50 protein-coding genes and 1 pseudogene are annotated in these 51631 nt (G+C 66.7%); 18 read left to right on the forward strand and 33 right to left on the reverse strand.

Annotated features, from left to right (window positions below; all coding sequences use genetic code 11):
* Positions 1-146 precede the first annotated feature (146 nt).
* From hisH to ACFYOW_RS45900, 6 genes are all read right to left on the reverse strand, one after another.
* A complete protein-coding gene (gene hisH / locus ACFYOW_RS45875) occupies positions 147-782 on the reverse strand; it encodes an imidazole glycerol phosphate synthase subunit HisH (protein ID WP_387297857.1) in 636 nt (211 codons plus the stop codon).
* Positions 779-1393: an imidazoleglycerol-phosphate dehydratase HisB gene (gene hisB / locus ACFYOW_RS45880; protein ID WP_040688866.1), complete on the reverse strand. Its 615-nt coding sequence runs from the start codon at positions 1391-1393 to the stop codon at positions 779-781. Before hisB ends, hisH begins: the two co-directional genes overlap by 4 nt.
* A 23-nt stretch (positions 1394-1416) precedes the next feature.
* Positions 1417-2550 carry a histidinol-phosphate transaminase gene (locus ACFYOW_RS45885; RefSeq protein ID WP_387297859.1) on the reverse strand — a complete coding sequence of 378 codons (1134 nt, stop codon included), beginning with the start codon at positions 2548-2550 and terminating at the stop codon, positions 1417-1419.
* Positions 2547-3884, reverse strand: coding sequence for a histidinol dehydrogenase (gene hisD / locus ACFYOW_RS45890; RefSeq protein ID WP_387297861.1), 1338 nt, complete (start codon positions 3882-3884; stop codon positions 2547-2549). The genes ACFYOW_RS45885 and hisD overlap by 4 nt, the downstream gene beginning before the upstream one ends.
* Before the next feature lie 190 nt (positions 3885-4074).
* A complete protein-coding gene (locus ACFYOW_RS45895) occupies positions 4075-4362 on the reverse strand; it encodes a putative quinol monooxygenase (RefSeq protein ID WP_040688773.1) in 288 nt (95 codons plus the stop codon).
* Positions 4363-4378: 16 nt separating this feature from the next.
* On the reverse strand, positions 4379-5419 hold the full coding sequence (locus tag ACFYOW_RS45900; protein ID WP_387297863.1) for an aldo/keto reductase: 1041 nt from the start codon (positions 5417-5419) through the stop codon (positions 4379-4381).
* A gap of 143 nt (positions 5420-5562) precedes the next feature.
* Between ACFYOW_RS45900 and ACFYOW_RS45905 the strand changes: the two genes are divergently transcribed.
* Positions 5563-6420, forward strand: coding sequence for a helix-turn-helix transcriptional regulator (locus ACFYOW_RS45905; RefSeq protein ID WP_387297865.1), 858 nt, complete (start codon positions 5563-5565; stop codon positions 6418-6420).
* Between the two features lie 22 nt (positions 6421-6442).
* Here the strand turns inward: ACFYOW_RS45905 and ACFYOW_RS45910 are convergent, their stop codons facing one another.
* The 5 genes from ACFYOW_RS45910 to ACFYOW_RS45930 all read right to left on the reverse strand — a co-directional run bounded on the left by ACFYOW_RS45910 (position 6443) and on the right by ACFYOW_RS45930 (position 13155).
* Complete coding sequence (locus tag ACFYOW_RS45910) at positions 6443-8095, reverse strand: protein kinase (RefSeq protein WP_387297867.1); 1653 nt, start codon at positions 8093-8095, stop codon at positions 6443-6445.
* A gap of 115 nt (positions 8096-8210) precedes the next feature.
* Complete coding sequence (locus ACFYOW_RS45915) at positions 8211-9953, reverse strand: penicillin-binding transpeptidase domain-containing protein (RefSeq protein WP_387297869.1); 1743 nt, start codon at positions 9951-9953, stop codon at positions 8211-8213.
* Positions 9954-10009: 56 nt separating this feature from the next.
* Complete coding sequence (locus ACFYOW_RS45920; protein WP_387297871.1) at positions 10010-10867, reverse strand: arylamine N-acetyltransferase; 858 nt, start codon at positions 10865-10867, stop codon at positions 10010-10012.
* Between the two features lie 60 nt (positions 10868-10927).
* Complete coding sequence (locus ACFYOW_RS45925) at positions 10928-11923, reverse strand: alpha/beta hydrolase family protein (protein WP_387297873.1); 996 nt, start codon at positions 11921-11923, stop codon at positions 10928-10930.
* 20 nt (positions 11924-11943) lie between these two features.
* Positions 11944-13155, reverse strand: coding sequence for an MFS transporter (locus ACFYOW_RS45930; RefSeq protein ID WP_387297875.1), 1212 nt, complete (start codon positions 13153-13155; stop codon positions 11944-11946).
* 106 nt (positions 13156-13261) lie between these two features.
* Between ACFYOW_RS45930 and ACFYOW_RS45935 the strand changes: the two genes are divergently transcribed.
* The 3 genes from ACFYOW_RS45935 to ACFYOW_RS45945 all read left to right on the forward strand — a co-directional run bounded on the left by ACFYOW_RS45935 (position 13262) and on the right by ACFYOW_RS45945 (position 15400).
* The gene (locus ACFYOW_RS45935; protein WP_387297877.1) at positions 13262-13597 is read left to right on the forward strand and encodes an ArsR/SmtB family transcription factor; all 336 of its coding nucleotides are present in this window, start codon (positions 13262-13264) and stop codon (positions 13595-13597) included.
* A 164-nt stretch (positions 13598-13761) separates the two neighbouring features.
* Positions 13762-14205, forward strand: a complete 444-nt coding sequence (locus tag ACFYOW_RS45940) for a tellurite resistance TerB family protein (RefSeq protein ID WP_387297944.1) — start codon at positions 13762-13764, stop codon at positions 14203-14205.
* Between the two features lie 16 nt (positions 14206-14221).
* The gene (locus ACFYOW_RS45945; RefSeq protein ID WP_387297879.1) at positions 14222-15400 is read left to right on the forward strand and encodes a winged helix DNA-binding domain-containing protein; all 1179 of its coding nucleotides are present in this window, start codon (positions 14222-14224) and stop codon (positions 15398-15400) included.
* A 3-nt stretch (positions 15401-15403) separates the two neighbouring features.
* Here ACFYOW_RS45945 and nadC read toward each other — a convergent pair whose 3' ends face one another.
* The 3 genes from nadC to nadA all read right to left on the reverse strand — a co-directional run bounded on the left by nadC (position 15404) and on the right by nadA (position 19168).
* A complete protein-coding gene (gene nadC, locus ACFYOW_RS45950) occupies positions 15404-16264 on the reverse strand; it encodes a carboxylating nicotinate-nucleotide diphosphorylase (protein WP_387297881.1) in 861 nt (286 codons plus the stop codon).
* 42 nt (positions 16265-16306) lie between these two features.
* Positions 16307-18010, reverse strand: a complete 1704-nt coding sequence (locus ACFYOW_RS45955; RefSeq protein ID WP_387297883.1) for an L-aspartate oxidase — start codon at positions 18008-18010, stop codon at positions 16307-16309.
* Positions 18011-18124: 114 nt separating this feature from the next.
* Positions 18125-19168 carry a quinolinate synthase NadA gene (gene nadA / locus ACFYOW_RS45960; protein ID WP_387297885.1) on the reverse strand — a complete coding sequence of 348 codons (1044 nt, stop codon included), beginning with the start codon at positions 19166-19168 and terminating at the stop codon, positions 18125-18127.
* A 92-nt stretch (positions 19169-19260) separates the two neighbouring features.
* On the opposite strand from nadA, the gene ACFYOW_RS45965 reads away from it, so the two are divergent.
* Positions 19261-20019: an NUDIX domain-containing protein gene (locus tag ACFYOW_RS45965; protein ID WP_387297887.1), complete on the forward strand. Its 759-nt coding sequence runs from the start codon at positions 19261-19263 to the stop codon at positions 20017-20019.
* 159 nt (positions 20020-20178) lie between these two features.
* Here ACFYOW_RS45965 and ACFYOW_RS45970 read toward each other — a convergent pair whose 3' ends face one another.
* Together ACFYOW_RS45970 and ACFYOW_RS45975 are read right to left on the reverse strand one after the other, a co-directional pair.
* Complete coding sequence (locus tag ACFYOW_RS45970) at positions 20179-20370, reverse strand: hypothetical protein (protein WP_387297889.1); 192 nt, start codon at positions 20368-20370, stop codon at positions 20179-20181.
* A 434-nt stretch (positions 20371-20804) separates the two neighbouring features.
* Positions 20805-20993: a hypothetical protein gene (locus tag ACFYOW_RS45975; RefSeq protein ID WP_387297891.1), complete on the reverse strand. Its 189-nt coding sequence runs from the start codon at positions 20991-20993 to the stop codon at positions 20805-20807.
* A 343-nt stretch (positions 20994-21336) separates the two neighbouring features.
* Here ACFYOW_RS45975 and ACFYOW_RS45980 point away from each other — a divergent pair.
* A pseudogene (locus ACFYOW_RS45980) lies at positions 21337-21866 on the forward strand (DUF5753 domain-containing protein).
* A complete protein-coding gene (locus ACFYOW_RS45985; RefSeq protein WP_387297893.1) occupies positions 21850-22062 on the forward strand; it encodes a DUF397 domain-containing protein in 213 nt (70 codons plus the stop codon). The pseudogene ACFYOW_RS45980 and the gene ACFYOW_RS45985 overlap by 17 nt, the downstream one beginning before the upstream one ends.
* Before the next feature lie 464 nt (positions 22063-22526).
* Here ACFYOW_RS45985 and ACFYOW_RS45990 read toward each other — a convergent pair whose 3' ends face one another.
* The 4 genes from ACFYOW_RS45990 to bioB all read right to left on the reverse strand — a co-directional run bounded on the left by ACFYOW_RS45990 (position 22527) and on the right by bioB (position 25150).
* The gene (locus ACFYOW_RS45990; protein ID WP_387297895.1) at positions 22527-23060 is read right to left on the reverse strand and encodes a DUF1353 domain-containing protein; all 534 of its coding nucleotides are present in this window, start codon (positions 23058-23060) and stop codon (positions 22527-22529) included.
* Between the two features lie 92 nt (positions 23061-23152).
* Entirely contained in the window at positions 23153-23881 is a 729-nt protein-coding gene (locus tag ACFYOW_RS45995; protein ID WP_387297897.1) for a DUF2567 domain-containing protein, read from the reverse strand.
* A gap of 2 nt (positions 23882-23883) precedes the next feature.
* The gene (locus tag ACFYOW_RS46000; protein ID WP_387297946.1) at positions 23884-24099 is read right to left on the reverse strand and encodes a hypothetical protein; all 216 of its coding nucleotides are present in this window, start codon (positions 24097-24099) and stop codon (positions 23884-23886) included.
* Between the two features lie 37 nt (positions 24100-24136).
* Positions 24137-25150 carry a biotin synthase BioB gene (bioB, locus tag ACFYOW_RS46005; RefSeq protein ID WP_063042115.1) on the reverse strand — a complete coding sequence of 338 codons (1014 nt, stop codon included), beginning with the start codon at positions 25148-25150 and terminating at the stop codon, positions 24137-24139.
* A gap of 105 nt (positions 25151-25255) precedes the next feature.
* Between bioB and ACFYOW_RS46010 the strand changes: the two genes are divergently transcribed.
* On the forward strand, positions 25256-25840 hold the full coding sequence (locus ACFYOW_RS46010) for a TetR/AcrR family transcriptional regulator C-terminal domain-containing protein (protein WP_387297899.1): 585 nt from the start codon (positions 25256-25258) through the stop codon (positions 25838-25840).
* A 38-nt stretch (positions 25841-25878) separates the two neighbouring features.
* Positions 25879-26529 (forward strand): nucleotidyltransferase domain-containing protein, encoded by a 651-nt coding sequence (locus ACFYOW_RS46015; protein ID WP_387297901.1) that lies wholly within the window; start codon positions 25879-25881, stop codon positions 26527-26529.
* 4 nt (positions 26530-26533) lie between these two features.
* Here ACFYOW_RS46015 and ACFYOW_RS46020 read toward each other — a convergent pair whose 3' ends face one another.
* Positions 26534-27952: a DHA2 family efflux MFS transporter permease subunit gene (locus tag ACFYOW_RS46020; RefSeq protein ID WP_387297903.1), complete on the reverse strand. Its 1419-nt coding sequence runs from the start codon at positions 27950-27952 to the stop codon at positions 26534-26536.
* A 156-nt stretch (positions 27953-28108) separates the two neighbouring features.
* On the opposite strand from ACFYOW_RS46020, the gene ACFYOW_RS46025 reads away from it, so the two are divergent.
* Entirely contained in the window at positions 28109-29083 is a 975-nt protein-coding gene (locus tag ACFYOW_RS46025) for a sigma-70 family RNA polymerase sigma factor (protein ID WP_387297904.1), read from the forward strand.
* On the forward strand, positions 29080-29628 hold the full coding sequence (locus ACFYOW_RS46030; RefSeq protein WP_387297906.1) for a TIGR03086 family metal-binding protein: 549 nt from the start codon (positions 29080-29082) through the stop codon (positions 29626-29628). The genes ACFYOW_RS46025 and ACFYOW_RS46030 overlap by 4 nt, the downstream gene beginning before the upstream one ends.
* Positions 29629-29857: 229 nt before the next feature.
* Here ACFYOW_RS46030 and ACFYOW_RS46035 read toward each other — a convergent pair whose 3' ends face one another.
* The 6 genes from ACFYOW_RS46035 to ACFYOW_RS46060 all read right to left on the reverse strand — a co-directional run bounded on the left by ACFYOW_RS46035 (position 29858) and on the right by ACFYOW_RS46060 (position 36560).
* Positions 29858-31069 (reverse strand): MFS transporter, encoded by a 1212-nt coding sequence (locus ACFYOW_RS46035; protein WP_387297908.1) that lies wholly within the window; start codon positions 31067-31069, stop codon positions 29858-29860.
* Between the two features lie 226 nt (positions 31070-31295).
* Positions 31296-32639, reverse strand: a complete 1344-nt coding sequence (locus ACFYOW_RS46040; protein WP_387297910.1) for an LLM class flavin-dependent oxidoreductase — start codon at positions 32637-32639, stop codon at positions 31296-31298.
* Positions 32636-33385, reverse strand: coding sequence for an ABC transporter ATP-binding protein (locus tag ACFYOW_RS46045; protein WP_387297912.1), 750 nt, complete (start codon positions 33383-33385; stop codon positions 32636-32638). The genes ACFYOW_RS46040 and ACFYOW_RS46045 overlap by 4 nt, the downstream gene beginning before the upstream one ends.
* Complete coding sequence (locus tag ACFYOW_RS46050; protein ID WP_387297914.1) at positions 33361-34227, reverse strand: ABC transporter permease; 867 nt, start codon at positions 34225-34227, stop codon at positions 33361-33363. Before ACFYOW_RS46050 ends, ACFYOW_RS46045 begins: the two co-directional genes overlap by 25 nt.
* Positions 34228-34229: 2 nt before the next feature.
* A complete protein-coding gene (locus ACFYOW_RS46055) occupies positions 34230-35318 on the reverse strand; it encodes an ABC transporter substrate-binding protein (protein ID WP_387297916.1) in 1089 nt (362 codons plus the stop codon).
* A 75-nt stretch (positions 35319-35393) separates the two neighbouring features.
* Positions 35394-36560, reverse strand: coding sequence for an alpha/beta fold hydrolase (locus ACFYOW_RS46060; RefSeq protein WP_387297918.1), 1167 nt, complete (start codon positions 36558-36560; stop codon positions 35394-35396).
* Between the two features lie 47 nt (positions 36561-36607).
* Here ACFYOW_RS46060 and ACFYOW_RS46065 point away from each other — a divergent pair, with 47 nt between their 5' ends.
* Positions 36608-36748, forward strand: coding sequence for a hypothetical protein (locus ACFYOW_RS46065; protein ID WP_387297920.1), 141 nt, complete (start codon positions 36608-36610; stop codon positions 36746-36748).
* A gap of 21 nt (positions 36749-36769) precedes the next feature.
* On the opposite strand, the gene ACFYOW_RS46070 is transcribed toward ACFYOW_RS46065, so the two are convergent.
* The 3 genes from ACFYOW_RS46070 to ACFYOW_RS46080 all read right to left on the reverse strand — a co-directional run bounded on the left by ACFYOW_RS46070 (position 36770) and on the right by ACFYOW_RS46080 (position 39309).
* Positions 36770-37240: an SRPBCC family protein gene (locus ACFYOW_RS46070; RefSeq protein WP_387297922.1), complete on the reverse strand. Its 471-nt coding sequence runs from the start codon at positions 37238-37240 to the stop codon at positions 36770-36772.
* Positions 37241-37409: 169 nt separating this feature from the next.
* A complete protein-coding gene (gene bioD, locus ACFYOW_RS46075; RefSeq protein ID WP_387297924.1) occupies positions 37410-38087 on the reverse strand; it encodes a dethiobiotin synthase in 678 nt (225 codons plus the stop codon).
* Positions 38088-38160: 73 nt separating this feature from the next.
* Complete coding sequence (locus tag ACFYOW_RS46080) at positions 38161-39309, reverse strand: 8-amino-7-oxononanoate synthase (protein ID WP_387297926.1); 1149 nt, start codon at positions 39307-39309, stop codon at positions 38161-38163.
* Positions 39310-39442: 133 nt separating this feature from the next.
* Here ACFYOW_RS46080 and ACFYOW_RS46085 point away from each other — a divergent pair, with 133 nt between their 5' ends.
* Positions 39443-39763 (forward strand): hypothetical protein, encoded by a 321-nt coding sequence (locus ACFYOW_RS46085; protein ID WP_387297928.1) that lies wholly within the window; start codon positions 39443-39445, stop codon positions 39761-39763.
* A gap of 4 nt (positions 39764-39767) precedes the next feature.
* On the opposite strand, the gene ACFYOW_RS46090 is transcribed toward ACFYOW_RS46085, so the two are convergent.
* Complete coding sequence (locus tag ACFYOW_RS46090) at positions 39768-41036, reverse strand: adenosylmethionine--8-amino-7-oxononanoate transaminase (RefSeq protein WP_387297930.1); 1269 nt, start codon at positions 41034-41036, stop codon at positions 39768-39770.
* A 151-nt stretch (positions 41037-41187) separates the two neighbouring features.
* On the opposite strand from ACFYOW_RS46090, the gene ACFYOW_RS46095 reads away from it, so the two are divergent.
* A complete protein-coding gene (locus ACFYOW_RS46095) occupies positions 41188-42120 on the forward strand; it encodes a GNAT family N-acetyltransferase (RefSeq protein ID WP_387297932.1) in 933 nt (310 codons plus the stop codon).
* A 32-nt stretch (positions 42121-42152) separates the two neighbouring features.
* Here ACFYOW_RS46095 and ACFYOW_RS46100 read toward each other — a convergent pair whose 3' ends face one another.
* Positions 42153-42368, reverse strand: coding sequence for a hypothetical protein (locus ACFYOW_RS46100; RefSeq protein WP_387297934.1), 216 nt, complete (start codon positions 42366-42368; stop codon positions 42153-42155).
* Between the two features lie 258 nt (positions 42369-42626).
* Here ACFYOW_RS46100 and ACFYOW_RS46105 point away from each other — a divergent pair, with 258 nt between their 5' ends.
* The 3 genes from ACFYOW_RS46105 to treY are packed head-to-tail and all read left to right on the forward strand — an operon-like array spanning position 42627 to position 47425.
* Positions 42627-42779 carry a hypothetical protein gene (locus ACFYOW_RS46105; protein WP_387297936.1) on the forward strand — a complete coding sequence of 51 codons (153 nt, stop codon included), beginning with the start codon at positions 42627-42629 and terminating at the stop codon, positions 42777-42779.
* Between the two features lie 59 nt (positions 42780-42838).
* Positions 42839-44959 carry a glycogen debranching protein GlgX gene (gene glgX / locus ACFYOW_RS46110; protein ID WP_387297938.1) on the forward strand — a complete coding sequence of 707 codons (2121 nt, stop codon included), beginning with the start codon at positions 42839-42841 and terminating at the stop codon, positions 44957-44959.
* Between the two features lie 51 nt (positions 44960-45010).
* Positions 45011-47425: a malto-oligosyltrehalose synthase gene (gene treY / locus ACFYOW_RS46115; protein ID WP_387297948.1), complete on the forward strand. Its 2415-nt coding sequence runs from the start codon at positions 45011-45013 to the stop codon at positions 47423-47425.
* On the opposite strand, the gene ACFYOW_RS46120 is transcribed toward treY, so the two are convergent.
* Complete coding sequence (locus ACFYOW_RS46120) at positions 47411-48595, reverse strand: DUF2235 domain-containing protein (RefSeq protein ID WP_387297940.1); 1185 nt, start codon at positions 48593-48595, stop codon at positions 47411-47413. The genes treY and ACFYOW_RS46120 overlap by 15 nt on opposite strands.
* A gap of 245 nt (positions 48596-48840) precedes the next feature.
* Between ACFYOW_RS46120 and ACFYOW_RS46125 the strand changes: the two genes are divergently transcribed.
* A complete protein-coding gene (locus ACFYOW_RS46125; RefSeq protein WP_387297942.1) occupies positions 48841-51537 on the forward strand; it encodes a helix-turn-helix transcriptional regulator in 2697 nt (898 codons plus the stop codon).
* The last annotated feature ends 94 nt before the right edge of the window (positions 51538-51631 follow it).

Raw genomic sequence — 51631 nt, forward strand, 5'->3', positions numbered from 1 at the left:
CGCTCCTCGTCCTACCTCGTTTCCCAGGCCGCTGTGCTCAACGTTTCCGCTGCGCTTTGGGCTCCGGGTCGGTGTCCGTGTCGCTCTGACTTGGATAAAGTTACTTATCGGCGTGCACGATGTCAAATCGCCTGGCCAGCGGGTGTTTACAGCGAGTTCACCCAATTGTGGAGCAGCTGCGCGCCCGCATCCCCGGACTTTTCGGGATGAAACTGCGTCGCCGACAGCGGACCGTTCTCAACGGCCGCCAGGAATGGGACGCCGTGTTCGGCCCAGGTGAGCTTCGGCGCGGCGAAGTGTTCGCTCGGCGGCAGGTCCCAGGTCTGCGCGGCATAGGAGTGCACGAAATAGAAACGGGTATCGCTTGCCATTCCTGCGAACAGGACGCTGTCAGTCGGAGCCGACACGGTGTTCCAGCCCATGTGCGGAAGCACAGGTGCGGACAGGCGCTCGACCACGCCCGGCCATTCCGCGCACCCGTCGGTTTCCACACCGAATTCCACCCCGCGCTCGAACAGGATCTGCATGCCGACGCAGATACCGAGCACCGGACGACCACCGGCCAGCCGCTGACCGATGATGCGCTCCCCTTTCACCTCGCGCAGTCCGGCCATGCACGCGGCGAACGCACCGACGCCGGGGACGACGAGGCCATCGGCTGCCAGCGCGATATCGGCATCGGCGGTCACCTCGACGTTCGCGCCCGCGCGGATCAGCGCGCGGTGCGCGGAGTGCAGATTGCCGGAGCCGTAGTCGAGCAGAGCGACGGATTTCGTTGTCACAACGTCCCCTTCGTCGACGGCACACCGCTCACCCGCGGATCCAGTTCGACCGCGGCGCGCAATGCGCGCGCGACCGCCTTGAATTCGGCCTCGGTGATGTGGTGCTGGTCGCGGCCGTACAGCACGCGCACGTGTAGGGCGATGCGGGCGTTCAGCGCGATCGACTCGAAAACGTGCCGGTTGAGCACTGTCGAATACGGGGCACCGGGTCCGGAACCCGGAATCACCGCATGCAGCAGGTGATCGGGTTCGCCGGTGTGTACGCAGTACGGGCGGCCGGAGACATCTACCGCCGCGTGCGCCATGGTCTCGTCCATCGGAATGAACGCATCGCCGAAGCGACGGATGCCGGACTTGTCGCCCAGCGCCTTACCCAGCGCCTGGCCGAAGACGATGGCGGTGTCCTCGACGGTGTGGTGCGCCTCGATCTCGATATCGCCCTCGGCGCGCACAGTCAGATCGAAGCTGGCGTGTGCGCCGAGCGCGGTCAGCATGTGGTCGTAGAACGGGACACCGGTGGAGATGTCGGTCTTGCCGGTGCCGTCGAGGTCCAGTTCGACGACGATATTCGATTCCTTGGTGACGCGCTCCACCCGCGCGGTGCGATTCATCTTTGCTTCCTCCACAGGCGGATTCATCGGATGGTGAGGTCGGTGTCGGCCAATGTGCCGCTGACGCGCAGGAATTCGTCGTTCTCGGCGGCGAGACCGATGGTGGCGCGCAGATATCCCGGAATGCCGACGTCGCGGATCAGCACGCCGCGGTCCAGGTAGTACTGCCAGGCGCGGGGGGCGTCGGTGAAGCGACCGAAGAGCAGGAAGTTGGCGTCGCTGGGGATCACCTCGAAACCCATGGCGGCCAGCGCTTCCGCGACCCGGTCCCGCTGTGCCGCCAGTTCGGCGACGCTGGCGAGGGTTTCGTCGGCGTGGCGCAGGGCCGCGCGGGCGGCGGCCTGGGTGACCACCGACAGGTGATACGGCAGTCGCACCAGCAGCATCGCGTCGATCACTGCGGGGGCGGCGACCAGGTAGCCGAGGCGGCCGCCCGCGAAGGCGAAGGCCTTGCTCATGGTGCGGCTGACCACGAGTTTCGTCGGATACCGATCGATCAGGGCGATCGCGCTCGGCTCGGCGGAGAATTCGCCGTATGCCTCGTCGACGACCACGATGCCCGGTGCGGCGGCCAGGATCCGGGCCAGGTCGGCCTGCGGAATGCTGTGTCCGGTCGGGTTGTTGGGGCTGGTCACGAAGACCACATCGGGTCGGCGCTCGGCGATGACGGTGAGCGCGTAGTCGATATCGAGGGAGAAGTCGGCATTGCGCTTGGCCTCGACCCACTCGGTATCGATGCCCTCGGAAATGATCGGGTGCATCGAGTACGACGGCACGAAACCCAGTGCGCTGCGGCCGGGTCCGCCGAAGGCCTGCAGGAGTTGCTGCAGGATTTCGTTGGAGCCGTTGGCTGCCCAGACATTGGCGGTGTGCACCGCGGTGCCGGTCTGGCGAGTCAGGTATTCGGCCAGGTCGGTGCGCAGGGCGACGGCGTCGCGGTCCGGGTAGCGGTGCAGGTCGGTGGCGGCGGCGCGAATGGATTCGGCGACGTCGTCGATGAGTGCCCGGCTCGGCGGGTGCGGGTTCTCATTGGTGTTCAGCTGCACCGGCACCGTCAATTGTGGTGCGCCGTAAGGCTTTTTGCCGCGCAGATTCTCACGCAGCGGCAGGTCGTCCAGGCTGATGTCGGAGCCGGGCACGGTGATCTCGGGGGTCATGCCAGTGCCTCGAATCGCGCTTGTACCGCTTGGCCGTGTGCGGGCAGGTCCTCGGCATTGGCCAGGGCGACCACGTGACCGGCGACATCTTTGAGTGCGGCCTCGGTGTATTCGACGACGTGGATTCCGCGCAGGAAGGTCTGCACGCTCAGGCCCGAGGAGTGCCGCGCGCAACCCGCCGTCGGGAGTACATGGTTGGAGCCCGCGCAGTAGTCGCCCAGGCTGACCGGGGCATACGCACCTACGAAGATCGCGCCGGCACTGCGCACTCGGGCCGCGACGGCAGGCGCATCGGCGGTCTGGATCTCCAAGTGCTCGGCGGCGTAGGCATTCACCACCCGCAGGCCCTGTTCGATATCGTCGACGAGCACGGTGCCGGATTGCTTGCCGGACAATGCCTCTCGCACCCGGTGCGCGTGCTTGACCACCGTCATCTGGGTGGTGAGCGCGGCGTCCACCGCGTCGGCGAGTTCGACGCTGTCGGTGACGAGCACGCTGGCGGCGAGCACATCGTGTTCGGCCTGGCTGATCAGATCGGCGGCGACGTGGACCGGATCGGCGGTGGCATCGGCCAGAATCGCGATCTCGGTGGGGCCCGCCTCGGCATCGATGCCGACCAGGCCGCGGCACAGACGCTTGGCGGCGGTCACGAAGATATTGCCGGGACCGGTGATCAGATCGACCGGCTCGAGCTGCGCTCCATCGGTATCGATACCGCCGTAGGACAGCAGTGCGATGGCCTGCGCACCGCCGACGGCCCACACTTCCTCGACTCCAAGCAGCTTCGCCGCCGCCAGGATGGTCGGGTGCGGCAGCCCGCCGTGCTGCGCCTGCGGCGGTGAGGCCACCACCAGCGAGTCGACACCGGCCGCCTGGGCGGGCACCACATTCATCACAACGCTCGACGGATAGACGGCATTACCGCCGGGCACGTAGAGCCCCACCCGCTCGACCGGAACCCACCGCTCGGTGACCGTGCCGCCGGGCACGACCTCGGTGGTGGTATCGGTGCGTCGCTGATCGGCGTGCACCTTGCGGGTCCGTTCGATCGCCACCTCGAGTGCGGCACGCACGGCCGGATCCAACTTCTCCAATGCGGCTTCCAATTCGGCCGCGGGTACCCGCACGCTCGCCGGAATCACGCCGTCGAACTGCTCGCTGAACTCCAGCGCGGCGGCGACCCCGCGATCCCGGATCGCCTCCACCACCGGTCGCACCTGATGCAGCACCGAGTCCACGTCGACTCCCCCGCGCGGCAGCGCGGTGCGCAGCTCGGCAGCGGAGGGAGTACGGCCGCGCAGATCGACGCGGGCGAGCTCGATGCGGGATGTCATGAGGTCTGCGATCCTGTCTGTCCTGATCTTTGGACGCCGTTCCCGACGCCGAGCGGTCGGTATCCTCCGCTCCGCTCCAGCTACCAGCCTATCGGTCCGGTGCCACCCGTTATCCGCTGCGGTCGCCGGATGTGGCGCGAAGTACGGCCGCCTGCCCCGGTCCCGATAGTGGACCGGGGCGCGACGGGTGTCAGGCCGAGACGAGGCGCTTGATGATCATCGGTTCGGCGAGGATCTGGTCGAGTACATCGCGCACATGGAAGAAATGTGGCGTCGTGAAATGTTCATCGAGAGCTTCGGGGGTGGTCCACTCCTCGACGAGCACCATGTGGGACGGGTCGTTGGGGTCGGTGTAGGGGTGGTAGGTCAGGCAGCCGGGCTCGGCGAGGGACGGTTCGATCATTGCCTCGAGTGCCGTGCGCAGGCGGTCCTCGCGGCCCGAGTTGGCGCGGAATTCGGCGACGACGTGCAGTGTCATGGTGGCTCCTCGGAAATTACGCGCGGGCGGGGCCGGTGCCCGCGCCGGTCGTGGTGATGGCGGTCTCGATTGCGGCGAGATCGTCGGCGGTGAGTGTCAGGTCACGGGCGCCGAGCCAGCCGTCGATCTGCGCGGCGTTACGTGCACCGACGATCGCGCCGGTGATGCCGGGCCATGCGGTCGCCCACGCCAGGGCGACCTCGGCGACGGTCACGCCGTGGCGGGCCGCGACCGGGCGCATGGCTTCGACCAGGGCGAGCTTGGCGGACAGGCCGGTGGTGAAGTCCGGATGCGAACCGCGCCAGTCCTCGTCCGGCAGGTTGTGCAGGCGTTCCTTGGTGAATGTGCCGGTGAGCAGGCCCGATTGCAGTGGTGAATAGACGATCACGCCGGTTCCGTTCTCGTGTGCCCAGGCGATATCGGCCGCGGCCGAGCGGTTGATCGCCGAGAACGGCGGCTGGATCGCATCGACATGGGCGATGGATTCGGCGATCGCCAGTTGAGCCGCGTCGTGGTTGGACAGGCCGATCGCACGGACCTTGCCTTCCTTCTTCAGATCGGCCATGACCTGCCAGTACTCCTCGAGGGGAGTCGCCTGGTCGTTGGCCTCGCCCTCGGCGCCGTAGACGAAGACCGCGCCGGTATCCGGCCAGTGCACCAAATACAGATCGATGTGGTCGGTGCGCAGCCGACGCAGCGAATCCTCGATTTCCTTGCGCACCACGTCGGGACGCATGATCCGGCGCGGTGGGCCGGAACGGTCGTCGCCTTCTTCCCAGATCAAACCGGTTTTGGTGACCAGGTAGGGCCGCTCGGCCTCCGGGATGTCGGCGAGCGCGCGGCCGACCACCTCCTCGGCATGGCCGACGCCATAGGCGGCTGCGGTATCGATCCAGTTGATTCCGGCATGCACCGCGTGCCGAATCGCGGCGATCGAGTCGGCGTCATCGATGGCGCCCCACGAGTACTCCCAACCGGATCCGCCGAAGACCCAGGTGCCGAAGCCGAGCGGGGTGATGTCCATGCCGGTGTCGCCGAGGGGGCGGGTGTTGCTCATTGTTTCCGTCTCCGTTCACTGCCGGAACCGTTCCGGCGGTGATCACTACTTTCGGCGCGGACGGCGGCGGTAAACAGCGCCGCGCGAGCCTGGGCACGACATGACCAGGATGCGCCACGGCAACCGGCTGGATACTGGATGACGTGACTCTGGATCGACGTGCCGAACTCGGCGAATTCCTGCGTTCCCGGCGGGCGCGGCTGAGCCCGGAGGAGGTCGGCCTGCCCGATTACGGCAGCCGCCGCCGGGTGCCCGGTCTGCGCCGCGAGGAGCTGGCCATGGTGGCCGGGGTCAGTGTCGATCACTATGTGCGTCTGGAACAGGGCCGCACCCTGCACTTTTCGGAGTCGGTGCTCGATGCCGTCGCGCAGGCGCTGCGGCTGAATCCGGTGGAACGCGAGCATCTGTATCGACTGGCGCGGCCCTGGTCCGGCGAGGAGCCGCCGGCCGAACAGGAAGTCCGTCCCGGATTGCGCAGGCTGCTCGACGCGGCCGCCGACGTCCCCGCCTACATCGTGGGCCGCGGCACCAATGTGCTCGCCTGGAATTCGCTTGCCGCCGCGCTCATCACCGATTTCGGCGCACTACCGCCCCGCGAGCGCAATCTGGCCCGACTGGTCTTCCTCGACGAGGGGATGCGGGAGCTGTACGAGGATTGGACGGCAAAGGCCGCCGATGTCGTCGCGTATCTGCGCCTGGACATGGCGCGCAATCCCGGCGATGCCGGAATCGCTTCGCTCATCGAGGAATTGAGCGCGAACTCCGCCGACTTCGGCGCCATGTGGCAGCGTCACGAACTCAAGGACAAGACGCACGGGCGCTACATTTATCTGCACCCGGTGGTCGGCCGACTCGATCTGGGCTTCGAAACCCTGCGCCTGCCCGATGATCCGGATCAGGCACTGATCATGCACACCACCGAAGCGGATTCGCCGAGCGCCACCGCCCTTGCGCTGCTGGCGAATTGGGCGCAGACATCGGTGCGATCCGTTGCCCGATAGCGCACCGCACCCGCCGCGGTGACTAGCGCGCGTCGCCGCTGCGGGTGTCGCTGTCAATGAGTGGGGCGCCGCTGCCAGGGTTGATCAACCGCAGCGTCACCGACCTGTTCTGGCCCGCATAGGTCACGCTGGCCACATTGATTTCCACCGAACCGTCTGGGTTGGTGCCTGTACCACCACCGGCCGCATCAACAGTGTTGAAGCCTGTGACCCGATTCTGCGTCCAGTAATCCTGGAAGGCTGACTGACTGCCGTAGACTCGCTGGGCAGCGGGAGTCAACTGTTTCCATGCAGACGCGAAGCTCATATAGGTGAGGTTGTTGTAGAAGTCCACCACTTGATCGATGGATTGCCGCGAGTCTGCCGTGCCGACGCTCTTCGTTTGCCCCGGCGCGCCCGCGGCGGCCGTGGAAGTAGTCCCCTTGGACACCGACGACGAAGGCGGACTCGCTTGCACCGACGGCGTATTGGTGCCCGACTGATTCAGCGCACCGATCAGGATGGCCACGACGGCCACCGCGGCACCGATGGTCGCACCGACCAGCACGGCCTTGCGTTTGCCACCGGATTTGCGCGGCGCCGGACGCGGCTGCGTCGCCGTCCGCGGATGTGCGGCGGTCCTCGGATGCGATGCACTGGAGTTGGCGGGACGGACGGAATTGCGCGGCGGCGGCGCCGGGCGTGGCTGCCGCGCGGTCGGCTGGTGCTCCGGCGTCGGATTGGCCGGTGGCCGCGGCGCACGGGTTGCGGATTCGCCGCGCCGGCCGAAAGCCTCACTGGCCGGGACGAATCCGGCGCTCACCGGTCCGGAATCGGCGAGCGCGGAAAGATGTTCGCGGGCCGCACGCATGGTCGGCCGCTCGGCGGGATCCGGGCTGAGCAGATCGAGCAGGAAGTCGGTTGCGGGGCCGGCGTGCCGAGGTTCGCTCACCTGGCCGTTCGCCGCGGCGTAGAGCACGGCGAGCGGGTTCGCGCTGGCACCGTACGGCGGTTCGCCCTCGAGAGCGTGGAAAAGCGTTGCGCCCAAGGCGAATACGTCGGCGGCCGGTGTCGGGTCCGCGCCGCGCGCGACCTCCGGCGCGAGATAGGCGGCGGTACCGCAGATCAGACCGGTCTCGGTGAGGGTGACGTCACCGGTGGCGCGGGAGATACCGAAGTCGGTGATCTTCACCGTGCCGGTATCGTCGAGCAGGATATTGCCCGGTTTGACATCGCGGTGCACGATCCCGGCGTGATGTGCGGCGATGAGCGCCGAGGCGACCTGTTCGCCGATCCGCGCGACCTGGGTCAGCGGCAGCATCCCCTGCGCGGAGATCACTCCCGCCAGACTCTTCGACTTCAGATACTCCATCACCAGGCACGGGTCACCGTTGTGCTCGGTGATGTCGAAGACGACGATCGCATTCGGATGCTGGAAACGCGCCGCATTGCGGGCCTCGCGGATCGCGCGCTGTCGCACCACGTCGCGCTCGGCTTCGGGCAGGCTGGGCTTGATGTGGATCTGCTTCACCGCGACCGAGCGCTGCAGGCGTTCGTCGATGGCACGCCAAACCACACCCGTGCCGCCGCTACCAATCCGCTCGACCAGGCGGTAGTGCTCCGCGATCAATTGACCGGTATCGATGGCGCCTACTCCGAACCTTCTCGAAATCGTGACATCACGCGTATTGACCATCAACGCGTTCCGCCGACGAGTGTAGCGGGGCGCAATCCTCGGCACGCGGCTGCGGGGGTAGATCCGCCGCCCACACGCGCCGAACACTGATGCCGTGCTGATTCGACAGTGACGCTCAATGTCTTGCACGCAGCATACGGCCTGCGGCCTCCACGGCCGGACCCGAGCTGTTCGCATCGCTGACGAACACGGCGAAGGCCAGGTCACCGTCGATGCCGACGAACCAGCCGTGGGCGTGCTTGTCATCGATATACTCGGCGGTGCCGGTCTTGCCGATCAGGCCCGGAATATCGCGCAGTGCGGTGGCGGTGCCGCCGGTTATGGTTTCCCGCATCATGGTTTTCAGCTGCTCGTCGGTGGTAGGCGGCAGCGGCGCCGGGGTGTGGTCGGCCACGCCGGGCTGCCCGTCGACGACCATCGGCAGCGGCATCGATCCGCGCGCGATGGATGCGGCGACCAGTGCCATACCGAACGGTGAGGCCGTCACCTTGCCCTGGCCGATACCGGATTCGACGCGCAGTGCCGGGGTGTCCGCGGTCGGCACCTTGCCGGTGACGGTGGTCAGACCGGGTGTGACGAAGTCGATGCCGAGGCCGAGTTGTGCCGCGGCATCGGTGAGGCCGTTCGGTGCGAGATTCACCGCGAGTTGGCCCATGGTGGTGTTGCAGGACTGGGCGAAGGCGGTGTGCAGCGCGACGTTGCCGAGGTCGAAGTTGTTGTCGTTGGGGATGCGGCGGCCCTCGATATTCGCGGTGGCCGGGCACGGCAGCACGGTGTCGGGTGTCACCGCGCCGGATTGCAGAGCGGCCGAGACCGTGACGGTCTTGAAGGTCGAACCCGGCGGATACAGGCCGGTGAGCGCGATCGGTCCCTGGGCGTCGGCGGCCGCGTTCTGCGCGACGGCGAGCACCTTTCCGGTGGAGGGCTGCATCGCGACTATCGCGGCGGGCTGGGTGATCGGCGTCAATGCGCTCTCCGCGTAGCGCAGCAGATCGGTGTCGAGCGTGGTCACGATATCCGGGGTGGGTTTCGGATCCTGACCGGCGACGCGTTCGGTGCCGTCGGCGGTCTGCGCCCGCACCGCCCAGCCTGCCGCCGCGTCGGCGGAGTTCTGCCACAGGTCGGCGAGGCCGGACAGCACCGGTGACGCGAGGGATTTGTCGGTGGCGAGCAGGCGGGTCTGCGGCGCGAGGGTGACGCCAGGGACCGCGGCCAGCGCCGACTGGATCGGAGCGATATCGGCGTCGCGCAGGGTCACCGCAGTGATCGACTTACCCTGGGCCGCAGCCAGATCCGATTGCAGCGACTGCGCGGTGATGTCGGCGGCGACGGGGGCGAGCACCGCGGCGAGCACGGCGGTGTCGGCGCCCGGGGCGACGTTCACCAGGGTGACCACCTGCTGGGTCATCAACTCACCGCCCGATGACTCCAGAATGCGCGCGGGCTTCGGATAGGTGGTGGCGTAGCTCAGCGGGCCCAGGGCGAGACCGGGTGCGATGGTATTGGGATCCCATTTGATCTTCCAGCCGTCGCCGAAATCGCCTGCGGAACCGTTGGTGGTGTAGCTCCACTCGTTCTTGCCGAACTTCCAGGTGGCGGCGAGGGTGAAGGAGTTCTTATCCGCGCTGCGCACCTCGTATTTCACATCCTTGCCGAGCCCGTCGTAGAGCTTGCCCAGCGCATCCGATGCCGTGGTCGGGTCGTCGGTGAGTGCGGCGGCCGCGGCGATATCGTCGCGGCTGAGCGCATCGGCGAACTGCCCGGCGACGGTGTCGGGCTGGGCCCGCCCTGAGCCGCAACCACTCAGGGCCAAGGCGGAGGCTGCGAACAGAACGAGAAGATTCCGGTATGCACGCACCCGGCCGACTCTAGTGCCGGACGGCAACGAGCCTGGGTAACCGCACGGAGCGGATTTCAGGCGAGCCACGGCCCCAGGGCGAGGGCGGTGGCGTCGGGTTCGGACAGGTCGATGTCGAAGACCTCGGTGAGGATTTTCGGAAGTTCGGCGAGTTCGAGTTCGCGGGTTTCGCTGGAGCCGTTCGGATATTCGGTGATGAGGGTGAGGTTGTCCAGTACATGGTGGACGTCCGGGAGGAAGCGCTGCACGAACGGCCGGGCGGTGAACGGTGAGCGCGGCGAGGTGGAGACGAAGTGGTTGCCGACCGCGAAATCGATGCGGTACTGCGGGTTCAGCGTGAAGGTGTAGCGGTCGATCCAGCCGTCGCGGCCGAACTGGTGCAGCACCCACAGATCGCTGTCGAGTTCGCCGATGGTGTGTTCGAGCCGGAAGCGCCAGTCGCCGAGGGTGAATTCACCGCCCTCGACCAGTTCATAGGGCGCGAGCGGTCCGGAGCCGAAGCCGACATCGCAGATCCAGGCGCGATCGTCATCGCTCGTGGTGACGCGCAGCAGGGCGTGGGTGGCCGGGCGCAGCCCCTCGGACACGCCCATGGTGACCCGGCCACTGAGACCGGTCACCCCGAAGCCGAGACGTTCCAGCGCGGCCGCGAACAAGCCGACGTTCTCATAGCAGTAGCCGCCGCGCCGGTGCCGGATCATCTTGTCCTGCAACGATTCCAGATCCAGCGGAACGGGGCGGCCGAGAATGGACTCCAGATTCTCGAACGGGATCGTGGTGGTATGCGCGTAGACGAGGGCGCGCAGGGTGGTCTGCGTGGGGGTGCGGTCGCCGGTGTAGCCGATGCGCGCCAAGTATGCGTCGAGGTCCAATTCCGCGCCGCTCCAGTGGTAAGCGGGGTCATTCGGCTTCATTGCACCTCTCCTTGTATCCGGTCCTGCCCGAATGAACCACAACGCACCGAGAGGTGTTCCCTAGGCGGCGCATTTGGCGCTCGGCGGGGCCGGGGGCGCGGTTATGATGCCGCGGGCCACGTCGACCAGATAGTCGCGGTCGGGTCCGTCGACCGGTTCGGCGCCGAGCAGCAGGCGCTCGACCACGCAGCCGCCCTCGAAGTAGGCGGGTCCGACGCTGTGATCGCCCGGGACGACGGCGCCGTTCAGGTCGCGGCCGGTGACGATGGTGTACATCGAGGTGGGTTTGCCCGCGGCGAGCAGTCCGGACCGCATTTCCAGGGTCGCCGGGTACGGCACCACATCGTCACCGGTGCCGTGGATGAGGAAGGCGCGTTTCATGCTCATCCGGGCGGCCAGGAGAACGGGCGAACGTTCGGCATAGGCCTGCGGGCAGACCGTCGGGGCGCAGCCGCCCGCATCGCGCTCGATCTGGCCGGGCAGTACGGGATCGACGCCCGCCGACGCGAGCCACATGGTGAAATCGTCCGCGGGGCCGTAATTGTCGACCCAGTAGTCGAAGAGTCCCTGCGGACCGTGCGCCACCGCGAGTCCGCTCATGGTGCCGCCCTGACTCCAGCCCCACAGCACGGTGCGGCCGATCGTCGGATGCTCGTTCTTGTACCACTGGGTGGCGGTGACGATATCGTGCCAGCCCGCCCACAGATTCCAGTCGCCGGTCCGCCAGACACTGGTCGCGCTGCGGGCGTCCATGGACAGGATGGGGGTCGCGGTGCGGCGGGCGATCGAGGTCAGATATTCGGCGTAGTCGGCGGAGGTGCCATCGTGGCCATGGACGGCGACGACCAGATCACGCGGCGTCGGATGGCCCGCCGCGCAGCGATTGGGTTCGTATACCCGGCCGGTGGCGTCTTCGCCGTCCACCGTCAGGGTCACCGGTCGCACGTCCACTTGGACCGCGCATTCCGGCTCGGCCGAAACGAGTGGTGCGACAAGGCTTGTCGTCGACACCGCGGCGAACAACGCACAGCCGAGCGTCAGCAGTAGGTGTCTCATGCTGGAATGATGACATGCGGCTATCGCGGTCCGGTCGCGGTGCCGGAGCGGGTCGCGACGAAGACCGCGCCGACCACCGCGGCCGCGCCGACGATACCGGCGAAGGTGTTCGCGCCCGCGGGCAAACCGATTGCGTCACTGAGAAATCCGGCCGACAGCGGAAGTACCGCGGCGGGCAGGTATCCGCCGACGTTCTGGGCGGCATTGGCCTCGGCGAGCCGATCGGCGGGCACGCTCGCGCTGATGGCCGTGAGACCGCCGAACTGGCCCATGCCCTGGCCGATGCCCGCGAGGATTGCGGCGGCGGCGAAGAACGCGATCGATGACAGCCGTAGCGCCGTGACCAGGGTGATCATGCTGAGCAGGGTGGCCGCCGTCCCGCCGAGCAGGATCGTGCGCAGACGCAGTCGCCGCACCGCGAATTGGATGCCGGTGGCGCCGACGAACATGACGAAGGCCAGGACTCCCGCAAGCACGCGGTTGGTGGCGCCCAAGAGGTTCGACAGCAGCGAGGGGCCGAGTGAGAGCACGAATGATGTCGCGGTGATACCCGGCGCGAACACCGCGATGCCGAGCAGCACGGCCGTGCGTCCGCCCGGTGCGACCGCGGGGATACGGATCCATGGGCCACGTCCGCGAGCGCCCTTGGGCAGGTCGAGCCGCGCGACGACCGCGAAAGCCGTAGCAAGCAAGACGATTTCGACGACGAAAATAGTGACCGTCGGGCCGGGAACGAGCTGTGACAGCAGACCCGCCAGCAACGGACCGAAGCCCGCGCCGAGCACCATGGCCGATGAGGCCGCAAGCGCGGCAAGGCGTTTGCGCTCCGGGCCGCCGATATCGGTCACCGCCGCCATCCCCGCCGAGACGGCCGCGCCGACCGCTGTTCCGGTGAGCAGGCGCGCGATCGCCAGCATCGCGACCGAATTCGCGGTAGCGAACAGGACGCAGGCGAGCATCGCGAGGAGCACCGCGGGCAGCAGCACGGGCTTGCGGCCGATGCGGTCCGAGACAACACCCGCAACCAGCAGCGCACCGAGCAATCCGGCGATGTAGCAGGCGAATACAGCGGTCAACGTGCCTGAGGAGAAGCCGAGCCGCTGCTGCCACACGACATACAGCGGGGTCGGCGCATTCGAGAGCACGAAGACCGCGAGCACGGGCCACGCCGCCAGCCACACCGCGCCCTCGCGCCGCACCTCGGTTTCCGGTTTTGCTATGAGTGTCGCCATCCCAACCTCCTAGTTCGAAAATTCTCGTACTGGTACGACGGAGGTCGAACTTAACATCTAGTACGATAGAAGTCGAACTAAGAATTCGCGATTCGCAGGAGAGCCGATGCCATCGACCGACACCGTCGCGACCACGCTGCCCGAGCCGACGCGTGCCGAACTGCGGCTCGAGGATGTGCTCGGCGTGCTCAGCGATCCGCTGCGGCTGAGCATGGTGCAGAAACTGCTGCTCGAATCCCCCGAGGCTGATCGCTCGTGCGGCTGGTTCGATATCGATCGGCCGAAATCGACGCTGACGCACCATTTCCGGGTGCTGCGCGAGGCCGGTGTCACCCGTCAGCGGCAGTACGGACTGGAGCGCCGCAGCCGGGTGCGGATCGAGGATCTCGACGCGCGTTTTCCGGGTTTGCTCGATCTGGTGCGTGCCTGGCAGCCGACGTAATTCGGCGGTGTTTCGGGGGCAGGTGTGTCCCGGATGGTTCTGCTACCGTGCGCGATAGTCGATCCAGAGTTCGGGGCAGTCTGGCGTCCGAACCTCGTTTCCGGGGAGTTTCCGTGGCTTTCTTGAACCGTCTCATCAGCAATGCGACCAATATCGGTCGCCTGATGGATCTGATGGACAAGGCCCCCCAGTGGCGAGCGCAGTTGCTGGCCAAGAAGAACGAGCTGCGCGGCGGTTCGTTCCGGGATGCGAGCATGGGCATGTGCGCACTCGTCGCGGCGGCCGACGGCACCATCGATCCGGCCGAGCGCATGCGGGTGGCCGGACTCATCGGCTCCGATCCGGTGCTGCAGAACTTCCCGACCGATGAATTGCGCGATCTGTTCGAGGACAACTGCAACCGGCTGGTCGCCGATCCGGCATTCGGGCGGGCGCATGTGCTGCAGCAGATCGGCAAGGCGGCGGGGAAGCCGACCGAGGCGCATGCGGTCGTCCAGATCGGCATCATGATCGGCGATGCGGACGGGAATTTCGATCAGAACGAGATCGCGGCGGTACGGGAGGCATGCCAGGCGCTGGGGGTGGATCCGCAGCAGTTCGGCATCTGACCGCTACTATTCGCATATGCGTTCGATTGATGCGGCGGAGCGGCGGGCCCGGCTGGCACGGCGGCACCGGCTCACACCAGCGTGTCGCACCGATGACATTGCCGACATCGTCCGATCCCTCGTCGTCCTGCATGCGACCGATCCAGCGACGGTGTACCTGTCGGTTGGCGCGCGCAGTCTCACCGCTGAGCCCGCACATGTCGAGAAGGCGCTGTACGACGATCGGACGCTGCTGCGCCTGCTGGCGATGCGGCGCACGATGTTCATCGCACCGGTCGAGTTGCTGCCGGTATTGCAGGCGTCGTGTGCGGATGCGTTGGCGGAGAAGCAACGTCGCACCTACGGCAGGTTCATCGAGCAGGCCGGTGTGGTCGACGGGGATGTGCGCGCGTGGCTGGCCGATGTCGAAGACGAAACGCACAAGGCGCTATTGGCGCGCGGAGCGGCGACCGGCGCACAGCTGAGCAAGGACGTGCCCCGGCTGCGCACGCAAGTGAATCCCGCTCCGGACAAGGCATATTCGCGCCCCAACAGCATCACCACCTGGGTGCTCGTGATCCTCGGTGTCGAGGGGCGCATCGTGCGCGGTCGGCCGAACGGCAGTTGGACGAGCAGCCAATACACCTGGGCGCCGATAGAAACCTGGCTGCCGCAAGGTGTTGCGACCATGCCCGCCGATGCGGCACGCGCCGAACTCGTCCGGCAGTGGCTCTACTCCTTCGGACCCGCGCCCATCACCGATATCAAGTGGTGGACCGGCTGGACACTCGCGCAGGTACGCAAGGCCCTCGCCCAACTCGATGTGGTGGAGGTCGATCTCGACGGCACCACCGGTCTGCTACTCGCCGACGACCAAGACCCGACGCCCGAGTCCGAACCCTGGGCCGCTCTACTCCCCGCACTCGACCCAACCCCCATGGGCTGGCAATCCCGTGACTGGTACCTCGGCCCCCACGCTGCAAATCTCTTCGACCGCAACGGAAACGTCGGTCCCACCATATGGTGGAACGGGCGCATAGTCGGCGGCTGGGCCCAGCGCAAAGACGGCGAAATCGTCTACCGCCTACTGGAAGACATCGGTTCCGAAGCGGAATCTCTCATCGAAGCCGAAGCCGCCCGCATCACCACCTGGTACGGCGAGGTTCGCGCCATCCCCCGCTTCCGCACGCCGTTGGAACGCGAACTCACCGCCTGACGGTCACATGTCCAGGCCGAGGTCGAGGACGCGCACCGAGTGGGTCAGTGCGCCGACAGCCAGGTAGTCGACGCCGGTGCGGGCGTAGTCGGCAGCGTCGGCGAGGGTCAGGCCGCCGGAGGATTCGAGTTTGGTGGTGGGGGCCTGGGCGTTGCGGCGTTGGACGGCAGCTTGGGTTTGCCAGAGGGGGAAGTTGTCGAGCAGGACCAGTTCGACGTTTTCGGCCAGGACCGCGTCCAGTTGTTCGAGGCTGTCCACTTCGACCTCGCAGGCGATATCGGGGGCGATCTCGCGCACCGCGCGGAGGGCGGCGACCACCGAACCGGCGGCTACCACGTGATTGTCCTTGATCAGGGCGGCATCGCCGAGGCCCATGCGGTGGTTGACGCCACCGCCGACGCGGACCGCGTATTTCTGCAGGGCACGCAGGCCGGGCAGGGTTTTGCGGCTGTCGCGGATGTGGCAGTCGGTGCCCGCGACCTCGTCGACCCAGGCGGCGGTGGCGGTCGCGATACCGGACAGGTGGCAGACCAGGTTGAGCATGGTGCGTTCGGCGGTGAGCAGACCGCGGGTCGGTGCGACCAGCCCCAGCACCGACCGGCCCGGCTCGACCCGGGTGCCGTCGGCGACCCGATCGGTGATTTCGTAATTGCCCGCACCGATCACCTCGTCGAGCACGAGCAGGCCGATATCGAGCCCGGCCACCGTGCCCGGCTGGCGCGAAACCACCGATGCCTTCACCGCCGCATCGGCGGGAACCGTTGCCGCCGTGGTGATATCGGGGCCGTAGCGCAGATCCTCATCCAGTGCGGTGCGAATCAGGGCCAGCACCTCGTCACGATCCAGGCCGGTATCCAGTCCCATCAGTGCACTCCTCGTCCTACTTGTTCTCGTGCATTGCCGCGGTCATGAGGCGCTGGGGATGGCGTCCTGGGTCCAGGTGGTCAGGTCGAGGCCGTCGGGGGCGGGGACGGGGTGACCTTCTGGACCCAGACGTACTGCGCGACTGCGGCGTTGGTGATCGTCGGGGGTCGGGTGGTCGGAGCGGGTGTGCGAGCCGCGGCTTTCGGTGCGGGCTGCCGCGGAGAGCAGGAGCACCTGGGCGGTGAGGGTGAGGGCGGCGTCCTCGAACGCGGTGATGCGTTGTGCCGCACCGGTATTCATCGCACCGCTGCTGTTCAGTGCCGAGAGCTCGATCGGCGCACCCGTCAATCGCTGCTTGGCAGTGGTCAACTCGGCACGCAAGCGACTTGCCGCACTGTGCGACATCGCATCTCGCAACCGCACGGCCGCCTCCGCCAGTCCGGCGGCATCGCGAACCACGGAGGCATGCAATGTCATCGACTGCTGCACCAAGGCTCGGGCCGCACGCGGGATGGTGTGGAAGGACACGTCGGTCACGTGTGCTTCCTCGCCGAGGCGTTCGGCAGCGGCCACCCCGGCCCGCTCACCGACCACCAGTCCCTCGAGCAGACTGTTCGAGGCCAGCCGGTTGGCACCGTGCAGCCCGGTACGCGCCACCTCGCCCGCGGCATACAGACCGGGCACCGCGGTCCGGCCGTGGGTGTCGGTCACCACCCCGCCGCATTGGTAGTGCGCGGCGGGTGCGACCGGAATGAGCTCGGTATGCGGGTCGATCCCGGCGGCCAGGCAGGATGCGGTGATCGTCGGGAACCGTTGCGGGAAGCTTTCGATCGCTCGGGCGTCGAGGTAGACGTGATCGGTGCCGAGGGCGCGCATCCGTGCGGCGATCGCACGCGACACCACATCGCGCGGTGCCAGATCACCACGCGGGTGCACACCCGCGGTCACCGAATTCCCTTCGGAATCGACCAGTGTCGCGCCTTCGCCGCGAACCGCCTCGCTGATCAACGGCCGTCGGCCGAGTCCGCCGGGGGTGTATAGCACCGTCGGATGGAACTGCACGAATTCGAGATCGGCCACCGTGGCGCCGGCCCAGAGCGCCAGCGCGATGCCGTCGGCGGTCGCACCCGGCGGATTCGTGCTCAGCGCGTACAGCTGACCGAGCCCGCCGGTGGCCAGCAGCACCGCCGGTGCGTGCACGACCCCGAACCCGTTCTCCGACACCGCGATCACACCCTGCACACCGGTGCGCCCGGTGACGACTTCGAGTGCCGCGGCACCGAACAGGACCGGCAACCCGGCCGCGTTCAGCGCGCGCTGCACCTCGGCGCCGGTGGCGTCGCCTCCGGCATGGATGATCCGTCGCGTGCTGTGACCGCCCTCGCGGGTGCGCGAGATCTGGCCGTCCCGAGCGAGATCGAAGACCGCACCCAGATCGGTCAGTGCGGCGACGGCGGCCTGACCGCCCTCGACGATCGAACGCACCGCCGTCTCGTCACACAGTCCGGCACCGGCCTCGACCGTGTCGCGCACATGCGATTCCACCGAATCCTCATGCGGCGCAACGACGGCGATACCGCCTTGGGCGTACTGGGTTGCGGTATCCGTCGGGCCGCCCTTGCTGAGGATGAGCACCCGCAGCCCGCGCAGCGATGCCGTCCGTGCCGCGGTCAACCCGGCGACGCCCCCGCCGATCACGACCAGATCGGCGGCGGCTTCCCAGTCGATCCGCGGCGCGCCGCTCATGCGCCTCGGCCCTTCTCGACCTGGTCGGCAGCAGAACCGCTACCGACCGCCCCGACGATCATTCCGCACCGCCACTCCGGACGAGCGCGCAAGTCGCGCTCCGTTCGCGGCCGTTCATTCGCCACCGCCCGGATTACCGATTTCGATCATGCGCCGCACCGAATTACGGGCCAGCGCGGCGGTTTCCAGGTCGACGTGCACCTCGTCGGTGTTCTCCACGAGCGAGCGCAGCAGCGCCGCCGGGGTGATCATCTTCATGTACTTGCAGGACGCACGATCGTTCACGGCCTGGAAGTCGATGCCGGGAGCGGCCTTGCGCAGCTGGTGCAGCATGCCGACCTCGGTGGCCACCAGGACCTGATTCGACTTCGCTGCCTTGGCGGCGTCGATCATCCCGCCGGTCGACAGAATGTGCACCCGGTCGGCCGGGAACGAGCCCTCGCCCGCGAGGTACAACGCCGAAGTGGCACAACCGCATTCGGGGTGCACGAACAGTTCGGCATCCGGGTGGGTGCGTGCCTGTTCGGTCAGCTCGTCGCCGTTGATCCCGGCGTGCACGTGGCATTCGCCCGCCCAGATGTGCATATTCTCGCGGCCGGTGACCCGCTTGACGTGCGCGCCGAGGAACTGATCCGGCAGGAACAGCACCTCGCGGTCGGGATCGATGGAGGCGACCACGTCGACGGCATTCGAGGAGGTGCAGCAGATATCGGTGAGCGCTTTCACCGCGGCGGTGGTATTCACGTACGAGACGACTACCGCATTCGGGAATTCGGCCTTCCAGGCCCGCAATTCGTCGGCGGTGATGGAATCGGCCAGCGAACAGCCCGCCCGCTGGTCCGGAATGAGCACGGTCTTCTCGGGGCTGAGGATCTTGGCCGTCTCGGCCATGAAGTGCACACCGCAGAACACAATGGTGTCCTCGGGGGCCTCGGCCGCGATGCGGGACAGCGCCAGCGAGTCACCGACATGGTCGGCAACGTCCTGGATCTCGGGCAACTGGTAGTTGTGCGCGAGAATCGTCGCGTTGCGCTCCCTGGCGAGGCGCTTGACCTCGGCCGCCCACTCCGGTGTGGCCTCGACACCGGAGAATCCGGTCGGACCGTCGACTACCTGTCCCATCAGCGGGGGCGCCAGCTTCACACCCATCGTCGCCATGATGGCTCCTCTCCTCGTGCGCTCGGCCCTTGTGCCTTTTCACATGCCAGCCGATTCGCACCAAACCAGGTTTTCGACTTATAATCGAAAACGTGGCCCATAGTAGCACCATCCACGAAACGCTCACCGCGGTGTTCCAGGTTCGGCGCTTCTCCGACGACATCACCGCAGGTAGTGGCCCTGCGCGCATGACAGATGAGCTGATTCGGCCATGTCCGCCCGGTCAGCGGACCGAACTCGCGGTGCTGCTGTGGGAGCGGGCACTCGACCCGCAGAAGGGCACTTGGTCGCTACCCGGCGGGCGGCTGCGCGACGACGAAGACCTCAATGTCTCGGCCCGTCGCCAGCTCGCCGAGAAGGTCGATGTGCGCGAGCTGGCACATCTCGAGCAGCTGGCGGTATTCAGTAATCCGGACCGCGTGCCCGCACCGCGGCGGATCGCCTCGGCCTATCTGGGGCTGGTGCCGCTGACCGCGGACCCGCAACTGCCCTCGGACACCACGTGGCATCCGGTTTCCCAGCTGCCGCGCATGTCGTTCGATCACGGCACGGTCGTCGAGCACGCGCGCACCCGGCTCGCCGCGAAGCTCTCCTACACCAATATCGCCTTCGCGCTGGCACCTGAGCGGTTCACCATGTCCACGCTGCGCGAAATCTACTGCGCCGCATTGGGTTACGAGGTCGACACGACGAATCTGCAGCGAGTTCTCACCCGCCGCAAGGTGATCACGCCGACCGGCGCGACCGCATCCCCCGGCCGGGCGGGTGGGCGCCCCGCGGCGGTCTATCGGTTCACCGACTCCGAAATCCGAGTCACCGACGAATTCGCCGCACTGCGCCCACCCACCTGACCTCCCGCGATCGCCTGCCCCACGAATGCCCCCTCCCGGTTCGGCGACCGCTCCCCCGAAGCGATCGCCGAGCTCGAAATGGACTGTGCCGTGGCCACTGCCGTAGGGGCCACGGCATCCGAGCGTGCCCTGGTCACCATCGACCAGGGCACTCCCCTTCTACTCGGACAGCCCGCCGGGCACCCCCAGGTGCCCGGAGCTCAACACGCACACCGGCCAGAGGCTCGGGAATGCCGACTCGGCCTCGATCCGTGTGACCGTCACCTCGCTCGGTTCGACGGCGGCTTGCGCCGTGCCGGAAGTCATACCGATCACCAACACGGCTCCCGCCACCGCGGATTTCCAGGACATTGCTCTGCCCCTCCGATTCACTGAATCCTTCCGGTGTCTCGCGGAGTCGATACCGAGATCCGGCTCTGCGGCTCGAACGAATCGAACAACTCAGACGGTAGGGATCAATCGCGTCGGGGGATATGGGGTGTTGGGCAGAGTCGCCGAATATGGCTGGTCACAGTCGGTTACGAGTTATCCGGACCGGAAGCCGGTCGCCTGTTCGTCGATTCCGGACCGATGGATACACGGCTTCATATAAATGAAAGCCCTGTGGCAGAACTACTTTCGGGTTGTATCGACGGCACGGCCGCAACCAGTTGCTCAACGGATGCAACGTCCTGGGCCACTGCCGTAATCGGACTCGAGGGGCAACATCCCCCGCCGCCGCGTCAACAACAGAAAACCCCGCCTCCGCATGCTTTCGCACGCGAAAACGGGGTCACTCGGGAACCTCAATCCCGCTCCCGCCCCTTATGCTTCGCCTTCCGCCGATACCGCCGCGCACTGGGAATCGGCTGCGCGGCACTGGACCGCCGCAACGCATCCCGCCGTCGCCACGCCACCAGATCCGCCCGCTCCGACTTCCCGACCTCCGGAACCAGCACCCCCAGCCCATGCCTGGTCAACACGTCCTCGCTCATCGCCACCTCCTTCCCATGCTCGGCTCGACCTTGTGCGCCAACGGTATCCGTGCCCCCAACGCCGCCACCACTGATTTTTCACCCGCACGGCAGTTCGTACGGGAGCTGCGGCGCGTGATCCCGCCACACATGGACCGAAAAGGTCAGAGTCCGTGATGTTTTGGGTCTGTGCGAGGTGTACGGCCTCGATCAAGAGTAGGCCGATGCGGCTAAACAACTGGCCGAACAGACGCCGGCGCGTTCGTGGTGGCGAAGCTATGGTGACGTCATCGCAGCGAAGTTCAATACGTACGTCGGGTTGGAAGGTGGCGCTAGCGAATTGGCGATCTTCCAGCCGCTGATCGTGCCTGGCATCCTTCAAACCGCTGATTACGCGAGAACCCTTGATAAGCAGTACTTTCCGAACGATTCGGATGACGCACTGGAACGTCGCGTAGCGCTCCGAATACAGCGGCAGCACAGCGTCACGCGCCAGCGTCAGCCGGTGCAGCTCTTGGTCATCCTGCATGAGAATGTGTTGCGTACCATCGTCGGCGGGCCGCGCGTAATGGCTGCCCAGTTGCGCCACATCGCGGACCTGAGCACCCGCGAAAACGTCCAGGTGCGAGTCCTGCCGTTCCGTGCAGGCTTTCCCACCGGCATCGTGGTGTCGCAGTTCATCATCATGACGTTCCCAAGGACAGCAGGGGCAAGCCGGTCGAGCCGACCATAGTGTTTGCCGAGAGCTTCACCGGAGACGTCTACCTTGAAGGCATGGACGACGTACGTAGGTGTCGTCAGACGTTCCGTAGCCTGCTGGCAGCGACGCTGGACGATCGCCCGAGCAGAGACCTTGTGAGAGAGATAGCAAGGGAGTATGAGCGTGAAAACTGACCTGGCCGGGGCGCAGTGGTTCAAGTCCAGCCACAGTTCCGGGGGGAGCGAATGCGTCGAGGTCGCCTTCCTCGACGGGGGCAGGGTCGGTCTGCGCGACTCCAAGAATCCGACCGGCCCGGCGCTGGTCCTCAATCCCGGTGAGTGGAACGCCTTCACCGCTGGCATGAACGATGGCGAATTCGAGCGCCCCTGAGAACACGACAGAGCCCGGCACCGTTGGATTTGGCGCCGGGCTTCTCATGTTCTAGGGAACACCAAAGGAACGGGCTTGCGGAACAAGCCCGTGACGCGTCAATAAAGCGTCCCCGGCAGGATTCGAATTCGGCGGGCACCTTGCGGCCTGCCTTCCAATCGCTGGTGCGCTGAACCGATGCGGCGCCCTTCTGTCCGGGTGCCCGCATCGACCGCATCCACGCCTCCGCGCCAGCCGCCACCCGACGCAGGGGGAATTGCCCGCGCAGCGCGGCGAATTGTTGCGCGAAAACGGTTCTCGGCGACGGTCGCAGACGCGATTCCATCTGTCCTCCTGCACTTCCGTTAGTGGGAGCGACACCCCCTGGCGTGCAATGAGATTAAGACGGATCGTGAGCGCGAGCCTTGATCAGGACATGCGAATACGCAGGTTGAACTGCTGGAAGAGAGTTCCGGACCGGATGGTCAGGCGGTCTTCATCTGGGGTTGTGGTGGCGGGGCGGCGGTGCGCTGTCCGACGCGCGTTACAGCCCAGAACACCAACTCCACCAACCAGAACAGCCACAGGAATGCCTGCACCGCGACGACCGGGATCGCAAGGAACAGTATCGAGGGGATCGCGACGAGCAGAAAGCGTGCGATATCACCGAGCGTGGCGCCGCGCAGTCCGCTCCCCAAACGCACTGCGGCCCACATCATCCACCGGCGCGGTACCGATACGCTGAACTCGTGCAGGCAGCGGCGGAACAGGCCGTCCGCGTCCGCGGTGCTCACCTCGTGCGAGCTCCGCAAATAGTCGTGCAGGATGGCGGCGCGGGTGTAGGCGCCGTAGCGGGGTATCAGCCAGACCAATGCCCGCGGCACCGACGCGAAGTCGGTGCGGAAGCCCGCTGGGATGACGAATTCCTGTGTGGCACCGTGATAGACGAGCGGCTCGACGACCCGCCAGAATTTCGCGTCGAGTTCTTCGACCACTGGTCCGCTACCGACGAACGCCATGATCCGTTCCTCTCTGAACGCACAGCGTGTCCCACAATTCTAGGCCGTTCTGGCACGTCTGTGCCGCCGCGCGGGCAACGGTTCGGATAACGTCAGCGCGCGCGATCCGAACCGGGTGGTCCGAAGCCGCCATACGGCACACCGTAGGGCACCGGCCCGCCGTTCGCAGCGTCACGATACGAATCGGCATTGTCGACGGACGCGAATCCGCTTGCCGCAGTGAAGTATGGCCGCGAATCGCCGAGCGGCCCGCTGAAGCCGGTACCGAGATCCTCTGTCGGACTGAGCGCAGCGAGGAACAGCACGACCAGCGAGGCGAGCAGCGGTTGCACGATCAGCGCCAGCCAACTTCCGACGTCCACCGGCAGCCGCACGATCTGGCCGACCGCGGGGTCGTATGGCATCGGATGCTGCCACTGCATGATCTGCTCGCCGACCTTCGACATCACGTAAGCGCCTGCGCCGGAACCGATCAGCAGCCCCAGTTGCAGCAGTGGTCCGCGCACGCGACGCCAACGCCATGCGCCGATCGCCGTCAGCACACCCAGCACCGCGCCGATGCAGACGAAGATCGCCAGCGCGTCGAACTGGTGCACGCTCTCCCCGGTCAGGGCCGCACCCTTGGCCGGTTCCGCGCCAGCGCGCGCCTTGACCACCAGATACTGCTCGGTGGGCGCGACGAAGGCCCACACCACGCCGCCGAGGACGCTGAGCAGTAACACACCGACCGCGATCAGCGCGGACGCCCGCAGCTCACGCCGCACGCCCGCCATCCCGGCCGATCCCGTCGGCGCGGTGACGACGTCGCCGTATTCGGCCATCACTAGCGGTGTTCCAGATTCTTCGAATCCAGCACGCCGTGCCGCGAGCACTTCGCCCACCAGCCGTCCGGGCTGACCTGCACGATCATGCGCCGGCCGCACTGCTCGCAGAAGCGCGGCGGCTCCAGTCCCAGTGCCGCGGCGGTCGGGACCGGATCGTCGAGCCCCGGCACGATGCGTTTGCCGGTGAACGGGTTGTAGCGCTCGTCCATATCCATGACAGTACTCACGGCGCCAGCCTCTTTCGTGACCGATTCAGAGTGTTTCGTTGAGCGCCTTGATCGGCATCTTCAGCTCACCGAGCAGATCCAGGTCCGCTTCGGCGGGCCGACCGAGGGTGGTCAGGTAGTTGCCGACGATGACAGCGTTGATACCGCCGAGGATGCCCTGCTTGGCGCCGAGGTCGCCGAGGGTGATCTCGCGACCGCCCGCGAAGCGCAGGATAGTGCGCGGCAGCGCGAGCCGGAATGCGGCGACGGCGCGCAGTGCGTCGGCGGCGGGCAGCACCTCGAGGTCGCCGAACGGGGTGCCGGGACGCGGGTTGAGGAAGTTCAGCGGCACCTCGTCCGGCTCGAGCTCGGCCAGATTCGCCGCGAATTCCGCACGCTGCTCCAGGGTTTCGCCCATGCCGAGGATGCCGCCGCAGCAGACCTCCATACCGGCCGCGCGCACCATGCGCAGGGTGTCCCAGCGCTCTTCCCAGGTGTGCGTGGTGACGACGTTCGGGAAGTGCGAACGGGAGGTCTCCAGGTTGTGGTTGTAGCGGTGCACGCCCATGGCGGCGAGCTGGTCGACCTGCTCCTGGGTGAGCATGCCGAGCGAACAGGCGACCTGGATGTCGACCTCGTTGCGGATGGCCTCGACACCGGCGGCGACCTGCGCCATCAGCCGCTCGTCCGGACCGCGCACGGCCGCGACGATGCAGAACTCGGTAGCACCGGTCTTCGCCGTCTGCTTGGCGGCTTCGACCAGGCTGGGGATATCGAGCCAGGCGGCGCGCACCGGCGACTGGAACAGGCCCGACTGCGAGCAGAAGTGGCAGTCCTCGGGGCAACCGCCGGTCTTGAGGCTGATGATGCCCTCGACCTCGACCTCGGGACCGCACCACTTCATGCGCACGTCGTGCGCGAGGGCGAGCAGTTCCTCCAGCCGGTCGTCGCCCAGCCGGAGCACCTCGAGGGTCTGCTCCTGCGTCAGGCCTTCGCCGCGCTCGAGCACCTGCTCGCGGGCGGTCGCCAGAATGTCGGTTTGGACGGGTGCCTGGGTCACTGCACGAATCCCTTCGTCCGGCCGAGGTGGCCGTGCAACTTGAACGGTGTTCAGGCTAGGGTAGCGGTAACAAGTGAGTCAAAGCACCTCGGGGAAGGAAACAGCGTGCAGCTGCACCGCGCGGACGTGGTCGACGGCGCCATCGCCATTCTCGACCAGTACGGTCTCGCCGACCTGACCATGCGCAGGCTCGCCGGTTCACTCCAGGTCCAGCCCGGTGCGCTGTACTGGCACTTCCCCAATAAGCAGGCCCTGCTCGGCGCGGTCGCCGACCGGATTCTGGCCCCGATGGAGGATCCGATCGAGGCCGAGGACTGGTCGGGCCAGATCACCGAATTGGCGCACCGGTTGCGTAGTTGCCTGCTCGCCTATCGCGACGGCGCCGAATTGGTCTCGGCGACCTATGCCTCCCGACTCACCACGAGCAAGGGGCGGGAACGGCTCGTGGGGGCCGCCATCCGGGGCGGGATGCCGCGGCCGGAAGCGGAACTCGCGGCATACACGCTGCTGTACTACGTGCTCGGACAAACCGTGGACGAACAGTCCAGAATGCAGATGGATTCGGCCGGTGCGCTCACCGATGACGCCTCACCGCTCAACGAAACCCCGGACGCGACAGCGCGTTTCGACTTCGGTCTGCAACTGTTCGTCGGCGGCGTGCGTCATCTGCTCGGCACCCGCGTACGCTGAATCCTTCGTCGGCGCACATGCCTGGAAGGAACGTCCAGATGCCTGATCCGGAGGTTGGAGAGTCACCCGAGGACGGGCGGGCGGTTTCGGCGGAGGAATGCGAAAGGCTGTGGGCGGCGTGGACGCCTGCCGAAGTCGCGCAGCGGTTGTCGGATGTCACGGTTCCGTGGTGCGTGACAGCGGGGTGGGCGCTGGATCTGTTCACCGGCGGCGGGGCTCGGGAACACAGCGACCTCGAAATCGGTGTCCCGCAAGGCAGATTCAGCGAGCTTATCGCTGCTTTTCCCAGTTTCGAGTGGGACGTTATCGGTGACCACCGAATCTGGCCGTTTCCGGCGAAGTCGGCAGACTTCCATCAGACCTGGCTACGCGAACCCGCGACCGGGCGCTATCGGCTCGATGTGTTTCGGGAACCGCACGTCGGTGATCGATGGGTGTGCCGCCGCGACCCATCGATCACCCTGCCCTACGAAGATCTGATTCGCCACACCAGCGAGGGCATTCCGTACGCGACTCCCGAAGTCGCGCTCCTGTTCAAGGCAAAGGCGCGCCGCGACAAGGACGAAGCCGACTTCCGGCGTGCGCTGCCCATGATGGACCGATCCCAAAGGTCTCGGCTGTCCGAATGGCTGTCGCGGGTGCACCCCGATCACCCATGGCTGGAAAGCATTTCGACCCACCAGGATTGACGGGTCAGACGGATACTGTCGCCTCCTCGAGGTCAACTGCCACGCCCGCCCTGCGCCCGGGCAGTGCTAGTGCGACTACCGCGCCCAACAGGGCGAGTGCCGCACCGACTTTGATCGCCGAGCCGAATCCGGCGGTGAATTCATCCACTGCACCGTATCCACCGGTTGCGGCGAAAACCGCTGCCGCGATGGCGATTCCGAAGACCCCGCCCAGCTCGCGCATCATGCTGTTGGCACCGGCCGCCTTGCCGAGCATCGCGTGTTCGACCGCACCGACCACCGAACTCTGTGCCGATGGCAGCACCATCGACGTGCCGACGCCGGAGACGATGAACGGAACGACGAAGGACCCGTAGGTCATCGCCGGGTCGGCGATCGCGGCGATCCAGAGCATGCCGCCCGCCATCAGGGCCAATCCGCTCACCATCAACGGCCGCTCCCCGATCCGGTCGGCCAGCGCACCGGCGACCGGCGCGCAGAAGAACAGCGTGAGCGTCCATGGCAGCAGCCGCAATCCGGCGCCGAGTGGGCCGTAGTGCAGGACCGCCTGCAGGAACTGCGCGTAGAAGAACACCTCACCGAACAGGGCGGCGAAGGTGAGGAATATGGCGGTATTTCCCGCCGCGAAACCGCGATTCACGAAAAGCCGCATCGGGAACATCGGTTCGCGGGTGCGCGCTTCCCAGACCGCGAAGGCGATCAGCAACGCGATCCCGCCGATCAGTGCGATCAGCACCTCCGAACTCGACCAGCCCGCGATATTGCCGCGCACCAAACCCCACACCACACCGAATGCGCCGCCGGTGACCAGTGCCAGTCCGGTGCCGTCCACGGCGGTATCGGGGCCGAACCCCTCCGGAACACGGACCGCCACCAGTGGCAGCGCCAGTAGCCCGATCGGCACGTTCAGCCAGAAGATCCATTGCCAGGACAACCCCTCCGCGACGGCCCCGCCGACCAGCGGACCACACGCGACGGCGAGACCGGTGATGCCCTGCAGCAGCCCCATGGCCATACCGCGCTTCTCCGGCGGAAACGCCGCGCTGACCAGCGCCAAAGCCAGACTCATGATCAATGCCGCGCCGATGCCCTGCACCACGCGGGCGGCGATGAGGGTCGCGACGGTGGTCGATATCGCGCAGGCCGCAGACGCGGCGATGAAGATGCCGAGCCCGACCATGAACATCCGCTTGCGTCCGAAGCGGTCGCCGAGCACCGCCGCGGTCATCAGCAAGACTGCGAAGCTGAGGTTATATCCGTTGACGGTCCATTCGAGCGTTTGCAGCGACGCCCCGAGGTCGTGCCGGATGGTACTGAGTGCGGTGGCGACGACCAGGGTGTCCAGTGCCGCCATCAGCGACGCGACCGCGCCGAGTACCAGCACCCAGCGCTGTGTCACCGCCGAAATGATTGGTGTGCTCACGGTGATCCTTCCTTTGGTTTCGGCGTGCCCGATGGTTCGAGCACGCACAGATACCGACCGACGACCGCCCGAAACTCATCGCACCGATGAGTTCTGGGCGGCACGGCGGTCGATATTTCAGAGGGACACCATTCGGGGCACCCGGAAGGACTGCACATGACCGACAGCGACGAATTCGCCGCCCGTACTGCGCCGTATCGGCGCGAACTGCTCGCCCACTGCTACCGGATGCTGGGTTCGGTCGATGATGCCGAGGATCTGGTGCAGGAGACGCTGCTGCGGGCCTGGCGCGGATACGGTGATTTCGAGGGGCGCGCTTCGATGCGGACCTGGCTGTATCGGATTGCCACCAATGCGTGTCTCAATGCGATCGAGCACCGACGTCGCGTGCTGCCCACCGGTTTATCCGAGCCCACCGCGGATCCCACCCGCCCGCTGAACTTCGCGCCGGAGATTCCTTGGCTGCAACCGATGCCGGATGTGCTCATCGCACCCGAGACCTCGGATCCGGCCGCCATCGTCACGGCGCGCGAGGGTATGCGGCTGGCATTGGTCGCCGCCTGGCAGCATCTGCCGCCGCGCCAGCGTGCGGTGTTGATACTGCGAGATGTGTTGCACTGGAAGGCCGCCGAGGTCGCCGAGCTGATCGGGGCCAGCGTGGCCGCGGTCAACAGCATGCTGCAGCGCGCACATGCGACGCTCGCGGAACTGGAGCCGGACACGCCGGTGGCCGAGCCGAGCGACCCCGAAATCCGCGCGCTGCTTGACCGCTATGCCGCCGCATTCGAAGCCGCCGATATGGATACGCTCGTCACGCTGTTGCGGTCGGACGCGGTGTGGGAGATGCCGCCGATCGAGGAGTGGTTCCGCGGCAATACCACGATCATCGAGCTCGTTCGGGCGAAGTGTCCGTATAGCGCGGGCGAGGTCCGGATGGTGCCGATCGCCGCGAACGGTCAGCCCGGATTCGCGTTCTACGTGCGCGGTCGGGCGCAATCGCTGCAGATCCTGACGGTGACCCCGACCGCGGTCGCCCATGTCGTCTCGTATCACGACAGCTCGATGTTCGCCGCGTTCGGACTGCCCACATCGTTGGTGGCGAATACCTCACCCGAGCCCGCACTGCCATGAGCGATGATCTGCTCGAGCGGGCGGTCGCGTATCTGCTGACGGTGCTGCCCGGCATCGGTTCCGATCTGTCAGCGCCCACACCGTGTCGGGGCTGGAATACGCGCATGCTGCTCGCGCATGTGGACGAGTCGATTGCCGCGTTGCGGGAAGGTTTGGCGGGTGGGCAGGTTCGGCTCACGCCGGGTGCACCGCTACCGAATTGTGCGGGGACGGCCCATATTCGAAGTCGAGCCGTGGCGCTGCTCGGTGACTGGGCGAATGAGCAGCCCGGGTCGGTGGTCGTCTTCGGTAGACAGGTGCCCGCCCGGGTGCTCGGGACTGTCGGTGCTCTCGAATTGACGGTCCATGCTTGGGATCTCGCCACCACCGATCGCGAAGCCCCGTCGATTCCGGAGCACCTCGCCCGCGAATTACTGTCGGTCGCACCGGAACTCGTCCCGATCGCGGACCGGTGGCCCCTGTTCGGTCCGCCGATCGAACCGCCGACCGCCGCCCCGGGCGACCGGCTGCTCGCCTACCTCGGCCGAGCTCGGCCGGTGTCGTGAGTACCCAAGCGCATCGATGCAGGCTTCGCAAACCCGGCGAGCACCTCGCTGAGGTGCAACCGATGCGCCACACAAGGTGTGCGCCATAAACGGGCCGAACGCGACCAGTGTTCTGAAGTACCGACCACCAACGCATCGGTACAAGGCCCCGCATACTGTGCGAGCGCCTCGCACAAGGTGCAACCTATGCGAGGCACGCACGTGTGCGTGCCTCAACCGTCCGAGCCGCTCAATCGGTGGCCCGGCGTACGTCGAGGACGGGATAGGCACCCGGGAACCAGCGGTGCATGGCGACCGCGCCTGCGAATACCGCAGCGGCGACGGCGAGCGCCGAGGCACCGAGAGCCGTTGCGGCACTGATCAAGCCGACGGCAATCGGTCCCGCGAACATGCCTATGTCATGCGTCAGACGCCAGGCACCGAGGAATTCCGCACGTTGACCCGGCGGTGCGACGCCCGCGCCGACAGTCATGATGATGCCGTTGCTCACGCCATTGGCGAGCCCGAGCAGGACGGCGGCACCGGTGAGTTCGAGCGCCGTCGAGGTGAGCGGAAGCGCCGCGAAGCCGACCGCGAACAGCAACATCGACGGTACGCCGGTGGCGCGGCTGCCGTAGCGATCGAGCAGGATACCGCCCGGGTAGGACAGCAGCACGTCCATTGCGCCGGCGATACCGAATATCAGGCTCGTGGCTGCGGCACTCACGCCGATATGCGCGGCCCACAGTGGGAGCAGCGCGGTGCGCGTCGCCCTGGCACCACCCATCAGCAGTGCCGCCAGCCCGAGTGTGCCCAGCACCCTGCGGTTTTCGACGACCACCGAACGCAGGGTGTGATCGGCGGCATCCGTATCGTCGGCGGCGGCCGAACGGATGGCGAGCATCGCCACGCCCGATGCGACGGTCGTGCCGAACTGCAACCACAGCGCACCGCTCGGCCCCATCGCGTACACCATTCCGGCCCCGATGAAGGGTCCGCAGAACGATCCGAGGCGCGAGGCGCCGGCCAAGGCCGAGAACGCACGGCCCCGCTCGTCCGGTGGCACAACGGCCACGATGTAGGACTGTCGCGCCAAACCCCATACCGCACTGGCGGTTCCATTGAGCAGCACACCAACCGCAAGCACCCCGGTATGCGGGGCGAGGATCGCGCACAGCACCCCGACCAGACCGAGGCCCGATCCGACGGCGATCGCCCCGCGTTCCCCGATGCGCGCGACGATCCGCCCCGCGGGCAGATCGGCCAGCACCATACCCAACCCGCTCAGCGCGACGACGATTCCGGCGACACCGGCCGACGCACCCAGATCCAATGCGCGCAACGCGTACATCGGTGCGGCCGCGCCGGATCCGATGCCGTAGAGCACCACCGGTACGAACACAGTCCACACCAGTGAACGCAGGCGAACGGATTCTGTTGTGGCGCCGACGCGCTCGCTCATAGCGTCCGCGACATGCGAAGGCACCGGTGCAGATGGTCCGGCGCTCGACGGGACGGGCCAGGCCACTCACGTCGAACACTGATGCAGCACATGCTTTCCCACGACGAAGCCGCCTTGCTACCGCCACCGGATGCCAGCCGGTACGGCACCCGTGTGGTGTTGCCGGTGCCGTTGGGCCCAACGATGGCAGTAGTTCTCTCGGCTCGATGCGGACCGATACAGTCGCTCACCGCGCGAGCGCCGGTCGCTGGGCGTGCCGGCTCTGCGGCCGCGGCAGACCGAAGTGGTCGCGCAGTGTGGTTCCGGTGTATTCGGTGCGGAACAGGCCGCGCCGCTGCAGGATCGGGACGACCTGCTCGGCGAAGACCTCCAGGCCACCCGGGTAGTAGGGCGGCATCACATTGAAACCGTCGGCGGCGCCATTGCGGAACCATTCCTCGATGGTGTCGGCGACCTGTTCGGGCGTACCGGCGAAGACTCGATGTCCCCTAGCACCGGCAAGGCGATGCAGCAGCCCGCGCACGGTGGGCCGTTCCCGCTGCACGATTCCGGCGACCACCTGCCGACGGCTGCGCTCGTTATCAGTGACATCGCCCGCATCGCTGAATAATTCGAGCGGTACCGGTTCATCCAGCGGCAGGTTCCGCAAGCTCTCCCCCGCGATGCCCTCCAACTGCTTCAGCCCGTATTCGGGCACCGTGAGCTCGTTGAACTCCCGCTCCAACCGTTTGGCCGCCGCCTCGGTGTCGCCGATGAACGGGCTGATGCCGGGCAGGATCTTGATCTGGTCGGCGTCCCGGCCGAATTCGGCGGCCTTGGCCTTGATATCGGCATAGAACGCCTGCGCGTCCTCGAGCCGCTGGTGTGCGGTGAAGATCGCCTCGGCGTACCGGCCCGCGAAGGCCCGGCCGTCATTCGATGCGCCGGCCTGTACGAGCACCGGATGTCCCTGCGGGGTGCGCGGCGCGTTGAACGGTCCACGCACGCTCAGGTATTCGCCGACGAAGTCGATCGGATGGATCTTGTCCGGATCGGCGTAGATGCCCGCCTCCTGGTCCAGCAGGATGGCGTCGTCCTCCCAGCTGTCCCACAGCGCGACGACCGCATCGACGAATTCTCGCGCCCGCGCGTATCGCGTCGCGTGATCGGGATGTTTGTCGAGCCCGAAATTCGCTGCGGCGAGATCGGTTCCGGTGGTGACGATATTCCAGCCCGCCCGGCCACCGGAGATGTGATCGAGCGTGGAGAACAGCCTGGCCAGGTTGTAGGGCTCGTAGTAAGTGGTGGACGCGGTTGCGATCAGGCCGAGATGGGTTGTGGCCGTCGCGATCGCGGTCAGCAGGGTGATCGGTTCCAGACCGGAGGCCGCATTGTGCTTGACATTGGTGCGCAGCGCGGGCCCGTCGGCGAAGAACACCGCGTCGAGTTTCGCGGCTTCGGCCGTGCGGCCGATCTCCTGGTAGTAGGCGACATCGTAGATCCGGTCGGGTCGGCTCTGCGGATGCCGCCAGGCCGCCTCGTGATGTCCGGAGGGGTAGATGAACGCATTGAGGCTGAGTTGGCGGGTCATGAGGCTTTCTTTTCATCGTGCAGGGCCGCGACATCGACGCCGAGGCTGGAGAGCAGCAGCTCGCGCAGGCGGTTGAAGTCCGGATCGATGTGGCGGCGTGGACGTTCCAGATCGATGCGCTGGTCGACGGCGATGCGTCCCTCGTCGAGGACGAGTACGCGGTCGGCGAGCAGCACCGCTTCATCGACATCGTGGGTCACCAGCAAGACGGCCGGCTTGTGCCTGGCGCACAGATCCTGCAGCAGCACATGCATTTTGATGCGGGTTAGCGCATCCAGCGCACCGAAGGGCTCATCGGCCAGCAGCAACTCCGGTTCCCGGACCAGGGAACGCGCCAAAGCGACACGCTGTTGCTCACCTCCGGAAAGCTCCTTGGGCCAGGCCTTTTCCCGCCCGGCGAGGCCGACTTCGGCCAGCGCGGTGCGACCGCGCTCGGCAGCATCGGCACTCTTCAAACCGAGAGTCACATTGTCCAGTACCCGATTCCACGGCAGCAGCCGCGAGTCCTGGAACACCACCGCACGTTCGGTCGGCACCCGCAACTCACCCGAGCCGAGGACGTCGCGATCCAGCTCGGCCAGCGCGCGCAGCAGGGTGCTCTTACCCGAACCGCTGCGCCCGAGCAGTGCGACGAATTCGCCGCGCGCGATATCGAGATCGATACCGTGCAACACAACGCGGTCGCCGAAACCCCTGCGCAGCCCGCGGGTTCGGACCACATTCAGTCCGCGATCGTCTGCCGCCATGACAGCGCCCTCCGTTCCGTCGCGCGCACGGCGAGATCGCCGAACAATCCGAGCAGGCCGTAGATCACCAGGCCGACCACGATGACGTCGATCTGGCCGAAGGTACGCGCCTGCGTCATCAGATAGCCGATGCCGCTGGTGGCATTCACCTGCTCGACCACGACCAGCGCCAGCCAGGAAATGGTTACCGCCAGCCGCAGCCCGGTGAAGAATCCGGGCAGCGAAGCGGGCAACGCGATCCGGCGGATGAATCCCCATCGCGAAAGACCGACCGTCGCAGCCAATTCCACATACCGGCTGTCGACGCCGCGCAGTTGCGCGTGGGTATTGATGTAGATCGGAATCGCCACACTGGTCGTGATGACGATGAGCTTCATGTCCTCACCGATGCCGAACCACACGATGAACAGCGGGATCAGCGCCAGCGTCGGAATCGAGCGTTTGATCTGAATCGGCCCGTCCAGCAGGGCTTCACCGACGCGGCTCAATCCGGCGATCAAGGCGAGAACCACACCGATCACCACGCCGAGCCCGAGGCCCCAGGCCGCGCGCTTCAGCGAGGTCAGCAGGTTCGACTGCAGTCTGCCGTCGGCGAGCAGATCGCGTGCGGTCTCGGCGACCGTCCACGGCGCGGGCAGTGTCTGCTCATCCAGTGCGCCAGAGGCGGATCCGATCACCCATGCCGCGATCAGCAGTACGGGACCGATGGCGATGCCGAACGGAATCGGGCGGCCCGGTCCGAGCCGGGGCCGAGTCGGCTTGCGGCGGGCCAGAACCGGCTCCGCGGCGGTGTGTGAACTTCGTCCGATCCGGCCGAGTACACCGGCATCCAAGGTAGCCATTGCTATTTCGCCTTCGGTTCGAACGCGGCGCCGCTCTCGGTGACGGCCTGGGTGATGACGGCGTCGAAGCGCAGATCGAAATCGTCCGCTGCGCGCACCTTCTTGGGCAGTTCGCCCGCGTTGTCGATCGCGTCGATGGTGCCCTGCTGGCGATCGATGAGCTGCTGATCCAGATGCGGGAAGGTGTAGGTGCCGAACGAGTCGACGATGCGTTTGGCATCATCGGCGCTGACCTTCTGGTTCTCGACGTAGTACTTGCGCGCCCACTCCTCCTGGTGGGTATTGACCCACTGGTAGGCGCGAATATAGGCGGCGACCAGCGCCCGAGTCGCCGCTGCCTTGGCCGGATCGGTCACCGCGGCACGGCGCGCGTACAGGTAGCCGACACCGCCGTAGATGCCGGTGGTCTCCGAATCCGGGATCAGCGAGGCGCCCGCAGTACGCAACAGCCGGGTGACGTTCGGTTCGGCCAGTGGCGCGATATCGACCTGGCCGGTGCGCACCGCGTCCAGGAATTCCGCGAGCTGCAGCCGGACCAGTTGCACATCACTGGGTTTCAGCCCGGCCTTGGCAATCGCCCGCAGCACTGCGGCCTGCTGGGCGGTGCCCTCCGCGTAGGCGATCTTCTTGCCCTTCAGGTCGGCGAGCGTGGTGGCCGTCTTGCCCGGCGCCACCGCGAGTTTCAGTGCGTTGGGATTGGATTGGTAAGCCGCGACGATCGGCACATCCTGACCGGCGACCTGCGCATGGATCGGTGGGACATCGCCGACGGTCGCGACATCGGCGGCGCCGGCCCGGAATGCCTCCAGGATGGCCGGTCCACCGATGAAATTGGCGAACTCCACCTTGAACGGCAGCTTGTCGAGCTCGCCGGAGAACTGGAGTACCGACTTGAACCGCTCTTGTTGATCGGCGAGCACGAGCTTTGTGCCCGCGGGGATTTCGGTGGGCAGCGGAGCGTCGGTTCTACCGACCGGCTTGTCGTCGCTCGCGCAGCCGGTCACACCCAAGCTCGCAACGGTCACCGCAGCGAGCAAGGCGGCGATTGTGCGGCCGCGCAGGCCGGTCAGGAACGTACGTGGTCGGAACATGCGGTGATTGAATCAAGACGAAACCGGCACGCATACGGTTTGCCTTAGCCTGATTCCAACGCAGCGCCCGCCGACTCAGCGCGGCGCCGCCGCGGAAATCGTCGCGCGCACCTGCTCCTGATATCGCTCGATGAACGGCAGGATCTGCTGATCGATGATTCGGTTGTACTCCTCGGGACGCTGCATCGGGTTGGCGTGCCCGGTATTTCGCGGCATGACGACCAACAGCGAGCCGTCGACGCCACCGGCCCGCTCGATGAGTACCTGATGGGAGTACTCGACATCCACCACCCGATCGTTATCCGGATTGCGCGGGCGGATGAAGACGATGGCCGGGCGTGGTTTGCCGTCGGCGGGCCGGGACAGCGCACGCAGATCGTTGATCGCACCGCCCGCCACGATCGCCAGGAACTGCGTCTCGATCAGGCCGTTGCTTGCCACGTCTTTGGAGAAGACCTTCTCGCGCAACACTTCTTCGACGACATCGCGCAATGGCTCGAGCCGGACCCCGGGCAACCCGTTGGCCCCGCGATCGACGAATCGGTCACGGCGCGCGTAGGTTTCGACCGCCAGCCGCAGGGTGCGGCTTTCCCGCGCCCCCGGCAGCCAGCCCATCCAGCGCACCATATCCTCGCCCGCACCGCGACTCTCCGGACGCACCGCATTCAAATCCACCGGCGTGCAGTCCAGCATCACTCCCACCAGGCGCAGGTCGCTGTCGAGATGGATATGCCGCGCGACCTCGAGCGCGATGACCCCACCCATACTGTGTCCGACCAGCACAACGTTCTTCAGCCCCGACATCTGGGCGGCGCGGATGATCAGATCCGCGATCACCTTGGTGTCGATACCTTGATTGTCGTATTTGATGGCCCAGACCACTCCCATATCGCTGAGGGCGGGCAGCGCGGCCGCGGTATTGCTGGCGTTGAGTCCACCGAGACCGACCATATCGACGACGACCGTGTCCCAGTCACGATCGTGCGCGGGGGTGGCGATCGGCAGGACGGCGGGTTCGGTGCGCGCGAGCCGATCGCGTTCCGGGGTGACGTCGTGCACCCAGTACTGGGCGAACACGATGAGCCCAGCGAGCAATATCAAGGCGACCCGCAGCAGCGCCAACCTGGTACGGCGCAACGTCTGCCACCCGTGCCCGAGACGAGTCTCCCGAAGCCGGGCCCTCCGTCGCGCGTCGTCCCAGTCCGAGACGGTGGACGGGTGCCGATCGTCCAACGGCGACATCTTCCCCACTGTAGGTACGGTTCGCGAGTGCTGCCAGGCGAGTGCGCGTGACAATCGCCGAGTTTGCGGCGGAAATGTTCGCCGACAACTGGCCGCAAACCCACGACCAGCAGGTCGAGGTGGCGCGCGCCGTCGCAGGCCCCTACCCAGCTCGAGCGCTGGAATCTGGTGCCTGCGTTCAGTATTGAGCGTGACGATGACTGTGGCTGCTATGAGGGCAGTTCGCCGGTTTCGGCGAGGGTGGCGAGCTTGCCGAGGGAGATGCTCCAGCCGAGTTCGTTCTGGTCGAGCGGGACGCCCTCGGGCAGTCCGTCGTGGACGGCGTTGATCTGGGTGCCGCCGTCGGCGTCGACCAAGTCGATTGTGATGGTCATCTCGCCGGTCACCGAGGGGTCGTCGGTCTCGAATTCGACGATCTGGACTACCTGCTCATCGGGTACCAGCCGCATGAACCGGCCGTGGAAGGTATCGGTCTGCGCGGTGGTTTTGCCGGTGTCGGTCGGCTCGTCGTAGGTGAGCGATATTCGGAAGGTTCCGCCTTCGCGCGGGTCGAATTCGTGCACCTCGCTGGTCATCCCGGTCGGCACCTGCCAGGCCGCCACCGCGTCCGGGTCCAGCAGCAGGCGATATACGGTCGCCCGCGGCGCTTTCACATGCCAGCCGATCCGAGTGGAAGCCACGGGTCGAACGATAGTCGTGCCGCGCCTGATTCGGGTCAGTCCGCAGAACAGCCGCCGTTCACAGCTCACCGGGCCGCCGCTCATCCAACAGTCGCGCTGCGCTCGCTACACAGCCAGAGCTCTCAGTTGCCGGTCGACGCATCTCACCGAGACACCCCGCCGCGGAAACTTACTGGCCGAGCGCTGACCAACCGGGGGTGAACCAATCAGGTGCAGCCGCGGAGAACCGCTCGCGATCCCATGCACCAGCCCCCGCGGGCACCGCGCCGGCCAACTCGACCCCGGTAACCCGAGGCAGATCAATGCGATTGCACTCCTCCGCCAGCCCGGGCTCCTTCGGCCATGAGCCGATAACCAGCCCCGGACAGCGGACACCTGCTGACGACAGCGCGCGCGTGGTCAATTCGGTGTGGTTGAGAGTTCCGAGCCCAGCCGCGGCGACTACGAGCATCGGAGCATCCAGCTTCTGCGCCAGCTCGAGCAGCGTGAATTCGCCGAGGCGGACCAGCAATCCGCCTGCGCCTTCGACCAGGGTCAGATCCGCATCGGCGAATGAGTCGATAGCTGCGGCAGTTTCACTCAATGTCAACAGCGGCTGCCCGCACCGACGCGCGGCGGTATCCGGAGCCAGCGGATCGGGATAGCGCGCGATCTCGATCGTTCTCGTAACGCCGGTGAGGCGTTCGACTTCGGCGAGATCGCCGGGTTCGCCCGGCGCCACACCGGTTTGGGCCGGTTTGCATACCGCCACCGATCGACCGGCGGCCAGCGCGGCTGCGGCGAGCGCGGCGGTCACCACGGTCTTGCCGACCTCCGTCGAGGTACCGGTCACGAACAGCACGCTCATGACTCGCCTCGCTGGCGCTCGGCTATGCCATGCGCGAGGCGCGCTGTGTCGATGATTCGCTCACTTCGTACGCTCATGCGGTCACCAATCCACGCGCCTGCGCCAGCACCTCGCCGAGGACCGTTGCGATGGTGTCGAGTTCGCCGGGAGTCAGATTCGCCCGTGCGGTGAGCCGCAGCCGCGATGTCCCCTCGGGCACGGTCGGCGGACGGAAGCATCCGACATCGAGTCCACGTGCGCGGCACGCCTGCGCGGCGTCATACGCGACCTGCGCCTCGCCGAGCACCACCGAGACAACCGCCGAATCCGGTTTCGCCACACCGGCAATGCGCGCGATATCGGCAGCTCGCTCCAACACCTGACCCGCCATCTCGGGCTCTCGACGCAACAACCGCAGCGCCGCCCTGGCCGCGCCGACCGCGGCGGGTGCGAGTCCGGTATCGAAGATGAACGTGCGCGCCGCATCGATCAGATGCGCACGCACCCGCTCGCTGGCCAATACCACACCGCCCTGCGCGGCAAGGGCTTTCGACAGCGTCGCGGTCACGACAAGATCCGGTTCCCCGGCCAGACCGACCTCGTGCACCAGCCCGCGCCCACCCGCGCCGCGCACACCGAGCCCATGCGCCTCATCCACGATCAATACCGCGCCATTCGCCCGAGTGACCCGGTGCAACTCGGCCAGCGGAGCCATATCGCCGTCGGCACTGAATACCGAATCGGTAAGTACCAGTGCCCGTTCCTCACTCCGCTCGGCCAGCAACCGCTCGACCGCCTCGACATCGCAATGCGCGGCGATCTCCACGCGCGAGCGCGAGAGCCGGCAGGCATCGACCAGCGAAGCGTGGCCGGCCGCATCGGAGACGACCAGCGCATCTCGCCCGGCGAGTGCGGTCACCACTCCGAGATTGGCGGCGTAGCCGGAGGCGAAGACCAAACCGGCCTCGGCGCCGACGAATTCGGCGAGTTCGGTCTCGAGCTGCTCGTGTTCGGCGGTGGTGCCGGTGACGAGCCGGGATCCGGTGGACCCGGTGCCCCAGCGTCGCACGGCCTCGATCGCACCCTCGATGACCTCCGGATGACGTACCAGCCCGAGGTAGTCATTGGAGGCGAGGTCGATCGATGGCGACTGTGCCGCACGGGGTCGCAGCTCACGGCGCAGCCCGACGCGCACGCGCTCGGCGGCGCGTTCGTCGAGCCAGCCCAACGGATCGGTAGTCACAGCTCCGCAGCATACTTGAACACCGTTCAAGCCGCATGGGCGGGGTCTGGTGCTGGTACCGTTGGAGCCAATCGTTGAAGGTCGCCACCGACCGACGGTGGCGCGGCATTTCCGCCAAAGGGAGTAGGGCCGAATGCCACGGTGGGCGATAGTCGTCGAAGAGACAACAGGTTCCGGCGAGCACAAGCGTTGGTCGCCGCGGGTTCTGGCGGAGGTAATCGGCACGCGCGAGCAGGCCCTGGCCAAATTGCACTCGCTCGTGCCCACTTTCACTCCGCAGCATCCGAGACTCCCGGGTCGCCGTGTCCTGCTGCGCGACGGCGACACCTATCTGCTGATCGCCTCCGGCTGGGCCGACGACTACCACTGCGTCTTCCGGGTCTGGGAGATCGTCTCCGACACCGACCGTCCCGAGAACGCCGAAACCGCGCACGACGCCCGCAGACGCGCTTGACATGTCAGGCCTGGGCGGCGGCGACCATACCGGCGGCGATGCGTTCGATGTCCTCGGTCGTACTGATGAAGGGCGGCATGGTGTAGATCAGATCGCGGAAAGGGCGCAGCCAGACGCCCGCTTCGACGGCGGCGTGGGTGGCCTTGCGCATATCCACCGGATGATCGAGTTGCACGACGCCGATCGCCCCCAGCACCCGCACATCCGCCACCCCGGGTAGCGAACGCGCCGGGGCCAGACCGGCATTCAGCTCCGATTCGATACGGGTCACCTCGCCGCGCCAATCCCGTTGCAGCAGTAGCTCGATCGAGGCCACCGCGACCGCACAGGCCAGCGGATTACCCATGAAGGTCGGACCGTGCATGAGCCCGCCGTGCTCGGCGCTGATGGTTTCCGCGATCCGGGAGGTGCAGAGCGCGGCGGCCAAGGTCAGATACCCGCCGGTGAGCGACTTGCCGACACACATGACATCCGGGCTCACTCCGACGTGATCGGCCGCGAAAAGCGCTCCGGTGCGCCCGAATCCGGTCGCGATCTCATCGAAGACCAGCAGCACCCCGTACTCGTCGCTCAGGCGCCGCAGATCGGTCAGATACCGCGGATCGTGCCAGCGCATCCCGCCCGCGCCCTGCACGACCGGCTCCACGATGACGGCCGCGAGTTCCGCCGCATGCGCGGCCAGCAACCGCTCGAACTCGGCCACATACTCGGCCGAATACTCACGCGGCGGTGCCGGTGCGAAGATCTGCTCGGCGAGCACATCGGTCCACAGCGCGTGCATGCCGCCCTGCGGATCGCACACGCTCATCGGCGTGAAAGTATCGCCGTGATACCCGCCGCGCCAGGTGAGCAGCCGCCGCTTTCCCGGCTTACCCGCCGCGCGCCAATACTGCAGGCACATCTTCACCGCGACCTCGACCGATACCGAACCGGAGTCGCACAGGAATACCTTGTCCAGACCGCCGGGCGTCAATTCGACGAGCAATGCGGCCAGCCGAGCCGCCGGTTCATGGGTGAGCCCGCCGAACATCACATGACTCATCCGCTGCGACTGCGCCACCAGCGCGGCATCCAGTACCGGATGCCGATAACCGTGGATGGCGGCCCACCACGAACTCATCCCGTCGACCAATTCCCGACCGTCGGCGAGGGTGAGCCGGGTTCCGGAAGCACCGGAAACCACCAGCGGTTCGGTCGTCGCGGGAAAGCCGCCGTAGGGATGCCAGACATGTTCGGCATCGATGGCGGTGATCTCGTCAAGGGTCAATGCCACAGGATTCCTCGCGGTCGCGTGACAGCCCAGATGGGCTTGAACGCTGTTCAAGTTACCACTCGAGCTGCGCGCGCACGATCCCCCGTCGAATTCCACACCGACACGACCGTTCCGACGTATTCTTTGACTAAGTCAAAGATTGGGAGCCGCCGTGACCACCATTGCCGCCGCCGACATCGACGCCGTGCGCGAATTCAACCGCCGCTACACCCGGGTCATCGGGGTGCTGCGCGAGGGCCTGCTGGACAGCGAATATTCACTCACCGAAGCGCGAATCATGTTCGAACTGGCCAACTCCGGCGCGAGCGAGGTCGTCACGCTGCGTCGCACACTCGACCTGGACCCCGGCTATCTGAGCCGCATCCTGGCTCGCTTCGAAAAGGACGGGCTGGTCCAGCGCAATCGCTCCGAAAGCGATGGGCGACGCCAAGAGGTTCGGCTGACCGACCGCGGCAGGGAGATCTTCGCCGTACTCAATCAGCGCTCGAGCGCCGAAGTCGGCTACCTCCTCAATGCGCACAAACCCGCCGAGCGCGCGCGACTGATCACCTCCATGCGCACCATCCAGCGCATTCTCGACGGACCAGGCCTCGGCGAATTGGTACTCCGCGCGCCGAAACCCGGCGACTACGGCTGGGTCATCCAGCGCAATGCCGCGCTCTACGCCGCCGAATACGGATGGGACGCCAGCTACGAAACGCTCGTGGCCCGCATTGTCGCGGACTATCTGGACGACCACGACGAGCATCGCGAACACGCCTGGATCGCCGAATACGACGGCGAGCCGGTGGGCTGTGTTTTCTGTGTCGCGGAGAACGAGACCACGGCCCGACTGCGGCTACTGCTGGTCGAGCCGACCGCGCGCGGCCTCGGCGTCGGCTCCGCACTGGTCGAGCGCTGCTTGCGATTCGCCACCGAGGTCGGCTACCGCGACATGGTGCTGTGGACCAACGACATCCTGACCTCCGCGCGGCATATCTATCAGCGCGCGGGTTTCGAACTCGTCGAATCGAATCCGCACCACAGCTTCGGCCACGACCTGGTCGGCCAGACGTGGCGACTGACGCTGCCTGCCCGGCAGTGAAACTCAGTCGCTCAGCGCCTCGTGTACGCGGCTCAGCGATTGCCGCAGCTCAGCCACCCTCGCCCACTCAGAGTCGCCACCAGCTTCCGCTCGATCCGTATGATCTGCTCCGCCGCCACGCCGAGCGCCGCATGTCCCTCGGTAGTCAGCACTACGAGCCGTGCCCGCCGATCATCCGGGTCGATCTTCCGTTCCGGCTGGAACATCAACTGCCGGAGGCGGACCGGCAGGCGGGCCGCCACTGGCATCCGGTACTCAGCGAATCGTGGACCTGCGTAGCGGTCGGCCGCGCTTCAAGATCGATGGCACGGAAACCGTTGTGCATCCGGGTGATTCACTCACCGCGCCACCGCGCGCGGTACACGAGTTCTGGAGCGAGGCGCCCGATACCGTCTTCGACCACGAGATCCGCCCGCCGCTGCGGCACTGGGAGATGTTCCAGCTCTGGCACAACCTCGACGCCGCACACAAGACCACCGTCCGCTCCCGGATGCCGCGCGACCCCGTTGGCGCTGGCATTGCTGTGGGATTACCAGGACGGCTATCTCGCGGGCATCCCGGTCTGGCTGCAGGATGCGGTATTCGGCGGACTTGCCCGCCTGGCCACCCGAATCTGCTACCGGCGGCGCTGGCTCGAAACCGGCCCCGACCAGGACTGACTCGCCCGGCCGCAACCACCCGCACGGAGCGCGATCCGGCTGGCGCTAGTGTCGTTGACATGGCTCAGCCCGACGCAGCGCCCGGTGAGGTGACACCCCTCGGTGTCTGGCCCGGCACCGCCTACCCACTGGGCGCGACCTACGACGGCGCAGGCACCAATTTCTCGGTGTTCTCCGAGGTTGCCGACGCGGTCGAACTGTGCCTTATCGCCAGGGACGGCACCGAAACCAGAGTGCCGCTGGAAGAGGTCGACACCTACGTCTGGCACGCCTATCTCCCGACCATCGGACCCGGCCAGCGCTACGGCTTCCGGGTGCACGGACCCTACGATCCCGAGCACGGATTGCGCTGTGATCCAAGCAAATTGCTGCTCGATCCCTACGGCAAGGCCTTCGACGGCGAATTCGACAACGACTCCTCGCTCTACACCTACGGCGAGGATTCGCTGGGGCACACCATGACCGGCGTGGTGATCAACCCGTTCTTCGACTGGGGCGCCGACCGTCCACCGAATCGGCCCTACCACGAGACGGTCATCTACGAGGCGCACGTCAAGGGCATGACGATGACGCACCCCGATATTCCGGAGGAATTGCGTGGCACCTACGCCGGTATCGCACATCCGGCGATCGTGGAACATCTGAAGGAACTCGGCATCACCGCGATCGAGCTGATGCCCGTGCACCAATTCCTGCACGACCGCGTCCTTTTGGATCAGGGACTGCGAAACTATTGGGGTTACAACAGCTTCGGCTACCTAGCCCCGCACAACGAATACGCGGCCAGCCCACGCGGCGGTGCGGCGGTCACCGAATTCAAGGCCATGGTGCGCGCACTGCATGCCGAGGGCATCGAGGTGATCCTCGATGTCGTCTACAACCACACCGGCGAAGGCAATCATCTCGGGCCGACCCTGGCCTTCCGCGGGATCGACAATGCGGCCTACTATCGCCTGGTCGACGAGGACCCGTCGCACTACATGGACTACACCGGCACCGGTAACAGCCTGAACGTGCGCCACCCACATACGCTGCAGCTGATCATGGACTCGCTGCGCTACTGGATCCTGGATATGCACGTCGACGGGTTCCGCTTCGATCTCGCCGCCACACTGGCCCGCGAACTGCACGATGTGGACCGGCTCTCGACCTTCTTCGATCTGGTGCAACAGGATCCGGTGGTCAGCCAGGTGAAGCTCATCGCGGAGCCCTGGGACGTCGGCGAGGGCGGCTACCAGGTCGGCAATTTCCCCGGCCAGTGGACCGAATGGAACGGCAAGTACCGCGACACCGTCCGCGACTACTGGCGCGGTGAACCCGCCACCCTCGGCGAATTCGCCTCCCGGCTCACCGGATCCTCGGATCTGTACGAGGCAACCGGACGCAGGCCGAGCGCGAGCATCAACTTCATCACCGCACACGACGGCTTCACGCTGCGGGATCTGGTGTCCTACAACGAGAAACACAACGCGGCCAATGGCGAGGGCAATCGCGACGGCGAGAGCTACAACCGCTCGTGGAACTGCGGGGTGGAGGGTCCCAGCGACGATCCGGAGATACTCGCATTGCGCGCCAGGCAGAGTCGCAATCTGCTGGCAACGCTGGTGCTCAGTCAGGGCACCCCGATGCTCGCCCATGGCGACGAGATGGGCCGCACACAGCAGGGCAACAACAATGTCTACTGCCAGGATTCACCGCTGGCCTGGATGGATTGGTCGCTGATGCAGACGAATTCGGACCTTTTCGAATTCACCAAGCGGGTGATCGCACTGCGCACGGCGCATCCGATATTCCGGCGCCGCCGCTTCCTCGCGGGCCGGCCGATCCGCTCGAAAGAGCACGCCCGCGATATCGCCTGGCTCACCCCGGCGGGCGAGGAGATGACACCCGCCGACTGGGACAGCGGTTTCGGCAAGTCGCTGACCGTCTATCTCAACGGCCTCGGCATCAACGAACCCGGCCCGCGCGGCGAGCGCATCACCGACGATTCGTTCCTGCTGTGCTTCAACGCCCACGACAGCGGACTCGACTTCGTACTGCCCGATCCGGATTACGGCGCCGAATGGGCTGTCGCACTGGATTGTTCGGTGCCCGACGGCCGCGCCGATGCCACCTATCCGGCGGCGAGCACCGTCGCCGTCCCCGCCCGCTGTCTGCTCGTCCTCCACTGCCCCGCATAACCGAAACCGCCGATGACCGAGACGCCGAAGATCGAGACGCCCAAGTCCGATATGCAGACCCACCACACCGACCCCATCTCCCGTGGCCGCACCCCGGCCCGGCAGACGACGGTTCGCAGCACCTACCGACTCCAGCTGCGCCCCGACGCGTTGACCTTCACCGATGCCCGCGCGATCGCGGAATACCTACAGCAGCTGGGTATTTCGCATCTGTACCTGTCGCCGATCCTCACCGCGACGGTCGGTTCGACGCACGGGTACGACGTCACCGATCCCACCACGGTTTCGGCGGCCCTCGGCGGCCCGGCCGGACTCAAGGCACTCGCGGACGAAGTGCGCAGCCGCGGTATGGGTTTGATCGTCGATCTGGTGCCCAACCACGTCGGCGTGGCCGATCCCAGGCAGAACCCGTGGTGGTGGGACGTGCTGCGCAACGGCCGCGAATCACAGTTCGCGCATTTCTTCGATATCGACTGGAGCGCGGGCAATGGCGCGGGCGGCCGGCTGGCGCTGCCGGTACTGCAGAGCGAAAACGATCCGGCCGCACTGACGGTGGACCGGACCGGTTCGGAACCGATGCTGGCACTGCACGATCTACGCTTCCCCATCGCGGCGGGCACCGACGGCGACAATGCGCTGCGCATCCACGACAAACAGCACTACCGGCTGGTCAGCTGGAAGGCCGGGCTGTGCACCTACCGGCGGTTCTTCGCGGTCGGCAGCCTGGCCGCGGTGCGCCAGGAGGATCCCGAGGTCTTCGAGATCACCCACCGCGAGCTGGCCGCGTGGTGCGAACACGATCTGATCGACGGCGTCCGGGTCGACCATCCGGACGGATTGTCCTATCCCACCGCGTATCTGACGAAGCTGCGTCGGCTCATCGGCCCGCACCGGCTACTACTCGTGGAAAAGATCCTCGCCAACCGCGAACCACTGGATAAGACGCTTCCGGTCGACGGCACCACCGGCTACGACGCCCTGTCCGACTACGGCGGCGTACTGATCGACCCCGACGGCGAACAGGCGCTGACCGAACTGTCGCGCAAAGTCGCCGGGCACGGCAGCGACCGCGCCTGGATCGGCGAAACCGAACACCGCATCAAACGCGCGGTGGCGGAGAACATCCTGGCCCCGGAGATCCGGCGCCTGGTCGCCGCGATCAAGCGCGACGCGCACGCCGAAAGCTTCGACACCATGGCGTTGACCAATGCCACCATCGAGGTGCTGGCCTTCATGCCGGTCTACCGCGTGGATTACGCGCCGCTGGCCGGTATGACCGGCGCGGTGGTCGCCGAGGTGGAGAAGCGCAATAGCGAGTTGACGGTGCCGCTGAGCGTGCTGGTGGCGGCGCTGGCGTCCGACGGCGAGGCGGCCGTTCGATTCAGCCAGGTCTGCGGTGCGATCACCGCGAAGGCCGTCGAGGACACCATGTTCTACCAGGCGGCGCGGCTGGTATCGCTGCAGGAGGTGGGCGGCAATCCGGCCCGATTCGGCCACTCGCTCAACGAATTCCACCTGTCCAATAGCGAACGCGCGCAACGCTGGCCCGCCACCATGACGACACTGTCGACGCACGACACCAAGCGCGGAGAGGATGTGCGCGCCCGGATCGGGTTGCTGTCCCAGGCCGCGGAGACCTGGGCGCGTGCCGTCGAATCCTGGCAGGAGATCACCCCGGGTCCCGACGGCGCGACGACGTTGTTCCTGCTGCAGAACATGTTCGGCGTCTGGCCCGCCGACGGCCGACCGGCCTCGTCCGTGGCCGGACTGCGCGAGCGACTGCATCTGTTCGCGGAGAAAGCGATTCGCGAGGCCGGTGTCCATACCTCCTGGGAGGAACCTGATGTCGAATTCGAGAAGCAGGTGCACGGCTGGCTGGATGCGGTGATCGACGGGCCGGTCGGCTCCGAAATCGGTGATCTGGTGCACGAACTCGCCCCGCACGCCTGGTCGGATTCGCTGTCACAGAAGCTGCTGCAGCTGTGCGGGCCCGGAATTCCCGATATCTATCAGGGCTGCGAGCTGTGGGAGGACACGCTCGTCGATCCGGACAACCGCCGCCCGGTGGATTTCGCGGCCCGTGCCGGACTGCTGCAATCACTTACCGGCACACCGGCTCTGGATACCACCGGCGCGGCCAAGATGTGGATCGTCGCCTATGCACTGTGGTTGCGCCGCGAACGTCCGGACTGTTTCGTCGGCGGCACCTACCTGCCGCTGTTCGCCACCGGCGAGCAGGAGAGCAGGCTGGTCGCCTACGCGCGCGGCCGGGCCGGTGAGACGCCCGAGGTGATCGTGGCCGCCACCCGGCACAGCCTCGGTCTGGCCGAAACCGGGTGGGCCGATACCACTTTGGAGCTGCCACAGGGCAACTGGACCGACCGGCTGACCGGCCACACCTTCCAGGGCCGGGCGCGATTGGAAAAGCTGTTCGCCCGGCTGCCGGTGGCACTACTCGTGCGCTGAGGGCTCCTCCGGCGTGATGGCCGTTACCGTGCCGGTCTTCTCGATCAGCGTTTCGGGCACCATTCCGTCATTGTCCTTCAACCAGCGCCGCAGATTCGCGGGTCGGTAGTCCGTGGCGTCGTGCGCGGTGGAGGCCAGGCGCACGCCGCGGTCTCCGTCGGTGTACAGCCGCCGCCAGGAATCCCAGTAGAACCGCGGATTCCTCGGCTGGCGAATGGTGCGCAGCACATTGAGGATTCGGTATCCGATGCCGAGCGAGCGATGCAATTCCATATGTTTCGCACCCGAGGCCGCGCACCGCTGGGACAGCCCCTCGAGCCGGTCGCGGTCGAAGACGAGTCCGACCGCCTCGGCCTGTTCGACCATCCAGCGCAGCGTGATATCGGAGAGTCCGCATTCCTTGTAGCCGCCGCCGACATCGCTGTGCACGCCCTCGAACCAGACCTGCTTCACCCGGTCGTAGTCGCGGGAGTACTTCACATCCGGTTCGATCGGCACCTCCCAGAGGCACGGTTCGAAATTGCGTCGCCGCTCATCGAGTGCCAGGGCCTGCCGCGCGCAGTAGACATTGCGCCCGAGCTTCACATCGTGGAACCGGTGTCGCAGCGACGTCAGTCCGGGCACGCCGAGTGCGCCGACGGTATCGAAGACCCCGATGAAGTCGATCTTGGCCGGAGCGTCCCAGCAGTTCGCCTTGCGGAAGTCGATCCACTCCTGCGGCTCCTTCGGATCCGGATTCTGCGCGGTCCGCTGCGGCGCGGGCTGATGGTGAATCCGCAAGGCGTCCGGGTACTTTCCTTCGATCATCGCATCGGGTGTCATGATTCCGATGCGGCCGATCAGACCGGCCAGGCTACGCGCGGTGTACGCACCGCGGCTGAAACCGAAGATGTAGATCTCATCCCCTGGCTGCCAGTTCAGTGCCAGATGCCAGTACGCCGAGGACAGATTCGCCTCGAGTCCGAGTCCGAACGCACCACCCATCAGGCGGTCGGCCAGGAAGCCGCGCGCGCCCGGCCCGGATACGTAGCTGACCCACTGCGGGATCGACTCCCCCGATGGTCCCGGCGCCTCGTACCGGATCGTCTGCGCGATCTTGATGATATTCGATACCGTGTTGCTGGATTCGGCCTTCCATGTGCCGTCGCAGCAGACCACCAGTCGTTTCATGAGTAGATCCTCCGCCCCGATTACCGTCGAAACCTGCGTACTCGACTACCCGAATCATCGAGGCATCCGCGGCGGATGTTAATGAAAATGTTGTCTTTCAACGCAAAAGGCACGCTCCGAACGGGATTTTCGCGAGTACCCTGGCGCGGCTGCGACCGGGTGGGATCGCCGAATACCGCTGCCAGCGAAGCGTCGATGAAACGGGTGTCGGTCACTCGGGTTCGGTCGGCGGTTACGGTGGGCAGATGCTCCACGGAAGAGAAGTCGAACAAGCCCGGATCGATCGGCTTCTCGAGGCGGCTCGTGCGGGGCGCAGCGATGCGCTCGTGGTGCGCGGCGAGCCGGGCATCGGAAAGACGGCGCTGTTGGATTATGCGGCGGCGCAGGGGATTCCGGCGGTGCGCAGTGCCGGAATCGAGTCCGAGGCGGAATTGCCGTTCGCGGGGCTGCATCTGCTGATCAAGCCGGGAATGGCACTGGTGGACGGATTGCCCGCACCGCAGCGGGATGCGCTGCGCGGGGCATTCGGTCTGGCGCAGCATGATCCGGCGGATCGGATGTTGATCGGATTGGCGGTGCTGTCACTGCTGGCGGAGGAGGCGGCCGAGGGGCCGCTGCTCTGTTTGATCGATGACGCGCATTGGCTGGATCGGGCGACGGCGGAGACGCTGCTGTTCGCGGCGCGGCGACTCGACGCCGAGGGCGTGGTGATCATCTTCGCGACGCGGACCGGCGAGCAGGATTTTCCCGCGCCCGGCCTGCCCGAACTCGCGCTGACCGGCTTGACGCAGGAGTCGGCGGCCGCGCTGGTGGACAGTCGCGGTCCGGATCTTTCGCCCGCCATCCGGTACCGATTGCTCGCCGAGGCGGGCGGTAATCCGCTGGCGCTGCTGGAACTGCCCGCAGTTCTGGCGGCAGAGGGCAACGATTCCAGTCATGGGCCGAATCCCTTGCCGCTGACACAGCGGCTCCAGGTGGCATTTCACGGCAAAGTGACCAAGCTGCCTTCAGCCACCCGGACGTTGCTCCTGACAGCGGCCGCGGCGGGCACCAACGATCTCACCACGGTGCTGCGTGCGGCCGACGAACTCGGAGCGCAGCTATCGGACCTACAGCCCGCCGCGGACGCCGGTTTGGTCGGTAGTGATGGCGTGAGCGTGCGCTTCCGGCATCCCCTGCTGCGTTCGGCGGTCTACCAGGGTGCGCCGCTGACGCAGCGGCTCGCCGCGCACGCCGCCCTCGCCGCCGCGCTGACCGAACCCGAGAACGCCGACCTACGGGCCTGGCATCTGGCCTCGGCGGCGACCGGTCCGGATGAGACCACCGCAGCAGCGCTGGAGGACACCGCCGATCGCGCGCGTCGGCGCAGCGGCTATTCCGGCGCCGTCGCCGCGTACGAACGCGCCGCGGGTTTGAGTACCGACGCGAGTGCCCGCGTTCGACGGCTGGTGGCTGCCGCCGAAACCGCCGGTGAGGCCGGACAATTGGACCGTGCCGGCCGACTGGCCGATCGCGCGGCCGGTTTGAGCACCGACCGAATGCTCGGGGCCCGATTGGATCTGGTTCGCGCCACCGCGGAATTCGGTGCGGGCAAACCACTCTCGGCGCATCAGCTATTGCTCGCGGGTGCTGATCTGGTGCGCACCGACGATTCGCCCCGTGCCGCGCGCATCCTCATGCAGGCGGTGCACACGGCCTGGTACCTCGGCGCACCGGAACTCGCCGAGATCGCCGCGCACATCAACGCATTGGACCTGCCCGACGCCGAGCCGATGACACCCATCGCCCGCTACACGGTCGCGGGCATCGACGGCCGATTCACCATCGACCTGCGCGACGCGGCCGCGGCCGCCCGCCGCAACGGTGCGGACAGCCCGCGCGATCTGGTGCAGATGTGCGGCGTCGGGCTGGTCGTCGGCCAGGACGAACAGGCCGCGGAGCTGGCGCAGACCCTCATTGCCGAATGCCGCGAACAGGGCCGCATCGCACTGCTGCCGACCCTGCTGTTCTTCCGTGCCGAGACCGAACTGTTCCTCGGCCGACCGCGCGAGGGTCGCATCGCCGCACTCGAAGGACTGCGGATCGCCGAGGATATCGGGCAGCGGCATTGGATCAGCCAGATGTCGAGCTATCTCGCCTATCTGGCGGCAGTGGAGGGGCGCGAACAGGATTGCCGTGAGTTGGTCGACCGTGCCCTGGCCGAGGAACTCGGCGGTGCGGCCGCGCCCGGCGCACCGTGGACCCTGGCCGCGCTCGGCGTGCTCGATCTCGGCCTCGGCAAGGTCGACAGTGCGCTGTCCCGGCTGGAGTTGTTGACCGTCGAACCTGCCCGCCACCACGTGATCGGCCTGCGTGCCCTACCGGATCTGATCGAGGCGGCGGTGCGGATAGGCAACGCGGAGCGAGCAGGTGACGCACTGGATCGCCTGCGCGCCTGGGCGAAGGTCTCGCGACAAGAGTGGGTCACCGCGCTGGTCGAGCGCTGCCTGGCATTGACCGGGCCGGAAGCCAAGGCGGAGAGCCACTTTCAAACCGCACTGGCACGCGGCGGGCGCCCCTTCGAACAGGCCAGAACCCAATTGCTTTTCGGTGAATGGCTACGACGCAACCGTCGAAAGTCCGAGGCGCGCAACCAACTTCAGCCCGCCTTGGAAACCTTCGACCGTCTCGACGCCGCACCGTGGGCCGAACGCAGCCGCACCGAACTCGCCGCCCTCGGCGTCGGTACCACAACCCGCCCCACCACGGGCATTCTCGCCCGCCTCACTCCCCAAGAACTCCAGATCGTCCGCCTCGCCGCCCAAGGAATGTCCAACCGCGACATCGCCGCCCAACTCTTCCTCAGCCCCCGCACCGTAGGCCACCACCTCTACAAGGCCTACCCCAAACTCGGCGTCCTCTCCCGCACCGAACTCCCCGACCTCCCCCTCGACGTCGCCTAGGACGCTGCTGAATAAGGCTGATTCCGGGGGTGGGGGGGGGGGGGGGCGGGGGCGGGCCCGCGCGGCGGGGGTGGGTGGTGGGGGGGGGGGGTGT

It is taken from the genome of Nocardia sp. NPDC006982 (assembly GCF_042869435.1).
In the GTDB taxonomy this organism is placed as follows: domain Bacteria; phylum Actinomycetota; class Actinomycetes; order Mycobacteriales; family Mycobacteriaceae; genus Nocardia.

Coding starts and splice junctions, on each gene's coding strand:
- ACFYOW_RS45940 (WP_387297944.1), top strand. CDS start 13,762: ATGGATCTGATGGACAAGGCCCCCCAGTGGCGAGCGCAGTTGCTGGCC.
- ACFYOW_RS45885 (WP_387297859.1), bottom strand. CDS start 2,550: ATGACCCCCGAGATCACCGTGCCCGGCTCCGACATCAGCCTGGACGAC.
- ACFYOW_RS45975 (WP_387297891.1), bottom strand. CDS start 20,993: ATGAGCGAGGACGTGTTGACCAGGCATGGGCTGGGGGTGCTGGTTCCG.
- glgX (WP_387297938.1), top strand. CDS start 42,839: ATGGCTCAGCCCGACGCAGCGCCCGGTGAGGTGACACCCCTCGGTGTC.
- bioD (WP_387297924.1), bottom strand. CDS start 38,087: ATGAGCGTGCTGTTCGTGACCGGTACCTCGACGGAGGTCGGCAAGACC.
- ACFYOW_RS46085 (WP_387297928.1), top strand. CDS start 39,443: ATGCCACGGTGGGCGATAGTCGTCGAAGAGACAACAGGTTCCGGCGAG.
- nadC (WP_387297881.1), bottom strand. CDS start 16,264: ATGGGACTGGATACCGGCCTGGATCGTGACGAGGTGCTGGCCCTGATT.
- ACFYOW_RS45945 (WP_387297879.1), top strand. CDS start 14,222: ATGCGTTCGATTGATGCGGCGGAGCGGCGGGCCCGGCTGGCACGGCGG.
- ACFYOW_RS46015 (WP_387297901.1), top strand. CDS start 25,879: ATGCCTGATCCGGAGGTTGGAGAGTCACCCGAGGACGGGCGGGCGGTT.
- ACFYOW_RS46055 (WP_387297916.1), bottom strand. CDS start 35,318: ATGTTCCGACCACGTACGTTCCTGACCGGCCTGCGCGGCCGCACAATC.
- ACFYOW_RS46025 (WP_387297904.1), top strand. CDS start 28,109: ATGACCGACAGCGACGAATTCGCCGCCCGTACTGCGCCGTATCGGCGC.
- ACFYOW_RS46045 (WP_387297912.1), bottom strand. CDS start 33,385: ATGGCGGCAGACGATCGCGGACTGAATGTGGTCCGAACCCGCGGGCTG.
- ACFYOW_RS45910 (WP_387297867.1), bottom strand. CDS start 8,095: ATGGTCAATACGCGTGATGTCACGATTTCGAGAAGGTTCGGAGTAGGC.
- hisB (WP_040688866.1), bottom strand. CDS start 1,393: ATGAATCGCACCGCGCGGGTGGAGCGCGTCACCAAGGAATCGAATATC.
- ACFYOW_RS45930 (WP_387297875.1), bottom strand. CDS start 13,155: ATGGCGACACTCATAGCAAAACCGGAAACCGAGGTGCGGCGCGAGGGC.
- ACFYOW_RS46100 (WP_387297934.1), bottom strand. CDS start 42,368: ATGCCAGTGGCGGCCCGCCTGCCGGTCCGCCTCCGGCAGTTGATGTTC.
- ACFYOW_RS46120 (WP_387297940.1), bottom strand. CDS start 48,595: ATGAAACGACTGGTGGTCTGCTGCGACGGCACATGGAAGGCCGAATCC.
- ACFYOW_RS45985 (WP_387297893.1), top strand. CDS start 21,850: ATGAGCGTGAAAACTGACCTGGCCGGGGCGCAGTGGTTCAAGTCCAGC.
- ACFYOW_RS45955 (WP_387297883.1), bottom strand. CDS start 18,010: ATGAGCGGCGCGCCGCGGATCGACTGGGAAGCCGCCGCCGATCTGGTC.
- nadA (WP_387297885.1), bottom strand. CDS start 19,168: ATGGCGACGATGGGTGTGAAGCTGGCGCCCCCGCTGATGGGACAGGTA.
- ACFYOW_RS45995 (WP_387297897.1), bottom strand. CDS start 23,881: ATGGCCGAATACGGCGACGTCGTCACCGCGCCGACGGGATCGGCCGGG.
- ACFYOW_RS46030 (WP_387297906.1), top strand. CDS start 29,080: ATGAGCGATGATCTGCTCGAGCGGGCGGTCGCGTATCTGCTGACGGTG.
- ACFYOW_RS45920 (WP_387297871.1), bottom strand. CDS start 10,867: ATGAAGCCGAATGACCCCGCTTACCACTGGAGCGGCGCGGAATTGGAC.
- ACFYOW_RS45900 (WP_387297863.1), bottom strand. CDS start 5,419: ATGAGCAACACCCGCCCCCTCGGCGACACCGGCATGGACATCACCCCG.
- ACFYOW_RS45925 (WP_387297873.1), bottom strand. CDS start 11,923: ATGAGACACCTACTGCTGACGCTCGGCTGTGCGTTGTTCGCCGCGGTG.
- ACFYOW_RS45990 (WP_387297895.1), bottom strand. CDS start 23,060: ATGGCGTTCGTCGGTAGCGGACCAGTGGTCGAAGAACTCGACGCGAAA.
- ACFYOW_RS46125 (WP_387297942.1), top strand. CDS start 48,841: ATGCTCCACGGAAGAGAAGTCGAACAAGCCCGGATCGATCGGCTTCTC.
- ACFYOW_RS46060 (WP_387297918.1), bottom strand. CDS start 36,560: ATGTCGCCGTTGGACGATCGGCACCCGTCCACCGTCTCGGACTGGGAC.
- ACFYOW_RS46035 (WP_387297908.1), bottom strand. CDS start 31,069: ATGAGCGAGCGCGTCGGCGCCACAACAGAATCCGTTCGCCTGCGTTCA.
- treY (WP_387297948.1), top strand. CDS start 45,011: ATGCAGACCCACCACACCGACCCCATCTCCCGTGGCCGCACCCCGGCC.
- ACFYOW_RS45935 (WP_387297877.1), top strand. CDS start 13,262: ATGCCATCGACCGACACCGTCGCGACCACGCTGCCCGAGCCGACGCGT.
- ACFYOW_RS45970 (WP_387297889.1), bottom strand. CDS start 20,370: ATGTCCTGGAAATCCGCGGTGGCGGGAGCCGTGTTGGTGATCGGTATG.
- ACFYOW_RS45895 (WP_040688773.1), bottom strand. CDS start 4,362: ATGACACTGCACGTCGTCGCCGAATTCCGCGCCAACTCGGGCCGCGAG.
- ACFYOW_RS46000 (WP_387297946.1), bottom strand. CDS start 24,099: ATGGATATGGACGAGCGCTACAACCCGTTCACCGGCAAACGCATCGTG.
- ACFYOW_RS46040 (WP_387297910.1), bottom strand. CDS start 32,639: ATGACCCGCCAACTCAGCCTCAATGCGTTCATCTACCCCTCCGGACAT.
- hisD (WP_387297861.1), bottom strand. CDS start 3,884: ATGACATCCCGCATCGAGCTCGCCCGCGTCGATCTGCGCGGCCGTACT.
- ACFYOW_RS46050 (WP_387297914.1), bottom strand. CDS start 34,227: ATGGCTACCTTGGATGCCGGTGTACTCGGCCGGATCGGACGAAGTTCA.